The sequence below is a fragment of the Streptomyces aculeolatus genome (genome assembly GCF_020400605.1).
GTDB classification, from domain to species: domain Bacteria; phylum Actinomycetota; class Actinomycetes; order Streptomycetales; family Streptomycetaceae; genus Streptomyces; species Streptomyces aculeolatus.
In genome coordinates this window covers 57018-113745 of record NZ_JAINRD010000011.1, presented here as the reverse complement: position 1 = coordinate 113745, position 56728 = coordinate 57018, and the positions used below count along the sequence as shown (strand labels likewise).

Here is a 56728-nt window from a genome sequence, read left to right as displayed (position 1 = left end):
CATGCGCATGTCCCCCTCAAGACAACCCTCGCCTGCGCTGCGGTGCTGCCTGCGAGCTTAGGACCAGCGGCACGTGCGGCGGCTCGAAAGCCGTCCGGATGCGCGCGGGGCGTCAGAGAAGCAGTGCTGCCGCCGATATCGCGGACGCCACCACGCACAGGCCCGCGCCCAGCGCGAGCCCCGGCGCCATCGCCGCCGGTGCGGCCGCGGCCAGTTGGCCTATCCGCCGCTGGCCCGCGGCCAGGAACACCAGCCACGTGCACAGCGCCAGCGACAGCCCGGCGTACCCGCCCACCGAGGCGCCCTCGACCACCACGCGCCGTATCTCCAGCACCACCACGACCGCGAACGCCAGCGTGGTACGCCGCCACGCGAACCGCGTCCGCTCCGGCTGCGCCGCGGGGTCCCGGGCGTCGCTCACCGCCTGGTCCCGACCAGCACCGCCACGATCAGCGCCACCGCCGCCACCGCCGTGCCCACGGCGAGCAGCCCGGGGAAGCGGGACTCCGGCAGGTCCTCGCCGCGGCGCATCGCGCGCTCGCAGCGGATCCAGTGGTTGACGGCCCGTACCGCGCAGACCGCTCCGCCCACGAGCAGCACCGCGGCGATGGCGGTGCGGATGGGGCGGGCCATCTCGTCGAGGAACTGGTCCGCGGCGATGCCGCCGCCGACGAGCGCCAGCGCGGTCCGCACCCACGCGAGGAACGTCCGCTCGTTGGCGAGCGAGAAGCGGTAGTCGGGCGTGCGGCCCTCGGCGCGCAGCCGCCGGGGCGAGAACCACAGCCGGACGGCGGACGGACGCTCGGGGTCGCTCACGGCCTCGACCCTAACCGAACGCCCCCGCGCACCCCGCGGCCGACCCGCCCCGCCCGCGGGCGGGCGAAGTGCCCGGCGCCCGGCGGTTGACGGGCGGGCGCGCAGTCAACAGGATCTGAACCCACCGGTAACCTTCGAAGGGGCGGCAGCCATGGTCTACGACGCCGACGTCATCGTGATCGGAGCGGGGCTCGCCGGCCTCGCCGCGACCGCGGAGCTGGCCGACGCCGGACGCAAGGTCATCCTGCTGGACCAGGAGCCGGAGCAGTCGCTCGGCGGCCAGGCGCACTGGTCCTTCGGCGGCCTGTTCTTCGTCGGCTCGCCCGAGCAGCGCCGGATGCGCATCCGCGACAGCCGCGAGCTGGCCTGGCAGGACTGGCTCGGCACCGCCGGCTTCGACCGCGCCGAGGACCACTGGCCGCGCAAGTGGGCCGAGGCGTACGTGGACTTCGCCGCCGGCGAGAAGCGCGCCTGGCTGCGCTCCATGGACGTCTCGTTCTTCCCGGTCGTCGGCTGGGCCGAGCGCGGCGGCTACGACGCGGAGGGCCACGGCAACTCCGTACCCCGCTTCCACATCACCTGGGGCACCGGGCCGGGCATCGTCGCCCCCTTCGAGCGGCGGGTGCGCGCGGCCGCGGAGCAGGGCCGCGTCGACATGCGGTTCCGCCACCGCGTCACCGGCCTCGCCCGCAGCGCCGGCGCCGTCGACACCGTCACCGGGGAGATCCTCCGGCCCAGCGACGCCCCGCGCGGCACCGCCAGCAGCCGGGAGGTGGCCGACACCTTCGAGCTGCGCGCCCAGGCGGTGATCGTCACCTCCGGCGGCATCGGCGGCAACCACGACCTCGTACGCGCCCACTGGCCCGAGCGCCTCGGCACCCCGCCCGAGAAGCTGCTCTCCGGCGTCCCCGCGCACGTCGACGGGCTGCTGCTCGACGTCGCCGGGGCCGCCGGCGGCCGGCTGATCAACCGCGACCGGATGTGGCACTACACCGAGGGCATCGAGAACTGGAACCCCATCTGGGCCCGCCACGGCATCCGCATCCTGCCGGGCCCCTCCTCGCTGTGGCTGGACGCGACCGGCCGCAGGCTGCCCGTGCCGCTGTTCCCCGGCTTCGACACGCTCGGCACGCTGGAGCACATCATGAAGTCGGGCCACGGCTACACCTGGTTCGTCCTCAGCCAGAAGGTCATCGAGAAGGAGTTCACGCTCTCCGGCAGCGAGCAGAACCCGGACCTGACCGGCAAGAGCGTGCGCGACGTACTGGGCCGCGCCGGTTCCGGCGCGCCGGGCCCGGTGCAGGCGTTCATGGACAACGGCGTCGACTTCGTCGTCGAACGCGACCTCGGCACGCTGGTGCGCCGGATGAACGAACTGACCGGCGACAAGCTCATCGACGAGGAGGCGCTGCGCCGCACGCTCACCGCCCGCGACCGCGAGATCGACAACGCCTACACCAAGGACATGCAGATCACCGCGCTGCGCGGCGCCCGCAACTTCCTCGGCGACAAGCTCATCCGCGCCGCCTCCCCGCACCGCTTCCTGGACCCGAAGAACGGCCCGCTCATCGCCGTACGGCTGAACATCCTCACCCGCAAGTCCCTCGGCGGGCTGGAGACGGACCTGTCGTCGCGGGTGCTCGCCGAGGGCGGGGAGCCGCTGCCCGGCCTGTACGCGGCCGGGGAGGCCGCCGGCTTCGGCGGGGGCGGCGTCCACGGGTACCGCTCGCTGGAGGGCACCTTCCTCGGCGGGTGCCTCTTCTCCGGCCGCGCCGCGGGCCGCGCGGCGGCGAAGGCGGTGGGCTAGCGCCGAGGGCGGCGGGCTGGCGGCGGGCCGGCGCCGAGGGCTGACGGCCTGAGGCCTGCGGGCTCGTACGGGCCGGCCCGCCGCCTACGCGTCCGTGCCCGGCGCCGGGGCCGGATCCGGCGCCGCGCCGGGCGCCTTGGCCTTCGTCTCCGAGCGCCGCCCGCGCAGCAGCCCCGCGCCCCCGATGAGCCCGCTGGCCAGCAGCGTCACCAGGCCGAACGACATCGTCAGCGACGTCGCGTCGGCGACCTGCCCGATCGCCGCGGGGGCGATCAGCCCCGAGGCGTACATGATCGTCGCGACCCCCGCGATGGCCTGGCTCGGCGCGTTCGCGGACCGCGCCGCCGCCGCGAAGACCACCGGGACGACGACCGCGATGCCCAGGCCCAGCAGCCCGAACCCGGCCATCGCCTGCGCCGCGGCGGAGGAGGTGATGATGAGCACCCCGCCGAGCGTCGCCAGCACCCCGCCCGCGCGCACCGTGCGCACCGGGCCGAGGCGTTCCACGACCGCGTCGCCCACCAGCCGGGCCACGGCCATCGTCAGCGCGAAGCCCGTGGTGCACGCGGCGGCGAGCCCGGCGGAGGAGTCCATCTCGTCGCGCAGGTAGACCGCCGACCAGTCCAGGCTGGCGCCCTCGGCGAACACCGCGCAGAACCCCACCGCGCCGATGAGCAGCGCCGACTTCGGCGGCAGCGCGAAGTGCGGCGGCGGCTCCTCGTCGGCGTGCGCGACGGGCGCGAGCACCCAGCGGCAGGCGACGGCCGAGACCGCGGTGAGGACGGCGGCGGCGATCGCGAAGTGCACCCGGCCGTCCAGGTCGGTGTGCGCGGCGACGGTGCCGGCCGCGGAACCCGCGAGCGCGCCGCCGCTCCACATGCCGTGCAGCCCGGACATGATCGAGCGGCCGAGCCGCTGTTCGACGTCGACGCCGAGCGCGTTCATCGCGACGTCCGCCATGCCGGCGGTCGCGCCGTACACGAACAGGCCCGCGCACAGCGTCGCGAGGCCGGGCGCGAGGGCCGGCAGCACCAGCGCGAGGCACCACATGACCATGAGCCCGCGCAGTGCGCGGCGGGCGCCGAAGGTGTGGCTGATCCGGCCCGCGAGCGGCATCGCCGTGGCGGCGCCGAGGGCGGGCATGGCCAGCGCGAGGCCGAGTTGGCCGGCGCTGATCCCGGCGTGGTCCTGCACCCAGGGGACCCGGGTGGCGAAGCTGCCGGTGACCGCGCCGTGCGCGGCGAACACCGCCGCGACGGCGTACCGCGCCCGCCGTATCTCGCCCGTGCTCGCCACCCGGCCTCCTCCGCCCGCCCGTTGGGCCCGTCGGGCGCCCGCGCCGGTCCGCCCGGACCGGTCCGTCTCCGCTGTCCAACCGGCACGATTCCCGCTCACGATCGCATACGAACACCTGACGCCCCGCGCGTTGGTGCGATCTTTCGCGGCGTCCGGGGTCTTGTCTCACGCCGCCGCGCCCTCTACGTTTTGCGATCAGACATCCCACCTCCTACGTCCCATGACTCCGGAGTCGCCGCATGCGCACCTCGACCAGCCTCCTGTTCCTCTCCGCGACCGCCCTCCTCGGCACCCTGGCCGCGGGCCCCGGCACGGCGGCGGCCGACGCCGGAGCCACGGCGTCCGACAAGGCCCCCTGCACGTCCTCGGTCCCCTACAGATCCGGCGAGGGCGGCTACGACACGTACCGCATCCCCGCCAGCGTCAAGACCGGCGGCGGCTCCCTGCTCGCCTTCGCCGAGGGCCGCGTCGGCGGCGCCGGGGACTCCGGCAACATCGACGTCGTCGTCCGCCGCTCCGAGGACGGCGGCTGCACCTGGGGCCCGATGTCCGTCGTGGCCCCGGGCGGCGGCGACACCCGCGGCAACCCCGCGCCCGTCGTCGACCCGAAGACCGGCGACCTGGTGCTCGTCACGTCGTTCAACAGCGGCAAGGTCACCGAGGCGCAGATCATGCGCGGCGAGGTCACCGCCGAGCAGAGCCGGCGCGTCTTCGTGCAGCGCTCCACCGACGACGGCCGCACCTTCGACGAGCCGCGGGAGATCACCGCCGACGTCAAGCTGCCGCAGTGGCGCTGGTACGCGACCGGGCCCGGCCACGCCGTCGCCCTCAAGCACGGCCCGAACCGCGGCCGGCTCGTCATCCCGTCCAACCACTCCACCTCCCCGCCGGCCGGCTCCGCCGACACCGGGCAGGAGGCCAAGTACTACGGCGCCCACGCCATCTACAGCGACGACGGCGGCCGCACCTGGAAGATGGGCTTCGTCGACGACCAGTACGAGGGCGAGATCAACAGCAACGAGAACATCGCCGCAGAACTGCCCGACGGCCGTCTGTACTTCAGCACCCGCGACCAGAACGGCACCAGCCCCGGCAACCGCCTCGACGCCTACTCCAGCGACGGCGGCGCGAGCCTGGACCGGCCGTACCGGGTCCAGCCCGACCTGAACGAGGTGCCCGTCGTCCAGGCGAGCGTGCTGCAGCCCGTGGGGCGCAAGGCGCCGCTGCTGTTCTCCGGCCCCTCGAACCCCACGAAGCGCGAGAAGATGGCCGTCTGGCGCAGCGACGACGCGGGCCGCAACTTCACGAAGGTGACGACGCTCTCGCAGCAGCCCGCGGCGTACTCGGACCTGGTGCAGGTCAACGGGCAGACGGTCGGTGTCCTGTACGAGACGGGGACGTCCGGGTCGTACGAGACCATCGAGTTCCGCCGCCTCGACCTGCGGAACCTCGGCGGCTGACCGCGCACGGCGGCGCCGTGCGCCGCCTGACCGCGCGACCGGCGGTGCCTGACGGCCGGCCGGTCGCGTGCCGTCCGCCCGCCGCCGGTGCCCCGGGGCTTCCCCGGCGCACCGGCGGCGGCGGGCCAGACCCTAAAATCGCCTTGTGGTGGCGATAGGCGTGCTGGGCCCGCTCACCGCCGAGGTCGACGGCGCACCCGCCGAACTCGGCGGCCCGCGCCAGCGTGCCGTCCTCGCGCTGCTGCTGACGGCGCGCCGGGAGACGCTCTCCGCGGACCGGATGATCGACGACCTGTGGCACGGCGCACCGCCGCCGCGCGCGCGGGCCTCGCTCCAGGCGTACGTCTCCCACCTCCGGCGCGAACTCGAACCCGGCCGCTCCCGCCGCGCCCCCGCCCGGCTGCTGGTGAGCACCCCGCCGGGCTACGCCTGCCACCTGCCGGAGGAGGCCGTGGACGCCTGGCGCTTCGAGCGGGCGCTCGCCCGGGCGCGGGGCCTCCTCGCGGCGGACCCGGGCCGGGCCCGTACGGAGACGGCGGCGGCGCTGCGGCTGTGGCGCGGCGAGGCGTACGCGGAGTTCGCCGACGCGCCCTGGGCGGCGGCCGAGACCGCGCGCCTGACGGGCCTGCGGCTGACCGCCCGCGAAACCCGCGCGGCGGCGACCCTGCACCTCGGCCGCCCCGCGGAGGCGGTGGCGGAGGCGGAGGCGCTGACCCGCGACGAGCCGCTGCGGGAGGAGGGCTGGCGGCTGCTGGTCCTGGCCCTGTGGGCGGACGGCCGCCAGGCCGACGCGCTGGCGGCGCTGCGGCGGGTACGGCGCGCGCTGCGGGACGACCTGGGGATCGAGCCGGGCCCGGAGCTGACGACCCTGGAAGACGCCATCCTGAACCGCCGCTGGGAAACCCTGCGCACCCAGTCCCGCGGAGTGCCTGCGGCGGGCCGGCCCGGATCGGAGGGCCCGGCCCGGGCGGCAGCCGGCACCGCCGCCCCGCCGCACGACGCGCACACCTCCGGTGGGCCCCGTCCCTCCGCTCACCCGCTTCCCGAACCCTTCGTCCCCGATGCCCCGCCCGCCCCGCTCCCCGGCGGCGCGCCGCCCGAGGCGCCGGCGCCGTTCGTCGGGCGGGCCGCCGAGGTGGCCGCCCTCGGGGCCGCCGCCGGGGAGGCGTCCGGCGGAGGGGTGCGGTTCGTGCTGGTGGCGGGGGAGGCCGGGGCCGGGAAGTCGCGGTTGCTGGGGCACTGCGTGCGGCGGCTGGCCGGCCAGGGGTGGGTCACCGCCGTCGGCCGCTGCCCCGAGGCCGAGGGCGCGCCGCCCGCCTGGGCGTGGGAGGAGATCGCCGGCGAACTCGCCCGGTACGCGCCGCCCGACCCCCGGCTCGCCGACGACCTCGCCCCGCTGCTCGACCAGGGCCCGCGGGCCGCCGCGGGCCGGACCAGCGACCGGTTCCGGCTGCACCGCGCCTGCCGCACCTGGTTCGCCGCCGCCAGCCGCGAACGGCCCCTCGCCCTCTTCCTCGACGACCTGCACCGCGCCGACCGCGAGACCCTCGCGCTGCTCGCCGCGCTCGCCGAGGACCCGCCCGCCGGCCGGCTCCTGATCGTCGCCGCCTACCGCCCGGACGAGGGCGAACTCGCCGCCGCGCAGGCCGTCCTCGCCCGCCGCGCCCCCCTGCGGCTGCCCCTCGACGGGCTCGCGGCGCCCGACGCGGTACGGCTCGTGCGCGCCCTGGCCCCCGTCGACGCCGAGACCGCCGCCGCCCTCGCCGAACGCACCGGCGGCAACCCGTTCTTCCTCCTGGAGACCGCCCGCATGCTCACCGGCGGCGCCGTCACCGGCGACGCGCTGCGGACCGTCCCCGACGGCGTACGCGACGTGCTGCGGCGCCGCTTCGACCGGCTCCCGCCCGCCGCGCTCGGCGTGCTGCGCCTCGCCGCCGCGGCCGGCCGCGAAGCGGACGTCGAGGTGCTGGTCGGGGCCGCCGGCACCGCTGCCGGGCCCGCCGCTGAAGCGGCCGGGGACGGCTCCGCAGCGGCAGCCGCGGAGCCCGCCGTGCCGCCCGCGGAGGACGCCGTCCTCGACGGCCTCGACGCCGGCGTCGCCGCCGGGCTGCTCACCGAGCCCGGCCCCGGCCGCATCCGCTTCGCCCACGCCCTCGTACGCGACACCCTCTACGCCGACACCAGCGGCCTGCGCCGCGCCCGGCTGCACGCCGCCCTCGGCCGGGCCCTGCGCGAGCTGCGTCCCGACGACGTCTCCGCCATCGCCCACCACCACCTCCAGGCGCCCGCGACCGCCACCGCCCGCACCGCCGTCGACTACGCCGTGCGCGCCGCCGCCCTCGCCGGCCGCCGCTACGCCCACGACACCGCCGCCGAGCTGCTGGCCCAGGCCGTCGCCTGCGTCGAACGCCACCCTGCGGCGTTCGCCGGCGAGGACACGCCGGCCCGCGTCGTCGGCCTGCTCGGGCTGCAGTTGCAGGCGCGGGCCCGCGGCGGCGCCGTCGTCGAGGCGCAGGGCATCCGCGCCCGGGCCATGGACGTCGCCGAGCGGCACGGCCGCGACGACCTGCTCGTCGAGGCCCTGACCGCCTGGACGGAGCCCACCGCCTGGGAGCGGAGGACGTACGCGCACGAGGACACCCGCGCCGCCGCCGCGCTGCGCCGCCTGCTCGCGGACGGCCCGCGCGACGACGCCACCCGCTGCCGGCTGCTCGAGGCCCTCGCCTCCGCCCTCGACAGCGCCGCGGGACCGGCCCACGCGGCGCGTGCGGCGGCGGCCGAGGCCGTCGACCTGGCCCGCCGCCTCGACGACCCCGCCCTGCTCGCCCAGGTGCTCACCACCCAGAGCCGGGTCATGGACTGGGAGTTCGACCCGGCGCCGCGCGAGAAGGCCGTCGCCGAACTGGCGCAGCTCGCGGCGGACCACGACCTGCCCGCGTACGCGTGGTTCGCCGCGTACCTGGCCGCCGGGACCGCCGCCGTCCGGGGCGACATCGCGGCGATCCGCCGGCACGTCGCCTGCGGCCTGGAGATCGCCGAGGCCCACCGGCTGAGCGAGCCCGCCGCGGTCGGGCACGTACAGCTGGCCGCACTGCGCATGGCCGAGGGCGACTACGCGGCGGCCGAGCGCGGCTACGCCGAGGCCGCCGCCCGGCTGCGCGCCAACGGCTCACCGCACGCGGAGGCCATACGGACGGTGTCGCACTTCGCGCTGAGCTGGCTGAAGGGCCGGCCCGCGGAGGCGCTGCCGGAGCTCGAGGCGGCGGCTGAGGTGTACGGGTCGCTCGCGGGCGACTCCCTCGCGCTGGCCCTGATCGGCGCCGGCCGCCCGGACGAGGCCCGCACCGTGCGCGCCGAACGGCCGCCCATCAGGCAGGACTTCTTCTACTCGCTCTTCCTGAGCGCCCGCGGGCTGGCCGTGGTCGCGCTCCGGGAGCGGGAGGAGGCCGCGGGCGTGCTGGCCGAACTGCTGCCCCTGCGCGACGTGGTCGCCGGGGCCGCGAGCATGTGCCTGGCCATGCGGCCCGTCGCGCAGACGCTCGGCGACCTCGCCCTGCTGCTGGACCGTACGGACGAGGCCGCGGCCCACTACGCGCACGCCGCGGCCGTCGCGCGCCGCTGGCAGGCGCCGCACTGGCTGGCGGACGCCGAGGCCGCCCTGGCCGCCCTCGGCGCGGCACGGGACTGAGCCCTCGGGGAGCGGGCCGAAGCCCTTCCCGAGCTGCGCCGGAGCCCTCCGGCGGCTGTTCCAAGAGTTCTCCAAGTCGCCTGCAAGCGACCCTCGCGACGGTGTGCCGGAATCCAACGGATCTGCCCAAGGAACGGTCATGACGCGACTGCTCGGCCGCCTCGGCGGCGTATGCGCGGCGCACCCCTGGCGGACGATCTCCGCCTGGCTCGTCGCCATCGCCGCCTTCTTCGCCCTCGCCGGGGCGTTCGGCGGCACCCTGCACGACGACTACCGCGCGGACGGGACGGCCGCCCAGGCGGGCACCGACTTCCTCGCCGACGCCTTCCCGGAGATGTCGGGCACCAGCGCGCGCGTCGTCGTCCACAGCGACTCCGGCGACGGCCTGCCCGCCGGCGTCCTCGCCGAGGTGCGCGAGCGGCTCACGCGCGTGGAGGGCGTGTCCGTGGTGGCCGAGCCGGTGCTCTCCCGCGACGGCGACACCGCGCTGTTCTCCCTCAGCTACGGCATCGAGGTCACCGACATCAAGGGCACGGACGGCACCGACGCGCTGCGCGCCGCCGCCGAGCCCGCCGAGGACGCGGGCCTGGACGTCGAACTGGGCGGCCAGGTGCCGGAGAACGTCACCAAGCCGGCCATCACCGCCGAGATGATCGGCATCGGCGCCGCCCTCGTCATCCTGCTGTTCGCTTTGCGCTCGTTCACCGCCGCCGGGCTGCCCCTGGTCGTCGCCATCGGCGGCCTCGGCGTCGGGTTCGCCGGCATCACGCTGCTCTCCGCCGCCACCGACATCGGCACCATCGCGCCCACCGTCGCGTCCATGGTCGCCCTCGGCGTCGGCATCGACTACGCGCTGCTGCTCGTCGGCCGGCAGGCGGAGGGGCTGCGCGCCGGCCTCCCGCCGCGCGCCGCGGCGGCGGAGGCGACGGCCACCGCCGGCGTCTCCGTGCTCATCGCGGGCGCCACCGTCCTGCTGTCCCTGTTCGGGCTCCGGCTCAGCACGATCGGGGTGTTCGCGTCCTTCGGGTACGCGACCTTCTGCACCGTCATCGCCGTGATGGCCGCCGCGCTGACGCTGGTGCCCGCGCTGTGCGGGCTGGCCGGGCACCGGGTGCTGCCGCGGGCGGAGCGCCTCGGCCTCGTACGCGCGGAGGAGGCCGCGGCCGCTCCGGAGGCCGCCGGCAACGCGCGGTCCGTACCGCAGCAGGCGCCCCGGGCGACCCTCACCGAGCGCTGGGCGCGCAGCGTCACGAAGCGCCCCGCGGTCTCCGCCCTCGGCGCGCTCGTCGTGCTCCTCGCGCTGGCCGCACCCATCCTCGGCATGCGCACCTGGCCGCAGGACGCGGGCACCCAGCCGGACTCCAACACCACGCGGCGCGCGTACGACCTGGTGGCCGCCGAGTACGGCGAGGGCGCCAACGGCCCGCTGCAGATCGCCGTGGACCTCACGGCGGTACCCGCGGAGACCCTGCCCGCGCTCGGCGAGGACATCGCCGCGACCGACGGCGTCGCCGCCGTGGCGCCGCCCAGCTTCAACGAGGCCCGCGACGCCGCCGTCATCTCCGTCACCCCCACCACGGGGCCGCAGGACGAGCGCACCCAGGACCTGCTGGACGAACTGCGCGCCGACGTACTGCCGCAAGGGGCCGAGGCCACCGGCGTCGTCGCCCTGTTCGCCGACATCTCCGACCGGCTCGCCACCCGGCTGTGGGCGGTCGTCCCGTTCGTCGTCGGACTGTCGCTGGTGCTGCTGACCGTGCTCTTCCGGGCTCCGGTGGTGGCGCTGAAGGCGGCGGTGATGAACCTGCTGTCGGTCGGTGCGGCGTACGGCGTGATGACCGTGGCGTTCCAGACCGACACCGGCGCTCAACTGCTGGGCCTGCCGCACAGCGTGCCGGTGTCGAGCTGGGTGCCGATCCTGATGTTCACCATCCTGTTCGGCCTGTCGATGGACTACGAGGTCTTCCTGCTCTCCCGGATCCGGGAGGACTGGCTCGCCACCGGCGACGCGCACGGCAGCGTCGTCCGCGGGCTCGCGGCGACCGGGCGGGTCATCACCAGCGCGGCGGCCATCATGATCGCGGTGTTCACCGGCTTCGCGATCGACCCGGACGTGACGGTGAAGATGATCGGCGTCGGCATGGCGGTGGCGGTGCTGGCGGACGCGACGGTCGTCCGCATGGTGCTGGTGCCGGCGACGATGACGCTCCTCGGGCGGGCGAACTGGTGGCTGCCCCGCTGGGCGGACCGGCTGCTGCCGGAGCTGCACCTCGAACCGCCGGCCTCCGCCGCTGCGGCGGCGGCCGGGGACCCGGCGGGCCCGAAGGATCCGGCGGGCTCCGCCGCGGTCCCCGCGGACCCGGAGACCACCGGGGAGGCCGACGGCGGGAAGGGGCGGGTTCCCGTCGGCGGCGGGGGGTAGAGAGGCGGGAGGGGCGGCGGGCTACCCCCGTACCCGCCGTCCCTCCCGTCCGCCTACGGGGCGCGCCCCCCCGTCAGCGCAGCCCCGCCGCGGCGAGGTGCTTCTCGACCCGCTGCACCTCCTCGGCGTCCAGCGGGATCTGCGGCAGCATCGTCGCCGGGCAGTCGATGACCCCGCGCAGATGCAGGGCCGCCTTGAACGCGCCCAGCGCCGAGGAGCTCATGCCCATCCGCGCCGGGTCGCCGCTCCTGACCATGCCGAAGAGCGCGAGCAGCCGCTCCTGTTCGGCGCGGGCCGACGCCCAGTCGCCCTCCCGCGCGCTGCGGTACAGCCGCACGTAGCCGTGCGGGTCGACGTTGCCGAGGCCCGGGACGACGCCGTGGGCGCCCATGGCCAGCGCGCTGTCCACCATCGTCTCGGAGCCCGTCAGCGCGGAGAAGCCCGCGACCTTGTCCCGGACCCCGACGACGACGCGGCGCAGCCCCGTCTCGTCGCCGCTGGAGTCCTTCAGGCCGGCCAGCACGCCGTCGGCGGCGAGCTGGAGCACCAGGTCGTGGCCGAGCTTGGTGTGCACGGACACCGGCAGGTCGTAGGCGTAGACCGGCGCGCCGGTGCGGGTGGCGACCTCGCGGAAGTGCCGGTCGATCTCCGCCGGGTGGGTACGGGTGTAGAACGGCGCGGTGACGACGAGCGCGTCCGCGCCGGCGTCGAGCGCGCTGCGGGCGTGGTCGAGCACGCGCGGTGTGGTCATGTCGATCGCGCCGGCGAGCACGGGCAGTTGGCCGCCGACGTGCCGTACCACCGTGTCCACCACGGCCCTGCGCTGCTCGTCCCTGAGATAGGCAGCCTCGGAGGAGGAGCCGAGGACGAAGAGTCCGTCGACGCCTCCCGCCACGAGGAAGTCCACCAGCCTGGTCAGCGAGGCGGTGTCCACCTCGGCATCCGGCGTCAGGGGGGTGCAGACGGGCGGTACGACGCCGGTCAGGTGGGTGGGACGGGTCATGCGCTCTCCTTCGCTTGGATCACGAGATCACGGGTGCTCTCCCCGGCGGCCACCGGATGGTGGCAGCGGAACCGGTGGGCGTGCGCCGCCTGAGTGACCTCCGGCATGGCCGCGGCGCACTCCGCCGTGGCCTTCCAGCACCGGGTACGGAACGGGCAGCCGCTCGGCGGCCGGGTCGCCGACGGCACGGGGCCGACGAGCGGGATCGGGTCGATGGGGTCGAGGAGCCCCGGCGTCGCCGAGAACAGCGCCCGCGTGTACGGGTGCCGGGCGGTGTCCGTGCTGCGCTCCGCCGGGGCGTCGCTGCCGGAGCCCAGCGCCACGGCCGGCGCCTCCTCCACGATCCTGCCCAGGTACATGGTGATGACGCGGTCGCTCATCCGCCGCACCGTCTGGATGTCGTGCGAGACGAACACCAGCGCCAGGTTCAGCCGCTCCTTCAGGTCCAGCAGCAGGTTGAGGATCTGGGCGCGTACGGACACGTCCAGGGCGGACGTCGGTTCGTCGGCCACCACCAGGTCCGGCTCCAGCGCCAGGGCGCGGGCGATCGCCACCCGCTGCCGCTGCCCGCCGGACAACTGGCCCGGCAGCGCGTCCGCGAGCACCGGGGGCAGGCCGACGAGGGCCATCAGCTCCCGTACCCGCTCGGCGCGCTGCGCGGACGTGCCGCGGCGGTGCACGTCGAGCGGGTCGCGGAGGATCTGCCGGATCGGCAGCCGCCGGTTGAGCGCGGTCGACGGGTCCTGGAAGATCATGCCCGTACCGGTGCCGATGGCCGTCCGCCTTTCGCCGGCGTCCATCTTCCAGATGTCGCGGCCGCGGAACTCCACCGTGCCGGCCGTCGGGGGCTGCACCCCCACCAGCACCTTCGTCAGCGTGGACTTGCCGCAGCCGGACTCGCCGACCACGCCGACCGTCTCGCCGGCCGCGATCGTCAGATCCGCGCCGGTCAGCGCGTACACCCGGTCGCGGGCGAACAGGCCGCCGGAGCGCGCCCGGTGCACTACATGCGCGTCCCGTACGGTGATCAGCCCCGGCGCCGCGCCGCCGCCCTCGACCAGCGGGTCGCCCTCGACCAGCGGCTCGCCGGCCAGGTCGCCGACCGGCCCCGGGCCGCCGCTGTCCTTCGCGCTCATCGCAGCGCCTCCTTCTCCGCCTCGCCCGCGGCGACCGCCGACCCGGCCGGCAGGCCGGTCGCCGGTTCGACCGCCGGGTGGTGGCACGCCACCTCGTGCTTGCGTTCCTCGCCGACCAGTTCGGGCGCGGTGTCCAGACACGTGCCGCTCGCCATCGGACAGCGGTCGGCGAACCGGCAGCCGGCCGGGAAGTCGGCCGGCGAGGGCACGACGCCGCGGATCTGCGTCAGCCGCTCCTGGGCCGACTCCAGCGACAGCACCGAGCCCAGCAGCCCGCGGGTGTAGTGGTGGGCCGGCGCCTCGACGAGGTCGGCGGTGACGCCGGTCTCGACGATCTGCCCGCCGTACATGACGACCACCCGGTCGGTGACGTCGGAGATCAGCGCCAGGTCGTGGCTGACGAGGATCAGCGCGAAGCCCAGCTCCTCGCGCAGCCGCAGCAGCAGCTCGATGACCTGCGCCTGCACCGTGACGTCGAGCGCGGTGGTCGGCTCGTCGGCGACGATGAGCTTCGGGTTGCGGGAGAGCGCCATGGCGATGAGCACCCGCTGCCGCTGCCCGCCGGACAGCTCGTGCGGATAGCTGCGCAGCGTACGGTCCGGGTCCAGGCCCACCAGCTCCAGCAGCTCGGTCGCGCTGCGCGTACCGCCGCGCCTGATCAGCTGCTTGAGCTGCGCGCGGATCGTCATCGCCGGGTTGAGCGAGCTGAGCGCGTCCTGGTAGATCATCGCCATCTCGTGGCCGAGGAGCTTGCGGCGTACGCGCATCGGCGTGCCGATCAGCTCCCGGCCGTCGAAGACGACGCTGCCGCGGACGCGCGCGCCGTCCGGCTCCAGGCCCATCACCGTCAGTGCCGTCAGCGACTTGCCGCAGCCCGACTCGCCGACGAGGCCGAGGACTTCACCGGGCCTGACGTCGAAGCTGATGCCGTCGACGATGTCCACGCCCGCGTGCCGCTTGTCGAAGCCGATGGCCAGGTCCGTCACGGACAGCACCGGCTCGCCGCCGGGCAGCGGCCGGGCCCGTTCGCGCAGCCGGCGTGCGGCCTCGGCCAGTCCCGGCAGTTCGAGCACCTTGCCGGTGCCCGGCGCGGCGGCCTCGATGCGGTCCTCGGCGCCGGCCTCCTTGACCGACACGCCCTCCGACCGCCGGGAGGCGGGTGCCGCCCAGGCGTCCGAGATGCCCTCGGAGAGGATGTTGAGCGCCAGCACGGTCAGCAGCATCAGCAGGCCCGGGAAGACCGTGGCCCACCAGCCGCCGAGCAGCACCATGTTCTTGCCGTCCGCGATGACGCTGCCCCAGGACGGGTCCGGCGGGCGGACGCCCGCGCCGATGAAGGACAGCGACGCCTCGAAGACGATCGCCTCGGCGACCTGCACGGTGCAGAACACCAGGATCGGCGCGGCGCAGTTGATGGCGACGTGCTTGACGATGATGTGCGGCGTACGGGCCCCGATGACCCGTTCCGCGGTCACGTAGTCCTCGCCGTACTGGTCCAGCACGTTGGCCCGGACGACCCGGGCGATCGGCGGCACGTACAGGAACGCGATGGCGCACACCAGCACCGGGATGCTGCCGCCGAACACGGCGACGAGCACCGCGGCCAGCGCGATCCCCGGGAACGCCATGACGATGTCCAGGCAGCGCATGACGAACTCGTCCACCGCCTTGCGGGAGGTGGCGGCGACGGCGCCGAGGACCGCCCCGACGACCAGCGCGAGCAGCGTGGCGCCCAGGCCGATGACCAGCGACCAGCGGGCCCCGTACATCAGCCGGCTGAGGATGTCGCGGCCGAGGCTGTCCTGCCCCATCCAGTGGTCGGCGGACGGGTGCCCGGTGCCGTCGGCCTGCCCCTGCTGGTCCAGCGGGTCGTGCGGGGCGATCAGCGGCGCGAACACCGCGACGAGCACGACCAGGGTGATCAGCCCCAGCGAGATCCGGGACGTCCAGGGCAGCCGGGCGAGCCCGCGGAGCCTGAGGCCGGGCCGGGACAGCCGCTCCGCGAGCTTCTGGCGGCCCCCGAGGGTGGCGAGCATCAGGCGGCACTCCTCAGTCGGGGGTTGACCAGCAGGTAGAGGATGTCGATGACCAGGTTGACGACGACGAAGGCGACGGCGACGGTCAGCACCACCCCCTGCACGACGGCGGGGTCGCCGTTCTTCACCGCGTTGATCATCAATGTGCCCATGCCGGGCAGCGAGAAGATCGTCTCGATGACGACCGCGCCGCCGAGCAGGTAGCCCACCCGCAGCCCGAGCACGGTCAGCGGGTTGACCAGCGCGTTGCGCAGCACGTTGCGGCCGACCACGACGACCGGCGGCAGCCCGCTGCCGATCGCCGTGCGCACGTAGTCCTTGTCCAGCTCCTCCACGACCGCGGTGCGGACGATGCGGGTGAGCTGCGCGGCCACGTGCAGCGACAGCGCGATGGCCGGCAGCGTCATCGTCTTGAGCCAGGCCGTGAACGAGTCGCCCGGATTGACGTACCCACCGGAGGGGAACCACCCCCAGTCCACCGCCAGGTACTGGATCAGCAGCAGCGCCACCCAGAAGGCGGGCGCGGCGACGCCGACCAGCGAGACGATGCGGATCACCTGGTCCGGGATCCGGTCGCGGTAGATCGCGGCCGTGACCCCGAAGAGCACCGACAGCACGATGGCGAGGGCGAGCCCCATGAAGGTGAGCTGCATGGTCAGGGGCAGCGCGGTGGTCACCTGGTCGATGACCGGCCTGCCGTTGAGCGCGCTGAGCCCCATGTCGCCCTTGAGCAGGTCGCCCACGAAGGCGGCGTAGCGGACGAGCAGAGGGTCGTTGAGACCGTGCTCCTCGCGGTAGTCCTCCAACTGCTGCTCGGTGGGGTTGGCCCCCTGGAAGTTCGCCACCGCCGGGTCGATGTCCGAGAAGCGCATGACGAGGAAGACGAACAGCACGATGCCGAGCATCAGCGGGACGAGCAGGGCGATGCGGCGTAGCAGCATCCTGGCGATCTGGGCCACGTACGTGAGCTCCTAGCCTTGACTGACCGTGACGTGCCGCCCTACGCGGGCTTGGCCTTGAGGAGGTTGATGCCGGGGTAGGGCTGCGGCTGGATCCCGGTGATCTTGCCGTCGTCCCAGGCGGTGACCAGCTCGGTGTGGACCACCGGGTAGATGACCGCGTTCTCCGCGATGACGTCCAGGTACTCCTGGGTCATCTGCTTCTTCTTCTCCTGGTCGGGCTCGCGCGTGGCCGCGTCCATGAGCCGGAACAGCTGCTTGGCCTCGGACGCCTGGGACCAGCGGGAGTAGTCCATCCAGACGTTCTCGGCCGTGTAGTTGTAGCGGAGGATCAGGTCCGCGTCGATGCCGAGCTGGTTGGGGTTCGAGGCCGAGGCGACCACCTGGTAGTCGGCCTTCTGGTCCAGCTTGGTGAAGAGGGCGGAGGTCTCCTGCGGGTCGAGCGTGGTCTCCACGCCGATGGCGTCCCAGGACTCCTTGATGGTCGGGATGCAGTCGGCGATCCAGCTCACGGTGGACGCCATGAGCGTCACCTTCAGCCCGCTGACCCCGGCCTCGTCCAGCAGCGCCTTGGCCTTGTCCGGGTCGTAGCCGTAGACGCTCTTCGCCTTGCGGTACGTGGGGTTGCCCTCGTCGAGGAAGGAGCTGGCGGCCTTGCCGTAGCCCCGCAGGCCCGCCTCGATCATCTTGTCGGTGTCGATGGCGTAGTGCAGCGCCTGGCGCACCCGTACGTCGTCGAAGGGCTTCCGCTCGGTGTTGAAGAGCAGGAACATGTGGTTCATCCCCGCCCCGCCCTCGACGGTGAGGCCGTCCTGCTCCAGCTGCTTGACGTTGGCGTACGGGATGTTGTCGGAGATCTGGGCGCCGGCGTTCCCGCCGGAGATCTTCGCGACCCGGGGGGCGGCGTCCACGATGGACAGCCAGGTCATCTTCTTGAAGTTGGCCTTGCGCGGGCCGTTGTAGTCCGCGTACGCCTCGAAGGAGGTGTTCGACAACGGCTGGTTGGCCGTCATCCGGTACGGGCCGGAGCCGACGGTGACCTCGGGCAGACCGGTGTCGAGGTCCTTCCAGGCACCCGACTTGCCCAGGATGTGCTTGGGCAGGATCTTCGCCAGGGTGAGCCGGGACAGCCCGTCCGGGAAGGGGAAGGCAAGCACCAGGTCGACGGTGTTCTCCCCGGTCTTCTTCACCTCCTTCAGCCAGCCGGCGAAGAACCCGTGCGTGAGGGTCTGGGTCTCGGGGTCGAGTATCCGGTCGAAGGTGAACACCACGTCGTCGGCGGTGACCGGCTTGCCGTCGTGGAAGGTCGCCCCGTCGCGCAGGGTGAACGACCAGGTCGAGGCGCCGGTGTCGGCGGGCAGCTCGGTGGCCAGCGCGGGGTAGGGCTCGCGGGTGATGGGGTCGGTGTCGAGCAGCCCCTCGAAGACGTGGTGGTTGGCGGCCACGGAGAACGCGGACGCGGTCAGCGTGGGGTCCCAGCTCTGGTCGTTGCCGTAGCCGATGACGGCGGTGACGGAGTCCCCGCCGCCGCCCCCGCCGGTGTCCGAGGTCGAGTCCGGACCCCCGGAGCAGGCGGCCAGCGCCGGCGCCATGACGCCGAAGGCGCCCAGCGCCCCGCCGTACTGCAGCACTCGCCGGCGGTGGACGCCCGGCTCTGGTGATACGTCGCTCACGGTGCCTCCAGGAGGGGAAAAACAGGGGATGGCGCCGCGCCTGTCCCTGTCCCGGGGATAGGCGGGGTCGTGGGAGGTCCTACGTTCTACCTCTTGGCGGTGAACATAGAAGTTGGCCTGGAGGCAGGTCAAGAGGTCGGCGAGAAGCGTTATGCGGTGTCAACCCCGCCCGAGCCGGGTCCCCCCCCGGTCGGCCGTGCGCGGCAACGGCGTCGGCGGGCACGGGTTCGCCGGGCCCGGCAGGTGAACGACGCGACCGACGCGGCGGCCGCGGCGGCGAAAGAGGAACCGGAATCAGGCGGCGGGTCCGCGCGGGGCGCGGAGGGCCGGCTTCACGGTGCGAGTAAGGCCGCACCGTTCGCACGGGCCCGGGGCACCGCCCCCGGCACGGCGGTCAGGTTGCGGTGGCGGACCGAGGTGAGCCAGGACTCCACCCGGGGCCGGTCCGGCGACTGCGGCAGCGGGCTCGCGGGCAGCGCCTCGTCGAGGCGGGCCGACAGCTCCGCGGCCCAGGCCATCACCTCGTCCCAGGCCGGCTCCCCGCGCCGTACGGCGAGCAGCCGCTCGCGGTACGGGCCGACGTCGACGCGCAGCTCGCCGGTGCGCAGGAGCGCCTCCCCGGTCAGCAGCAGGCGCAGCAGGTGCACCACGTGCTTCCACCGCACCTCGCCGGTCCGCTCCCGGCGCGCGCGGGCCCGGGTGAGCTGGCGGTACGCGTAGCGGCCGAAGGTGCGGTGGACCTCCTGGGACAGGAACGCGGGCCGCAGTTCGCGCAGCTCCGCGCCGAGCGGCGTGCAGTGCTCGACCAGCGGGGAGTGGAGCACCTCCAGTACGTTCGGGTTCCCGTCGAGCGCGAGCGCGCAGCAGCGCTCCACCTCCCAGCTGAACTGCTCGGGCAGCGGCCCCTCCCAGTGCTGCGGCGGCTTCTCCAGCCGCCAGAACCACTCGGTCGGCGCGACGTACACCCCCCGTCTGTCGGTGTCGGACTCCGCCGTCGCCAGGCCGAAGGCGCGCGAGCCCGCCACCACCGCGAGGATGGTGTGCTTCTCGACCAGCAGTCCGCCGCGCTCCATCCCGTCATCCTCGCCGGGCCCGCCCGCCGCCCGCCAGGGGTTTTACGGGCCCGGCCGCCGCCTTCCGGTCACGAGACCTGCGACATCACCCCGGCCGCGATCAGCTCCAGGTGGTCCAGGTCCGACAGGTCGAGGATCTGGAGGTAGCAGCGCTGGGAGCCGGCCTCGGCGTAGCTGCCGAGCTTCTCGACCACCTCCGCCGGGGTGCCGGCCAGGCCGTTCTCCTTCAGCTCCGGCACCTGCCGGCCGATGGCCGCCGCGCGCCGCGCCACCTCCGCGTCGTCCTTGCCGACGCACACGACCAGCGCGTTGGAGTACACCAGGTCGGACGGCGCCCGGCCGGCGGCCTCGGCCGCCTCACGGACCCGGCCGAACTGCTGCCCGGTGTCGGCCGCGGAGCTGAACGGCACGTTGAACTCGGCCGCGTAGCGGGCGGCCAGCGCCGGGGTGCGCTTCGGGCCCATGCCGCCGATCAGCACCGGCAGCGGCGACTGCACGGGCTTCGGCAGCGCGGGGGAGTCCGTCAGCTCGTAGTGCGTGCCCGCGTAGCTGAAGGTGTCGCCCGTCGGCGTCCCCCACAGCCCCGTCACGATCGCGAGCTGCTCCTCCAGCCGGGCGAACTTCTCCTTCGGGAACGGGATCCCGTACGCGGTGTGCTCCTCCTCGAACCACCCCGCGCCGATGCCCATCTCGACCCGGCCGCCCGACATCTGGTCCACCTGCGCCACCTGGATGGCCAGCGGCCCCGGCAGCCGGAAGGTGGCCGCGGTCATCAGCGTGCCGAGCCGGATCCGGCGCGTCTCGCGGGCCAGGCCGGCCAGCGTCACCCAGGCGTCCGTCGGCCCCGGCAGGCCGCTGACGTCGCCCATCTTCAGATAGTGGTCGGAGCGGAAGAAGGCGTCGAAGCCGAGGTCCTCGGTGGCGCGGGCCACGGTCAGGAGGGTGTCGTACGAGGCGCCCTGCTGCGGTTCTGTGAAGATGCGGAGATCCATGGGGGCCATTGTGCTTCAGCCCCGCTCCGCGGCTTCCCGGGGCACGGCGGCGGTGCATAGAGTGCAGTCACCGCACTGCCCGGCTTGCCGCTAGGGGGTCAGGATGACGGTCGTCTACCGCGCGCCGGAAGGGGACGACGGACTGGAGTTCACGGTCCGGCTGACTCCCGAGGAGACCAGGGCCCTGACCCGCGAGGCGCGGCTGCTGGCGGAGATCGTCGACAGCTGCCTGTGGGCCCTCGGCATGCTCCGTACGGGCGTCAACTCCCGCGACGCCGGCGCCCCGCCGCCCATCCCCGGCGACTACTACGCCGCCCTGCGCGACCTGGAGCGCATCGCGCCCCGGATCGAGGGCACGCGGAACGCGGTGATCCGCGCGCTCGCCGAGTCCGGGGAGGGCACCGACCGGCTGGCGCACGTGCTGCACACGGACGAGGAGGCCGCCGTACGGCGGCGCGCCGAGGTGCTCGGGAACCCGCCGTCGGAGTGGGAGACCTGGGCGGCCAAGGGCGCGGCCGAGTAGCACCCCGCGCGGCGCCGGGGCGGTCTCAGGACCGTTCCACCAGCACCGCCGAGCCCTGCCCCACCCCGACGCACATCGTCGCCAGCCCCCGCCGCGCGCCGGTACGCGCCATCCGGTGCAGCAGCGTCGTCAGGATCCGCGCACCCGAGCAGCCCAGCGGGTGGCCCAGTGCGATGGCCCCGCCGTCCGGGTTGACCGCCTCGGGGTCCAGCCCCAGCTCGTCCACGCACGCCAGCGACTGCGCCGCGAACGCCTCGTTCAGCTCCGCCGTCTCGACGTCCGCCACCGACCAGCCCAGCCGGTCCAGCGCCTTGCGCGTCGCCGGCACCGGGCCGACGCCCATGACGTCGGGGTGGACGCCGGCGGAGGCGCCGGCCGCGTACCGGCCGAGGGAGTCCAGGCCCAGGGAGGCCAGCGCCTCCTCGCTGACCAGCAGCAGCGCCGCGGCCCCGTCGTTCATGGGTGAGGAGTTGCCCGCGGTCACGCTGCCGCCCGTCCGGAACACCGGCTTCAGCTTCGCCAGTTGTTCCGCCGAGGTGTCCTCGCGGATGCACTCGTCCGCCGTCACCGCGTCCCCGCCCCCCGGCGGTACGACCGGCAGCAGCTCCGCGTCGAAGTGCCCCGCCGCGCGCGCCGCCGCGGCCCGCCGGTGGCTGCGCAGCGCGAACTCGTCCTGCCGCGCCCGCCCCACCCCGTACCGCCCGGCGACCTCCTCCGCCGTCTCGCCCATCGCGAGCAGCCCGTGCAGCTCCCGCATCCGCGGGTTGACAAGCCGCCAGCCGAGCCGGGTGTCGGCGGTGGCCAGCGCCCGTGGCAGCGCCTCGTCGGGCCGCGGCAGGACGAACGGCGCGCGGCTCATCGACTCCGAGCCGCCGGCCAGCACCACGTCCGCCTCGCCGGCGGCGATGGCGCGGGCGGCGGTCGTGACGGCCTCCAGGCCCGAGGCGCAGAGGCGGTTGAGAGTGGCGCCGGGCACGGACTCGGGCAGGCCGGCGAGGAGTGCGGCCATGCGGGCGACGTTGCGGTTGTCCTCGCCGGCCTGGTTGGCGGCGCCCCAGTAGACGTCGTCGATACGGGCCGGATCGAGGGCCGGGACGCCGTCGAGCAGCCCGCGGATCACACCCGCGGCGAGGTCGTCGGGGCGTACGGCGGACAGCGAGCCGCGCAGCTTCCCGATCGGCGTGCGGCGGGCGGCGGCGAAGTGAACGGTGCGCACGGCGGGCCTCCCCATTGAAACTAGCGGCGCTAGTTTCGGACTATAGCCCGCCCGCCGAGCCCGCGGCCAGGACGCCCGGCGTAGCACCATCCGTCCTCTTCGACCGTGATCGCTTACGATCGAACACGTTGTCCCGGACGCCCGCGACGCCGAAGCGAGGAGAGCGCGATGAGCAGTGCGAAGGTTGCCGACCAGCTCGTGGAAGTCCTGCTCCAGTACGGGGTGAAGCGCATCTACGGCGTCGTCGGCGACAGCCTCAACCCGCTCGTCGACGCCATCCGCCGCAGCGACGGCGCCATCGAGTGGGTGCACGTGCAGAACGAGGAGGCCGGTGCCTTCGCCGCCGCCGCCGAGGCGCAGGTCACCGGGCAGCTCGCCGCCTGCGCCGGCTCCTGCGGGCCCGGCAACACCCACCTCATCCAGGGCCTGTTCGACGCCCAGCGCAGCGGCGCCCCCGTCCTCGCCATCGCCTCGCACATCCCGTCGACCCAGATCGGCACCGGCTACTTCCAGGAGACCCACCCGGAGAAGCTGTTCGACCAGGCGTCCGGCTACTGCCAGCTGATCTCCCAGCCCGAACAGATGCCCCGCATCGCCCGGATCGCCGCCCAGCACGCCGTCGGGGCCAACGAGGTCGCGGTGCTCGTCCTGCCCGGCGACATCGCCGACAAGCAGGCCGCCAACCCCACCGGGCGCACCGTCCCCTGCGCCCGCCCCGCCTCGATCGTCCCCGACGCGCAGACCGTGCGCGAACTGGCCGACGCCGTCAACGCGGCCGACCGCGTCGCGCTGTTCGCCGGCGCGGGCGTACGCGGCGCGCACTCCCAGGTGATGCGGCTCGCCGAGACCGTCAAGGCGCCCGTCGGGCACACCCTGCGCGGCAAGGAGTGGATCCAGTACGACAACCCGTACGACGTCGGCATGATCGGCCTCCTCGGCTACGGCGCCTGCTACGACGCGCTCCAGGAGGCCGACCTCGTCGTCATGCTGGGCACCGACTTCCCGTACGACGCCTTCCTGCCGCAGGCCAAAACCATCCAGATCGACATCGACGCCACCCGCCTCGGCCGCCGTACGCCCCTGGAGGTCGCCGTGCACGGCGACGTCGCCTCCACCCTGGACGCGCTGCAGCCGCTGCTGCACGAGAAGCGCGAGCGACGCTACCTGGACGCCACGCTGCGCAAGCACGAGCGGTCACTGACCAAGGTCGTCGAGGCGTACACCTCGAACGTCGACAAGCACGTCCCGATCCACCCCGAGTACGCCGCCCGGCTGCTCGACCAACTCGCCGCCGACGACGCGGTGTTCACCGTCGACACCGGCATGAACAACGTCTGGGCCGCCCGCTACCTCACGCCCAACGGCCGCCGCCGCGTCATCGGCTCGTTCACCCACGGCTCCATGGCCAACGCCCTTCCGCACGCCATCGGCGCCGCCGCCGCCGACCGCGACCGCCAGGTCATCTCGCTCTCCGGCGACGGCGGCCTCGGCATGCTCCTCGGCGAGCTGATCACCGTCAAGCAGCACGACCTGCCGGTCAAGACCGTCCTGTTCAACAACGCCTCGCTCGGCATGGTCAAGCTGGAGATGCTGGTCGACGGACTGCCCGCGTACGGCACCGACCACAGCAGGGTCGACTTCTCCGCCGTCGCCCGCGGCATCGGCATCCCCGCCTGGCGGGTGGAGAAGCCCGGCGAGATCGAGGGCGCGCTGCGCGAGGCACTGGCCGCGAAGGGCCCCGCGCTCGTCGAGCTGATCACCGACTCCAACGCGCTGTCGATCCCGTCGCGGATCACGCTGGAGCAGGTGCGCGGCTTCGCGCTGGCCGCCGGGCGCACGGTGCTGGAGGGCGGCGTCGGCACGATGCTCGACCTCGCCCGCTCCAACCTCCGCAACATCCCCCGCCCCTGACCGCGCGGGCCTTCGCGCCGTACGGACCGGGCGCCCGCCCGGTCCGTACGCCGCGGGCCCTCAGACCACCCAGGGCAGGTCGCCGAAGTAGCCGCCCTTCGCCGGCGGCGTGAGCATTCCGAGGCGCGTACGGTACGTCAGCGGTCCGCCCTCGCACCGCGCGACGGCCCGCGCGCGCAGCTCCCAGCGGCCCGCGGGCGCCCCCTCGGGCGGCGTGACCCGCCAGCGGGTGACCACCTCGGTGCCCGGCTCCAGCCGGCCGCGCGGCCGGCGCGTCGCGGCGCGCACCTTCCAGCCCTCGGGAACCTGCAACTGCACCCGCGGCTCGGTCCACGGGGTGCCGGACCCGTTGTGCAGGGTGGCGGTGACCGTCAGGGTGCGGCCCGGCTCGGCGTAGGGCGGGGCGCCGATGCGTACGCCGAAGGGCTCGCGGTCGTACGTGTCCTGCCACTCGCGCCGCATGACCCCCACCAGCCGGGCGGCGATGTCCGGCCGGTCCGCGGCGCGGTCGACGGACTCGACGGGGTCGTCCGCCAGGTTGTACAGCTCGACCTGCCAGCGGTCGTCCGGCGCCCCGCGGTCCTTGCCGGGCGCGAAGCGCACCGCCTTCCAGTCGCCGGCGCGCACCGCCTCGGAGATCCGGCCGATCCGGTCGTGGTCGGCGGCGCGGGCGAGCGGCGTGGAGGCGCGCTCGTTGCGGTACCAGTAGAGGAACTCGTGCCGGGGCGCCGGCCCCGTGCCGGTGAGCAGCGGCGCGAGGGACAGCCCGTCGACGTCCCGCGGTGCGGGGGCGCCGCCCAGCTCCGCGAGGGTGGGCAGCAGGTCTATGTGGGGCGTCGGCCGGTCCACGACGCCCGGGCGGATGCGGTACGGGGACCAGGCGATGAGCGGCACCCGGATGCCGCCCTCGTACAGGTTCCGCTTGTAGCCGCGCAGGGGGCGTTCGCGCTGGAAGAGCGCCGGCGTCACGCCGCCCTCCTCGTGCCGGCCGTTGTCGCTGGTGACGATCACCACGGTGTCCTCGGCGATGCGCTGCGCGTACAGCTCCTCGATCACCTGGCCGACCATCTCGTCGAAGTTCGCGACCTGCGCGGCGTGCCCCTTGTCCTCCGGCTTCCAGTCCGTGTCGCTGTACTCGCCGGTGTCCGGCACGGTGCTCGGGGCGTGCGGCACGTTGGGGGAGAGGTAGAGGAAGAACGGCTCCTCGGAGTGGTTGCGGATGAACTCCAGCGCGCGCGCGGAGAACAGGGCCGGCGCGTACGTGCCGCGCCCGCCGTCCCCGTTGCCCGCGAGCGGTACGCGGCGGCCGTTGTGCCACAGGTACTGCGGGAAGTAGTAGTGCGCGTGCCGGTGGGTCAGATAGCCGTAGAACTCCTCGAAGCCGCGGTAGTTGGGGTGGCTGTGCTGGTCCGGCTCCTCGGGGCCGAAGCCCCACTTGCCGATGCACGCCGTGCGGTACCCGCGCGCCCGCAGCAGCTCGGCGACGGTGGTGTCGTCGTCGCCGATGGAGGGCTGGATGCCGCGCATCGGGTTCTCCCGGACCCGGGCCCGGCCGCTGTGCAGGCCCGTCAGCAGGGAGGCGCGCGAGGGCGCGCAGACGGGCGCGGAGGCGTACGCCGCGGTGAACCTGAGGCCGTCGGAGGCGAGTCGGTCGAGGTGCGGGGTGCGGATGAGCTCCTGGCCGTACGAGCCGAGTTCGCCGTACCCCAGGTCGTCGGCGACGATCAGCACGATGTTGGGGCGGTCACCGCGGGGGCTGCCCGGCGCGGCGGCGAGCGGGGCGGGGGTCAGCGCCGCGGCGCCCAGGCCCGCTGCCGAGGCGGCGAGGAACTGCCGTCGGGTGGTCAACCGGCTCCCCCTCTCGGACGACTGGTGCCGATGAACAGCGCCGTCCGAAGGCGGTGGCGGGGCGGGCGCAGTGTCCCGGGCCGCGTCACCCGCCGGGGTGAGCCCGTCCGGCAGCCGGGTCCGCGCGTGGCGGAACCGGGCCGGGAAGCGGTGCGACGGCGCCCGTATCCGGGTACGGGCCGGGCGCCCTACTGCCGCGCCGTCTGGTCGGGACGGCGGAATGGCCGCGCAGGGGTGACCTACGGATCAGTTCCCCCCGGACTGCGTCTACCCCGTGCGCTTGCGTACGGCTTGACGTTTCGAGGGGGACCCTACCACCAACGATCGACGCTCCCGCGCGCGTTGGGACCCGGCGGAGGCGCTGCCTCCGCCGCGTGCCGCAGCCGCTACTTGCGTCCGTCCCGCCCCTCACGCCACTCGCGTACCAGCGTGTCGGCGTCCAGCGGCGCCAGCTTCAGCGGCGGGCCGACGGCGGGCGCCCGGTGGGCCGCGAGGATCTTCTCGTTGACCTCCGCGACGATCGCGCGCACCTCCTTCTCGCTCCGCGCCCCGGTCACGGCGGCGAGAGCGGCCTCGGCCTCCTTGCGGACGGCGAGGGAGGGCGGCAGCGCGGACAACTGCTCGCGCGCCATCTTCGCCCTGACCCACCACAGCTCGTCGTACGGCCGGTCGAGGTCCGCGAGCGGCTTGCCCCTGCCCGGGAGGTCGTCGAACTCGCCGCGCTCCTCCGCCTCGCGGATCTGCCGGTCGACCCAGGACTCGAAGCTCACACCCGGGGGCTTGCGTTCGGTCATGTGCGGTGCTCCCTCCGCTCCCGGCGGTCGCCTGCCGGCCGTTTCTCCCACCTCCACGGTAACGACCGGGCCGTGGGCCGCGGCGCGCGGGCGGCGTCACGCCGATGGCGGCGCCCGACTGGCGGAGACCATGGCCGCAATTCAGACAATGGCCTCGGAAGGTGTTCATCCGGCCCCGATAGGGAGACCCTCGTGCCCCGTCTGCGTTCCGCGCGCCGTGCACCGCTGCCGCCGCGCCGTGTCCCGCGCCGCGCGCGCCCCGCGCCGCGGCTGCCGCGTTCCGTGCACCTCGCCGGCACCGCGGCCGCCGCCCTCGCCCTGTCGGTCGCCGCCGCGTCCTGCGCCGCGCCCGGGCAGGGCGGCAGCGCCGCAGCCGCCGACCCGGCGGCGGAACTGGTGCTGCAGCCCGTCGCCGACCGCGGGCACGACCCGTTCACGCCGAGCACCGCGACCCCCGACGGCGCCCACCCGTCGCCCTCGCCCACCGCCGCGCCCCCCGGCAGCACCCCGCCGGCGGAGCCGAGCCGGCACCAGTCGGTGTCGGGCGGCAAGGACGGCCTCTACGGCGGCGTACGGAACGTCGCCAGCTGCGACATCGACAGGCTGGCCGGCTTCCTCGGCCGCGACGCGGACAAGCAGGCGGCGTTCGCACAGACCCTCCGGGTCGACGAAGGGGACCTGCCGGGCTACCTGCGCGAGCTGACCTCCGTGCTGCTGCGCGCCGACACCCGGCTGACCGGCCACGGCTTCGCGGGCGGCGAGGCGAGCCCGTTCCAGTCGGTGCTCCAGGCCGGCACCGCGGTGCTGGTCGACGACCGGGGCGTACCGCGGGTGCGGTGCGCGAGCGGCAGCCCGCTGACGACGCCCGAGAAGCTGAGCGGCAACGGCCGCTACGGCGGCACGGGCTGGCGCGGCTACCGGCCGTCGCGGACCGTCGTGGTCACCCCGGCGGACCGGGCGCTGTCGGAACTGGTCATCGTGGACGTCCACACGGACCTGTGGTTCGAGCGGCCCGTCGGCGGGCAGCCCGGCGAGGACCGCAAGCTGCCGCAGCCCCCGCGGGACCACTTCAACCCGCCGGCGCCGGGCCCGGGCGACCGCTCGGAGAGCCCCAGCGCCGAGCCCACCGGCAGCCCCGGGCCGACCACCACGGGCCCGTCCGACGGGCCCGGCACCGAGTCCGGCCAGCCGAGCACCGAACCGCCGCTGCCGGGCGGCGTCGAGGACCCGGACCACGAGCGCGTCTCCGCCGGCGAGTCCGGGGGAGCGGACACCTAGGCGGCCGGCTCCGCCGCCGGCTCCGCCGCCGGCTCCGCCGCCGTACGGGGCGCGGTGGGCCGGCGGCGCACCGGCGCCAGCGTGAACCCGCGCGGCATCAGCGTCAGCCGCTCGGCTATGTCCAGCCGGTAGCCGGGGTCGCCGCGCAGCTCGTACCGGCGCAGCAGCAGCCCCAGCACCAGCGTCGCCTCGTGGAGGGCGAACTGCCGCCCTATGCAGGCCCGCTCGCCGGTGCCGAAGGGCTTGAAGACGTGCGCGGGGCGGGCCCGTACCCGCTCCGGCAGGAAGCGGTCCGGGTCGAAGCGGTCGGCGTCCGGGCCCCAGACCGACGGGTCGCGGTGCAGGGCGGGGATCAGCACCAGGGCCCACGCGCCGGCGCGCATCGGGTGGACGCCGCCCAGCACCGTGTCCGTGCGCGCGGCGCGGGTGAACGCGGGCGCCGTCGGCCACATCCGCAGCGACTCGTCGAGCACCCGGCGCACGTAGCGCAGCTTGCTCACCTGCTTGTACGACGGCTCCCCGGTCCGCCCCCAGACCTCGTCCACCTCCGCGCGGGCGCGGGCCATCACCTCGGGGTGGCGGGAGAGGTAGTACAGCGCGAAGGACAGCGCGCCCGAGGTCGTCTCGTGCCCGGCGACCAGGAACGTGAGGATCTGGTGCCGGATGTTCTCCGGCGACAGCCGCTCCCCGGTGCGCGGATGACGGGTGTGGAGCATCAGGCCGAGCAGGTCCTGCGCGTCCGGGTCGGGGTGCTCGGTGCGCTCCCGTACGACCTCGTCGACGACGGAGGTGAGGTACGCGGTGTCGGCCGCGTTCCTGCGGCCGCCCCCGCGGTTCTTCACCGGGCTCAGCGGCCGCGGCACGTTGCTGCCCTGGGCGTGGCTCAGCGAGCGGACCATGGCGGCGACGAAGGGGTGCTGCTCGGCGCGCTCGAAGGAGCCGAAGTCGTAGCCGAAGCCGGTGTTCGCGATCGTCTCCAGGGTCAGCTTCGTCATGTCCGAGGACACGTCGGCCGCGGTGCCCGCGGCGGCGTGCCCGTCCCAGGCGGCGGTCAGCCGGCGGGCCATCGCGAGCATCACCGGGTGGTAGCGCTCCATCGCCTCGCGGGTGAACGCGGGCGCGAGGATGTCGTGGCCGAGCTGCCAGTTGGGCTCGTGGCTGTGCGCCGTGAACAGGCCGTCGCCGCCGACGTCGCGCAGGTTGTACACGGCGAGCACGACGCGCTTGGTGAAGCGCGACTCGTCCGCCAGCTCGGCGGCCAGCTCCGCGCCCGAGACCACCACGATCTCCAGCCCGAAGATCTTGCGCCGGAAGATCGGCCCCAGCTCCCGGGCCATCCGCAGCGAGTCCTGGACCGGGGTGGCGGGGTCGATGCCGAAGACGTCGCCCACCACCGGCACCCGGTGGGGCGGGTGGGGGATGCGGTTCAGCTCCGGCCAGGGTCCGGGACGGGTGCGTAAGAACGGCTTCGCCATCGTGCCCTCCCTTACTGAACTCAATTCAGTACGCAGCGTGCGGCACTGTTGAACCGGTGTCAAGTAAGGCGTCGAGTAAGGTGGCGCGATGGCTCGTTCCGGCGGTCGTGGTACGCGGACGGGGCGTCCGCGCACCCGCATGGGAACCGAGGAGCGGCGCCGGCAGCTGCTGCGGATCGGCGCCGAGCTCTTCGCCGAGCGGCCCTTCGACGACGTGTGGATCGAGGAGGTCGCCGAGCGCGCCGGCGTCTCGCGCGGGCTCCTCTACCACTACTTCCCGACCAAGCGGCAGTTCTACGCCGCCGTCGTCCGGCACGAGGGCGAGCGGCTGCTGCGCATGACCGAGCCGGACCCCGCCACGCCCGTCGGCCGGCAGGTGCAGCAGGGACTGGAGGCGTACCTGCGGTACGCGGAGGAGCACGCGCGCGGCCTGCGCGCCTTCCACCGCGCCTCGGCCGCCGGGGACCGGGAGATCCACGACATCCACGAGCAGCTCCTCGCCGAGCAGGAGCGGCGGATCGTCACCGTGCTCGACGCCCAGGCCGCCGCCGGACTGATCGACGGCCCCGCCCCCGCGGCGCTGCGTCTCGCCGTCCACGGCTGGCTCGCCTTCGTCACGGCGGCGGTCCTGGACTGGCTGGAGCGCGGGGAGCCGTCGCGGGCGGAGGTGCGGGAGGTGTGCACCCGGGCCCTGCTCGGCGCGCTGGCGGGGGCGCGGGGGGACTGAGCGCGGTCGCCGCGAGCCCCCGGCCGGCTCGATTCGTGGGGCGCGGGCGGCGGTCGTACGCTGGGAGACATGGCCGCGCGAGCACTGGACGCCACCGGGGCCGCGGAACTCGTACAGGCAGCGACCGCCGCGCCCTCCATGCACAACGCGCAGCCGTGGCGCTTCCGCTGCCACCTCGCCCGCCGGACCGTCGAGATGCGCGCCGACCTGGACCGCGCCATGCCCGCCGCCGACCCCCAGCGGCGCTCCCTGCACGTCGGCTGCGGCGCCGCGCTGTGCAACCTGCGGGTAGCCGCGGCAGCCGCCGGGTGGCGGGCCGCGACCCACCTGCTCCCCGCGCCGGACGAGCCGCTGCTGCTCGCCGCCGTCCGGCTCACCGGCCCGGAGCGGGACGCGAAGCCGGACGGGGCGGCGGGCGGGGAACCGGGCGGGGAGCCCGACGCGGCGCTGGGCCGGCTGGCGCCGCAGATCCCGCGCCGGCACTCCAGCCGCTGGCCGTTCGCGGAGAAGCCCGTACCGCCCGGTGAGCTGGCGGACCTCGTGGAGGCGGCGCGCGCCGAGGGCGCCAGGCTGGTCTTCCCCGACGCCTGGCACGCGGCGAGCCTGCTGGAGCTGGTGCAGGACGCCGAGGTGCGCGACGCCGAGACCCCGGACCGCGCCGAGGAACTGGCCCGCTGGACCCACCCGTGGCCCGACACCGCCGACGAGGGCGTCCCCGGCTACGCCTACGGCCCCCGGCGCCGCGGCGGCGGCGCCCCGGTGCGCGACTTCGGCGGCCGCGACGGGCCGCCGGGGCGGACCAGCGCGCCCTTCGAGACCGCACCGAACATCGCCCTGCTGGGCACCGCGCACGACGGCCCGGCCGACTGGCTGCGCGCCGGCCAGGCGCTGGAGCGCGTGCTGCTGACCGCCACCGGCGCCGGCCTGGTGGCATCGCTGACCAGCGAGGCGCTGGAGTGGGACGACCTGCGCGCGCTCGTGCGCGACCCGCTCACCGACGTCGGCCAGGTCCAGATGGTGCTGCGCATCGGCTACGGCCCGCGTGGCCCGGCGACGCCGCGCCGCCCGCTGGCGGAGGTCATGGAGGTCGTCTGACCGCGGGCCGCCCGCGGCCGCACGGGGCCGTGCGGTGGGAGTGCGGCGGGTGCGCGAAGGGGCCGGAAACGACGAACGGCAAGGAGTCCCATACTCCTTGCCACTCTCAACTTATAGCGCACCCCGGGGCTTGCGGCAAGGCCCCGGGGGTGTTGCAGAATCTCCCGCCGAGGCCAGGACCTGCGGAAACGGGAGATTCATGAACGACGTGATCATCGCCGGCGGCGGCCCGACCGGGCTGATGCTGGCGGCCGAACTGCGGCTGCACGGCGTGCGCGTGGTCGTGCTGGAGAAGGAGCACGAGCCGACGGCGGTGGTGCGGGCGCTCGGGCTGCACGCGCGCAGCATCGAGGTGATGGACCAGCGCGGCCTGCTGGAGAAGTTCCTCGCGCTCGGCAAGCGGTACCCGCTGGGCGGGTTCTTCGCCGGCATCACCAAGCCGGTGCCCGCACACCTGGGCACGGCCCACGGGTACGTCCTCGGCATCCCGCAACCGGAGATCGAGCGCCTGCTGTACGAGCACGCCCGCACGCTCGGTGCCGAGATCCGCCGCGGCAGCGCCCTGACCGGGCTGAGCCAGGACGAGCACGGGGTGACCGTGGAGACGGCCGCGGGCGAGCTGCGGGCCCGCTACCTCGTCGGCTGCGACGGCGGCCACAGCACCGTGCGCAAGCTCCTCGGCACAGGCTTCCCCGGCGAGCCCTCCCGTATCGAGACGCTGATCGCCGACGTCCGGCTGACCGCGCCGCGCGCCGAGGTCATGGCCGCGGTGGCCGAGGTCCGGAGGACCCAGCTCCGGTTCGGCATCGCGCCGTTCCCGAACGGTACGTACCGCGTCATCGTGCCCGCCGCAGGACTGGCCGCCGACCGCTCCGTACCCCCTGCCCTCGACGAACTCCGTGCGCGGCTGCGGGCCGTCGCGGGCTCCGACTTCGGTGCGTACGAGCCGAGTTGGCTCTCGCGCTTCGGCGACGCCACCCGGCAGGCCGCGCGTTACCGCACGGGCCGCGTTCTCCTGGCCGGCGACGCGGCGCACATCCACCCGCCGGTGGGCGGGCAGGGGCTCAACCTCGGCGTCCAGGACGCGTTCAACCTCGGCTGGAAGCTGGCCGCCGAGATCGCCGGCCGGGCGCCCGCCGGGCTGCTCGACACGTACCACGCCGAACGCCACCCCGTGGCCGCCGACGTGCTGGACAACACCCGCGCGCAGACGCTGCTGATGTCCACCGAGCCCGGCCCGCGGTCCGTGCGCCGGCTGCTCACCGAGCTGATGGACATCGAGGAGGCCAACCTCCGCGTCATCGAGAAGATCATGGCGACCGCCGTCCGCTACGACCTCGGCGACGGCCACGAGCTGCTCGGCCGCCGGCTGCGCGACCTGCGGCTCAAGCGGAACGGACGGCTCTACGAGCTGACGCGCGCCGGCCGCGGGCTGCTGCTCGACCAGAGCGGCCGGCTCTCGGCGGCGGGCTGGGCGGACCGCGTCGACCACGTGGCCGACACCGTCGAGACGGGCGACGCGCGGGACACGAGCGACGGCCTGGCGGTGCCCGCCGTGCTGCTGCGTCCGGACGGCCACGTCGCCTGGGCCGGCGAGGACCCCACCGGCCTGCACGAACAGCTGCACCGCTGGTTCGGCGCGCCGGCCGCCTGAGAGCGGGCGCCCGGTACCGGCGGGCTCAGTACTCGGCGAGCAGCTTCTCCAGCAGCTCCTGGCTCGACTCCTGCTTCTCCGCCGCCGCGCACAGGCCGTCCATCGTCAGCAGGTAGCGCTCGACGTCGTTGCGCTTGTCGAGGTAGAGGGCGCTGGTCAGCTGCTCGATGTACGCGACGTCCGGCAGGTCGGGCTCCGCGAAGCGCAGGATCGTCAGCGGGCTGACGACGGCCGCGAACCGGCCGGTGGCCAGGCGGGCCACCTGGACCGTGATGTTGGACAGCTCCAGGATCCGCAGCAGGTGCTCGATCTGCGCGCGCATCACCCTGCGCCCGCCGAGCGGGCGGCGCAGCGCCGCCTCGTCGAGGACCACCCAGTAGCGGGCCGGCTGGTCGGCGTGGCCCAGGATCTGCTGCCTGCGCAGCCGCAGGTCGACGTGGCGCTCTATGGCCGCCTCGTCCGCGTTCGGGTACGCGATCTGGGCGAACGCCCGCGCGTAGTCGGCGGTCTGCAGCAGGCCGGGGATGCGCTGGGCCTGGTAGGAGCGGATCAGCGAGGCGGCCTCTTCGAGGCCGAGGAACGTCTCCATCCACGTGGGCGTCACATCGCTGTACTGGTGCCACCAGCCGGTGGTGTTGGCGCCGCGGGCCAGCGCGAGGTAGTGCTCGCGCTCGGCCTCGTCCTCCACCCCGTACAGCGTCAGCAGGGCGGCGATGTCGTGCTCCTTGCAGCCGCCCCGGCCCAGCTCCAGCCGGCTCAGCTTCGGCTGCGAGGCGCCGATGGTGCGCGCGGCGGCCTGGAACGTGATGTTCTGCTGCTCGCGCAGCCGTCGCAGGTTGTTGCCCAGGATGATGCGGCGCACGGTGGGGCCGCCTCGGGACGGGGCAGGCAGAGAGTTCGTCTCCGACATGCTTGGCGCGTGCATCAGGCTCCCAAGGATGATCAGGTCGCGCCCTTCAGTCTCGCATCGAAGGAGTCAACGTGTACAGGGAAAGCGATTGTTGAAGTTGAATATGCCTCTGGTACGCGGCTGTTACACCCACCGGCCGCCACCCCGCACGGTCAGGGGCGCCGCGCGAGCACCGCGCGGGCGCGCGGACTGCCGTCGGGCCGCCGGCCCAGCTCCTCCAGCGCGGCCGTCGCCACGGTGAACCCGGTGCGCTCCAGGTCCGCCACCACGTCCGGCAGGCGGAACGTGCGGTAGTACATGACGAACCGCGGGCGCCACAGGGCATTGCGCACCCGCATCACGGTGTCGAACCCCCACAGCGCCCAGTATCCCCGGGACCCGACCCGCGGCGGCGCGGGGACCGGGAAGGCGAAGTACCCGCCGGGGCGCAGCGATCGGAAGACCTCCGCGAAGAGCGCGGGGCGCTCCCGGGGCAGGAAGTGGCCGAAGGCGCCGAAGCTCACCGCGAGGTCGAAGGCGGGCGCGAAGGGCAGCGCCAGGGTGTCCGCCCGCACCCAGCGCATCGCGGGCGGCTCCTCGGCGTCCGCGTACGCCCTGCGCGCCTCGGTGAGCATCCCGGCGCTGAAGTCGACACCGACGACCCGCTCCGCACCCAGCCGCCGCAGCACACCGGCGCCCGCGCCCGTACCGGTGCAGACGTCGAGGCCGCGCGGGAACGGCCCCAGCGGCCCGACGGCGGCGGCGAACGCGTCCAGCACGCGGTCGGGGGTGCGGAACGGGGTGCTGTCGAACTTCGGCGCCAGCAGGTCGTAGCCGCGTTCCGTGGAGGACATCGCCTGCACGGTCAGCTCGAGAAGGGTCGGGCCCTCGGGACTGAACATCGGTGATCAGCGTAGTCCCGCCGGGCCCGCGGGCGGCGTACGTCTCCCGGGTGACGGGCCGTTGACATGCGTGGACGGCCCGTCCCAGACTCGGACCGGGTGGTGACGAACTCTCGTGCGCAGAGCGAACATCCGGGGGAGTGGGGCGGCGTGGCGGAGATCCTGACCCTGCGGGACGCGGTGGCCGGGCTGGTGCACGACGGCGACACGGTCGCGATGGAGGGCTTCACCCACCTGATCCCGTTCGCCGCGGCGCACGAGGTCATCCGCCGGGGCGCCACCGACCTGACGCTGGTGCGGATGACCCCCGACCTGATCTACGACCAGCTCATCGGCGCCGGGCTCGTGCGCAAGCTCGTCTTCTCCTGGGGCGGCAACCCCGGCGTCGGCTCGCTGCACCGCTTCCGCGACGCGGTCGAGAACGGCTGGCCCCGGCCGCTGGAGGTCGAGGAGCACAGCCACGCCGGCATGGCGAACCGCTACGCCGCCGGTGCGGCCGGACTGCCGTTCGCCGTCCTGCGCGGCTACCGCGGCACCGGGCTCGCCGCCCGCACCCCCACCGTCGCCCCCGTCACCTGCCCGTTCACCGGCGAGGAGCTGGCCGCCGTGGCCGCCGTCAACCCCGACGTCGCCGTCGTCCACGCCCAGCAGGCCGACCGCGCGGGCAACGTGCAGTTCTGGGGGCTCACCGGCGTACAGAAGGAGGCCGTGCTCGCCGCCAGGCGCTCGCTGGTCACCGTCGAGGAGGTCGTCGACGAGCTGCGCCCGCGGCCCGGCGCGGTCGTGCTGCCGGGCTGGGCCGTCACCGCGGTCGCCGAGGTCCCCGGCGGCGCCCACCCCTCGTACGCGGCGGGCTATTCCGTACGCGACAACGCCTACTACCGCGACTGGGACGCCCTCTCCCGCGACCGCGCCGGGTTCGCCGCCTGGCTGGCGGAGCACGTACGCGGCGGAGCGCCCCGGTGACCCGGCCGGGGACCGGCCCCGCGTGGACCGCAGACGAGCTGATGGAGGTCAACGCAGCCCGCGCGCTGGCCGGCGCCCGCACCTGCTTCGTCGGCATCGGCCTGCCCAGTACCGCCGCCAACCTGGCCCGCCGCACCGCCAACCCCGGCCTCGTCCTCGTCTACGAATCCGGCGCCATCGGCGCCCGGCCGAGCCGGCTGCCGCAGTCCATCGGCGACGGCGAACTCGCCGACACCGCCGACGCCGTCGTCTCCGTACCCGAGCTGTTCAACTACTGGCTGCAGCCCGGCCGGATCGACGTCGGCTTCCTCGGCGCCGCCCAGCTCGACCGCCACGCCAACATCAACACCACCCTCGTCCGCACCGCCCCCGGCCGCCCCGACCTGCGCCTGCCCGGCGCGGGCGGCGCCCCGGAGATCGCGGCGCACTGCGGCGAGGTCCTCGTCGTACTCCGCCACACCCGGCGCGGCCTCGTCCCCGCCCTGGACTTCGTCACCTCGATCGGCCACGGCACGGGCCCCGGCTCGCGGACCCGGCTCGGCCTGCCCGGCCGCGGCCCCACCGCGGTCATCACCGACCTGGGCATCCTGCGCCCGGCCCCGGACACGGCGGAACTGACGCTGACCGACGTCCACCCGGGCGCGACCCCGGCGCAGGCCCGTGCGGCAACGGGCTGGGACCTGCGCACGGCGCCGGTGGTACGCACCACGCCGGAGCCGACGGCGGCGGAACTGGCGGCCCTGCGCGCCCTGAAGGCCGGGGGAGCGGCCTGACCGGTGCGGCACCGCCGCCCCCCCGACCGGCCGGGTGCGGGGCGGCCTGCCCTCCGTACCGGAACGGAGAGGGGGCGTGACTAGAACGGATAGGGGGCGTGCCGCGTCGCCAGCGTCACCCACCGCGTGTTGCTGAACGCCTCCAGCCCCCACCGCCCGCCGAACCGCCCGAAGCCGCTCGCGCCCACCCCGCCGAACGGCGCCGTCGGCTCGTCCGCGATCGTCTGGTCCCCGATGTGCACGATGCCCGTGCGTATCCGCCGGGCCAACCGCAGCCCGTGCGTGCCGTTCTCCGTCAGGATCCCGCACGTCAGGCCCCGGTCGGTGGCGTTGGTGAGCGCCACCGCCTCGTCGTCGTCCGCGAACTCCGCCAGCGAGACCACCGGGCCGAACGCCTCCTCGCCGTACAGCGCCGCGTCGTGCGGCACCCCGGTGAGGACCGTCGCCGGGTGCAGCGCCCCCGCCGGGGCCCCGCCGCCCGCCGGCACCGTCGCGCCGCGCGCCACCGCGTCGGTGACCAGCCCCGCGACCCGGCGCGCCGCCGCGGGGCTGATCAGCGGGCCGAGGACGGTGCCGGGATCGCGCGGGTCCCCGGTGGGAAGCGCCGCCGCCTTCGCGGCCAGCTTCTCCGTGAACTCCGCGGCCAGCGAGGCGTGGACGAGGATCCGGTCGCCGGACATGCAGATCTGCCCTGAGTTGTGGAACGCGCCGAACGCCGCCGCGGCCACCGCGTGGTCCACGTCCGCGTCGTCCAGCACCAGGATCGCGTTCTTCCCGCCCAGCTCCAGCAGCGCCGGCTTCAGATGCCGGGCGGCGTGTGCGCCGACGATCCGGCCGGTGCGGGTGGAGCCGGTGAAGTTCACGGCCCGTACCCGCTCGTCGGCGATGAGCGCCGAGGCGACGTCGGCGGCGTCCGCGGGGTCGTTGGTGAGCACGTCGACCGCCCCGTCCGGCAGCCCCGCCTCGCGCAGCACGTCGGCGACGAACAGCCCGCCGCAGAGCGGCGCCTGCTCGCTCGCCTTCAGCACCACGGTGTTGCCCGCGCCGAGCGCCGCGGCGACCGCGCGGGTGCCGAGGATCAGCGGCGCGTTCCAGGGCGCGAACGCGGCGACGACGCCCAGCGGCTCCCGTAACGCGAGGCTGAGCGCGCCCTCCTCGTTGGTGGCCAGCACCTCGCCGCGCGGCCGGGACATCGCGGCGGCCGTCTCGCGCAGGAACTCCGCGGCGAGCCCGACGTTGAACCGCGCCCACGGGCCCGTCGCCCCCACCTCGCGTGCCATCAGCGCCACCGCGTCGTCGGCGCGCGACTCCAGCAGGTCGGCCGCCCGCCGGAACACCCGCCGGCGGGCGGCAGGACCGGTCGCGGACCACGCGGCGAACGCCGCGTCGGCGGCGTCCACCGCGCGCGTCACGTCCGCCGCGCCGGCGGCGGCGACGGTCGCGAACGCCTCGCCGGTGTACGGGTCGAAGTCCTCGGTCGTACGCTCCGAAGCGGCCGGCACGTCCCTGCCGCCGATCTGGAGGTTGCGGTGCACGATCATGACTCCCCCTCCACTGCCCACTCCTCGTGTGCGCGAGGCGAACGACAATTCTCACAGGGAACATAGATGCGACGCGAGCGGCGAGGCAAGATATGAACGTGCAGGGCCGGGAACCACACTTCGTCCAGTCCTTCGACCGCGGGCTCGCGGTCATCCGCGCCTTCGACGCGGACCATCCCGAGCTGACCCTCAGCGACGTCGCCCGCCAGTGCGACCTCACGCGCGCCGCGGCCCGCCGCTTCCTGCTCACCCTGGTCGACCTCGGCTACGTCCAGAGCGACGGCCGCCTCTTCCGCCTCACCCCGCGCGTGCTGGAGCTGGGCTACGCCTACCTGTCGAGCTTCTCGCTCCCGGAGATCGCGGAACCGCACCTCGAACGGCTGGTCGCCGAGGTGCGGGAGTCGTCCTCGCTGTGCGTGCTGGACGGCGAGGACATCGTGTACGTGGCCCGCGTCCCCACGAGCCGCATCATGACCGCCGCGATCACGGTCGGCACCCGCTTCCCCGCGTACGTCACCTCCGTCGGCCGCGTCATCGTCGCCCACCTGCCGCAGCCGGAGATCGACACGCGCCTCGCGGCCGCCCGCCTCGACCCGCTGACGCCGCGCACGATCACCTCGGCGCAGGCGCTGCGGGCCGAGCTGGCCCGGGTGCGCCGGCAGGGGTACGCGATCGTGGACCAGGAGCTGGAGGAGGGCCTGCGCTCGGTCGCGGCCCCGGTCCGGGACCGCGACGGCGCGGTGGTCGCGGCGGTCAACATCCCCGTGCACGCGAGCCGGAACTCGGTCGAGTCGGTACGCCGCGACCTGCTGCCGCACCTGCTGGCGGCCGTCGCGAGAATAGAGGCGGACCTGAGGGTCACCCGACCCCGCACATGAGGCGGGAAGGGCATGGACGCCGGCCCGCTACCCAGCCGCCGGCCCCGGCGCCCCGCCCTCCGCCGCGGCCGGTCCTGCGGTGCCCGCGCCGGGCAGCCGCCGGATACGCGGCACCGGCGAGGGCAGCAGCCACAGCACGGCCAGCGCCGCGCCGGCCGTCGCCGCCCACAGCGTCGGCCGCAGGCCCAGCGCGCTGCCCAGCGCGCCGCCCGCGAGCGCGCCGAGCGGGCGGACGCCGAAGTTGACGGTCTGGAAGGCGCCGAGGACGCGGGAGCGCAACTCGTCGGGGATGGCCGCGGCGAAGAAGGAGTTGGCCGAGATGTCGAGGATCATCACGCCGAACGCGGAGGTGAACTCCGCGGCCAGCAGCATCCCGGCGACCACCGGCGTCGGCCCGCCCGCGAGCGGGATCAGCGTCAGCGGCACGCTGAACCCGGCGAACCCGGCGGTCATCGCGGGGCCCACCCCGAACCGCGCCACGACCCGGCTCGCGACCGCGGCGCCGACCAGGCCGCCGACGCCCCCGGCGCCGAGCACGAGGCCCAGGAGCCCGGGGCCGAGGCCCAGTTCGCCGGTCGCATAGAGCACGAAGAGGGCCTGGAAGATGAAGTTGAAGAAGTTGAGGGTCGCGGCCGCGGCGGCGCAGGCGCGCACCGCGGGGGTCCGCAGGACCCACCGGATGCCCGCGGACGCGCGGCCTCTTTCCCGCGCGGCGGGCGGCGGTTCCGCCGGGGAGATCCGGCCGAGGAAGAGCGCGGAGACGAGGTAGCTGAGCGCGTCCAGCAGCAGCGCGAACGGCGCCGTGGCCACCTGGACGAGACCGCCGCCGAGACCCGGCCCGGCCGTGAACGCCAGTGCCCGGCTGCCGTTGAGCAGCGAGCTGCCCTGGACGTAGCGCTCGACGGGCAGCAGGGCGACGTACACGGTGCCGGCGCAGACGTTGAACAGCGCGCCGAGGGTGCCGACCGCGAAGGCCGCCGCGTACAGGTGCGTGAGGGTCAGCGCGTCGAGGGCGTACGCCGCGGGCACGGAGGCGACGGCCGCCATCCGGCCGAGGTCGGCGGCGATCATCACCCGGCGGCGGCTGCGCCGGCGGTCGGCCCAGGCGCCGGCGGGGATCGAGAACAGCAGCGCGGGCAGCAGGGCCGCGGCGGTGAGCAGGCCCATGTCGGCGGCGCCGGCGCCGAGCAGCAGCACGGCGGCGAGGGGGAGGGCGATGCGGTGGACCTCGTCGCCGAGGAGGGAGACGCTCTGGGCGGCCCAGTAGCGGCGGAAGGGGCGGTCGCGCAGCAGGTGCGGTACGGCGGGGAGGCGGCGCGGGCGTCTCACGGCGCGGGCTGCGCGGGCTGCGCGGGCTGCGGGGGGTCGGGGGGCGGGGCCGCCGGGTCCGCCGCGGCCGGCGGCTCCTCGGGGTCCTGGGGGGCGACGAAGGCCAGGCGCAGCATGCTGACCAGCCGGGCGCCCTCCGGGCGGCGCGCCGGGTCGGCGAAGCGGTCGTCGTAGCGGGACAGCAGCCGGGTCATCTCCTCCGTCAGCCCGGTCAGCTCCTCCGGGGTGAGGTACAGGCTCCAGTCGCCGGAGTACTCGGCGGCCTGCCACTCCCGCGGCAGCCGGTGGCGGTCCGCGAGCGCCGCGCCCAGCTTCCGCACGTACGCCTCCACCTGCGCCATCGTCAGGTCCCCGACGGCCTCGGTCGCGGACGGGTCGTCGTACGCGGCCTCCCAGTGGGTCGTACGCGCCGTGGCCCGCCACGGCTTCTCCCGCCCCCGCCCGCCGCCGCTCTGCTCGACGAGGCCGTACTTGGCGAGCATCCGCAGGTGGTACGAGCACCCGGCGACGGACTCCCCGGTCAGCTCGGCGGCCCGGGTGGCGGTGAGCGGCCCGTGCCGGCGGAGCAGGCCGACCAGCTCCATCCGGGTGGGGTGGGCGTAGGCGCGCAGGGCGCGGGCGTCGGTGAGGTCGATGCGGTCGGGCATGTATCAAAAGATATCTTTAGAAAGGTTTCTTTAGAAGCCCACGGAGCCGACCGGGAGGAGAATGGGGCGATGGACCTGGAGAGCGTCGCCGACGAGCTGTACGCGCTGCCGCCCGGCGAGTTCGTCGCCGCCCGCGGCCGGCACGTCGCCGCGGCGCGCACGGCCAAGGAGCCGGCCCTCGCCAAGCAGATCGCCGCGCTGCGCAAGCCGACCCTCGCCGCCTGGGCCGGCAACCTGCTGGTGCGCTCCGCACCCGAGCAGGTCGACGCGCTGCGCCGGCTCGGGGAGGGCCTGCGTGCCGCGCAGGAACGGCTCGCGGGGGAGCAGTTGCGCGAGCTGACCCGCCAGCGCAACGCGCTGGTCGCCGAACTCGCCCGCGAGGCCCGGCGGCTCGCCGCGGAGGCCGGCCAGCCGGTCGGCGACGCCGTCCAGCACGAGGTCGAGACCACCCTCCACGCCGTACTCGCCGACCCGGAGGCCGCCGGCGAGTGGGCGGCGGGCCACCTCGCGAAACCGCTGACCACCCGCCCCGGCTTCCCGGCCACCGCCTCCGCCGCCGCCCCCGCATCCGCTCCCGCGTCCCGTCCCGCCCGCAAGCGCCACCTCAAGGTCGTCGAGGACCCGGCCAAGGCCCGCGCGGCGGAGCTGGACCGGGTCCGTGAGGAGGCCCGGGCCGCCGAGCGCCGGGCCCGCGACCAGGAGAAGGCCCTGCACCGCGACGAGGGCGGGCGGGACAAGGCGGAGACCCGGCTCGACGAGGCCGCAGCCCGCGTCGCCGAGCTGACCGAGAAGCTCCGGGCCGCCGAGGAGGCCGAATCCCAGGCCCGCGAAGCCCTCACCCGGGCCCGGCGCACGGCCGCCGCCACCGCCCGCACCGCCCGCGAGTCCCGCAGGGCGGCCGACCGCGCCGCGTCCGAACTCACCACCCTGGAAACCGAACCGGACTCCTGAGGCGTCCCTCCGGCGAGGCCTGGCCGCCCGCCCCCGGGTGTCACGCCCGGGGGGCGGGCGGTGTCTGGATGAGCACCAGATCGTCTGACCAAGGAGAGATCGTGACGGTGCGTGTTCCCAAGGCGGAGCTTCCCCGCGAGCTGGAGGAGGCCATGGCGGCGCGGTTCGGCGGAGTGCCCGAGCCGGTGGAGGTCCTGTTCAACCACCCCGCGTTGGCCGCCGCCAACCAGGAGTTCTCGGCGAAGGTGGCGTCGTGGCACGCCGTCGACGCGAGTCTGAAGTCGTTCGCGCACATGGCCGTCGCCGCGCTCGTCGGGTGCAGCTGGTGCCTGGACGTCGGCTACTACCAGGCGCAGCACGAGGACCTGGACATGGCGAAGGCCGGCCAGGTGCCGCGGTGGCGGGACTCGGAGGTGTTCTCGCCGCTGGAGCGGGAGGTGATGGCGTACGCGGAGGCGATGTCGGTCACGCCGACGGCCGTCACCGACGAGCAGTCGGCGAGCCTGCTGGCGCAGCTCGGCCCGGCGGGTCTCGTGGAGCTGACCGTGTTCGTGGCGTACGCCAACATGTCGACACGGGCGAACACGGCGCACGGGATCACCTCGCAGGGCTTCTCGGAGTCGTGCGAAGTCCCGCCGGCCGTTCGCCCGGAAGCCGCCGGCAGGGCATGACGACCGCGCCCGACGACCCGTTCGTCACCCACCGCGGCCTGCTCTTCACCGTCGCCTACGAGATCCTCGGCTCGGCGGCGGACGCGGAGGACGTCCTCCAGGAGTCCTGGCTGCGGTGGGCCGGCGCCGACCGGTCGGGGGTGCGGGACGCGCGGGCGTACCTCGTGCGGACCGTCACCCGGCAGTCGCTCAACCGCCTGCGGACGCTGGCGCGCCGGCGCGAGGACTACGTCGGCGAGTGGCTGCCGGAGCCGCTGCTCACGACGCACGACGTCGCCGAGGACGTCGTGCTCGCCGAGAGCGTGTCGATGGCGATGCTCACCGTGCTGGAGACGCTCGGGCCCACGGAGCGCGCGGTGTTCGTGCTCCGCGAGGTCTTCGACGTGCCGTACGGCGAGATCGCCGGGGCCGTCGGCAAGCCGGCGGCGACCGTGCGGCAGATCGCCCGGCGGGCCCGCGGCCACGTGGCGGCCCGCCGCCCGCGGGTGCGGGTGAGCCGGTCCGAGCAGCAGGCCGTGGTGGCGCGGTTCCTCGCCGCGCTGCACACGGGGGAGTTGCGGGAGCTGCTGGAGGTCATGGCCCCGGACGTGGTCCTCGTCGCCGACGGCGGCGGGATCGTGGCCACCGCGCTCTCCCCGGTCCGCGGCGCCCTCCCGGTGGCGGAGCTGCTGGCGCGGGTGAACCGGTCGGCGCTGGAGTCCGCCCTCGTCTGGCTGAACGGCGCCCCCGCGGGCCGGCTCGCGTTCGACGGCGAGCCGGGGGCGGTGAGCCTGGAACTGGCCGGCGGGAAGATCAGCCGCATCTACGTCGTACGCAACCCGCACAAGCTCACCCGCCTCGACCACCCCGCGGAACTCACCAGATGACGAGAACCCCCCACCCACCCCCGGCCCGCCCGCGGTGCCGCGGCCCGTGCCGCCCGTACGCCGCCGTTGGCGGCCGTGCTCGGGCGGTGAGCGGGGCGGCGGTCATGGGTCGAGCAGGCGGCCCTCGTAGCCGATGGCGCCCTCGTTCGCGCGGTGGTAGTAGCCGATGAACCGCCGGGCCGTGGCGTCCACGAACTGCAGCGACGCCGCGTTCTGGGCCGCGTCCCGCCAGCTCAGCGCCGTCAGCGGGGTGTCCTGCGGGGCGATGGCGACGGCCAGTTCGCCGGAGTGGTGCCAGCCCTGGCTCCACTCCTGGAACGTGTCGTACCGCAGGATGCGCGCCGCCCCCGCCCCCGCGCCCGGCGCGCGCCGCGCGACCTCCCTGCCGGAATACTCGACCACCGCCTCCTCCGGCGCGGCTCCGGGCGTGCTGCGGTAGCCGCGGAAGTCCGCGCCGGAGAAGGCGACGGAGCAGGACGTGCCGTCCGCGTGCCGCCAGGCGAGGTTGGTGACCTCCGCCGGCTCCGCGCGCCTCAGGTACACCTCGATCTCGTCCTCCTCCCGCCACCGGTCCTCGCCCACGCGCCGGGTGGAGATCCGGTACGCGACGACGTCGTCCCGTATCCGGGCGGTCGCCAACGCGTCCTGCGAGCGGCCCCGTTCGAACGTCGAGTCCACCGTCAGCCCGAAGACCCACAGGTACGACGAGGAGTCGGGCGCCGTGCAGACGCGCAGCGTGTGTGTCTCCTCCGTGCGCCCCTGGTGCCAGTCGAGACAGCCGCCGGGCACCGCGAACACGTTGTCCTGCGGCAGGTCCCCGCCGCCCGGCACGGTCCAGTCGCGGATCACCGCCTCCCCGTTCACGTACAGGCTGACGGGCGCGTACCCGATGTCGCCGCCGTGCTTGGCGACCAGGGCGCGCAGCGTCACCGTGGCCTCGGGCTGCACGGGGTCCTGGTCGTCGCGGAAGGCGAGGGTCAGGGAGCCGCCCGCGTCGACGGACAGCCGGTTGCTGCGCCGTACGCAACGGTCCGTCGCCAGCGTGGCGTTGGGCGAGAGCAGCGTCGGATCCGCGGTGAAGTCGACGTACGTGGGCAGCATGGCGGCCCTCCTCGGGCGGCAGCGTACAGGGGCGGACCGGGCGGTGTGCCAAGGGCGGCGCAGGTCGGACGCCCGGGTCGGATGCGCAGGTCGGATGCGCGGGTCGGATGCGCGGGTCGGATGCGGGGTCAGATCCCGAGGTGGACGAAGGGCGCCCACTGGAACGCCGCCCGCCCCGTGCCCTCCGTCGCCTCCGCCTCCACCGCGTCGTCCAGCGCCTCCGCCGCCGGCCACGCGTCCCCGGGCTCCATCCGCAGCCGGTCGTAGAACCGCCGCGCCACCCCGGCGGCCATGCTGTCGCCGACCTCCCACAGGGTGCCGATCACCTGCGGGAAGCCGGCGACCTGCAACGCGGAGGCCAGGTGCACGGACTCGTCGAGCAGCCGCGGGTCGTCGGTCCTCGCGGTCCGGCACGCGGAGAGATACGCCAGCCGCGCCTGGCGGAGTTCGGCCCGCTGGAGCCGCGCCACCGTCAGCCCGGGCACGCCCGGCTCCTCGGCGGCCGCACCGTCGAGGAGCAGGCGGCTGCGCGACGGGTCGTCCTCGTCGGTGACGCCGTGGCAGGCGAAGTGCGCGACGGAGCAGCTACGCAGCCGGTCGAGCACCGCCTCCGCCGTCGCCCCGCCGCCGGGACCGCCGACGCGGCTGTGCCCCGGCAGCAGCCCGCCGAGGTCCGCCGCCTCCCGGGCCGTCTCCGGCAGCTCCGGCGCGCCGGGCGCCCGCGGCGCGGTGACGATCACGCTCCGCACCACCCCGTCCGCCCGCCGTGCCGCGTCCCGCAGCCGCGCGTGGCGCAGCGCGCGGATGCTCGGCGTGTACGAACTGACCACGGCCCGCTCCGCCCCCTGTTGCGGCGTACGCGCGGCGGCGTGCACCGGCAGCCAGGTGAACGGGCCGCAGGGGATCCACCACAGCCGCGCCCGCCGCCCGGCGCGCGCCGGCTCCGGCGGCACCGCGGCCAGCACGGGCGCGACGACCTCGGCCTCCAGCCAGGCCAGCGTGTCGGCGACGTACGCCACCAGCGCCGGCCGCGACGTGTCCGCGTCCCGCGCGGCGCGCAGCCGCTGCTGGAAACCGGCGGCCCGCTGCGCCACCTCCTCCTCGCGGAGCCCGCCGCGGCTGCCGAGTGCGACGCGGAGCACGCCTTCGGGGCGTACGACCAGGGCGTCACTGCCGTACGCGCTGGTCGTCAGGACCACGAGCACCCCCTCGCGCGCCTCGTCCGTCAACTCCCGCTCACCCGGCGGCAGCCCGAAGCCGGCGAAGCCGGGGGAGCGGCGGATCTCCGCCAGCAGCGCGTCGAAGCGCGCGGCGGCGGCGCCGCGCCGCTCCTGGAGCTCCTCGGCGCTCTCGCCCGGCGGCCGGTCGGGGGCGTCCTCGTCCAGGAAGTCGCGCAGCCGGCGGAACTCGGCGGCCTGATGCGGCTGGAGCCGCTCCAGGTCGGTGAGGTCGGAGTGCGCGGTCAGGTCGTGGTGCATGAGGACGTTGCGGCCCAGCTCCAGCAGGCCGAGCGCGGCGGACGCCGTGCCGCCGGCGCGGCGCAGCTCGGCCGCGGCGGCGTCGCGGGCCAGCGCGGGGAAGCCGCTCAGCTCGCGCATCCGCTCGGCGCGGGCGAGGTGCCGGGGGGCCACCAGCGGCAGCAGCTCGACGGCGGCGCGCAGGTCTCCCGCGGCGTCGTCCGGGTCGTCGCGCAGGGCGGCGGCGGAGCGGGCGGCGCGTATCCGCATCGGGGTGGGGGCGGCGCGCAGGGCGCGCACGGCGTCGTAGTACGCCAGCGCCCGGCGCAGCTCCTCGGGGCCGTCCTGGCTGCACAGCGCGTCGCCGGCGTGCACGAGGTACGTGGCCTGCTCGACGTCGTACGGCGAACCCAGGTCGGCGGCGCCGGAGATGGCCGCCGCCGCGCCGCGCAGCGCGTCGCGCGCACCGGTGAGCGCGTGCTGGAGCAGCCGGGCGCGGCCGAGCGCGAACAGCCGCGCGGCGTAGTCGGGGCCGTGCGGGCGGCTGTGGTGCACGATGCGCTCCCACAGCGCCAGCGCCCGTCCGCAGGCGCCCGGATCGCGGGTCCGCTCGGCCTCGTCGAGGCGCGTGCGCGCCTCCGGCTCCGCCTCGTCGGCCAGCTCGGGGCCGAGCAGGCGGGGCATCGGCTCGCGGCCGGCGAGGAAGACGCGGGAGAGGAGTTCGGTGGCCTGTTCGCGGGCGCCGCGCAGGCGCCGGTCGGAGTGGTGGTACGCGTACCAGCGCAGCAGCCCGAGGGTGTGGCACAGCTCCAGCGGCGGGTCGGGGGCGGCGAGGAGCCGCCGGGCGAGGGCGTCGTCCTCGGCGGTGTGGCCGACGGCGAGGCGGCGGTCGCGGTGGACCTCGATGGCGTCGAGCCGGTCCAGCAGCTCGGCGCGGGGGACGTCGGCGAAGTCCTCGGGAGGGGGTGTGGGGGGCACGGGGGTTCCTCCTGCCGGTGGGCCGCTGCGGGCGGGGTGGGGCGGGGTCGGGCGGGCGCGTGTCCGTCATCTCCGGGCCGGTCCGGCCGGTCCGGCCGGTCCGCCCGGTCCGGAAGGCCCGGAAGGCCCGGACGGTCGTGCTGTTCGTGCTGGTCGGCCCAGTCGGCCCCGTCGCCCCGATCGGCCTGTCCCGCCCTCCCGCCCGCCGCGGCGGTCGCCGACCCGGCGGCGGACCAGCCGGTGCCCCGCCACGCAGAGCGCCACGGCGCCCGCCCCGGCGGACAGCAGCGCCGGCCCCGGCGCCACCTCCGTACCGGCGACGCGGCAGCACAGCGCGTACAGCGTCCAGCCCGTACCGGCGCCCGCGGCCAGGCAACTGGCCCGCGTGATCCACGTGCTGTGCGGCACGGTCGAGGACCGCGACCAGTGGAAGGTGAGCACGGGCAGCGCCCAGGCCACGCTGCCGAGCAGCAGGATCAGCGGCAGCGCCAGCCCGGACCCCAGGTCGACGCGGTAGCCGAACGCCTGGACGGCCGCGAGCAGCATGAGCAGCCCGCCCAGCATCGACGTCTGCCACAGCGTCAGCACGGCCTGCCGCTCGCTCTCCGTGGCCTGCGTCCTGGCCTGCGCCCACTCGGCCAGCGCCCGGGACTGCTCCTGCGTCACGGACATCCGCGTCAGCTCGTGCCGCACCTGAGTCAGCGTCAGCTCCGCGCCGCGCAGGTCGCGGGCGAGCGGGTCGGCCGAGCCGGCGGTGCCGGGGAAGCTGTCCCCGACGGCGGTGCGCATGTTCAACTCGGCTGCCTCGACGGTCTGTTCGAGGGTGCGGAGGTTGCCGATGACCAACGCGTGCTCCATCAGCTGGTCGGTGAGCCGGTCGGTGTGGTGCCGCAGCGGCCGCAGCGCGCCGAGCGCCACGGCCCGCGACGGCCCGGCGTCCGCGGCGGAGCCCGGGGCGACGAGGTCGCGCAGCGCGCTCTGGGTGTCCTCGCTCAGCCGCCGTGCCCGGCGCAGCGGGCCCTGGTCGGCGCGCAGCACGCGGGTCTCGTAGTGCAGCTTGGCGGCGTGCAGCAGGTAGCGGACGAACGGGGCGCGCGGGGGACTCCAGGTCCACTCGTCGAGCCGGTCCTCCAGTCCTACGGGGGCGAGCACCGCGATGCCGCGCTCGCCCCGCGACCGGGGCCCGGACTCCTCGGCCAGGTCCCAGACGGCGAAGCCCTCGCGCGTCGTGGTGGGCGTCCCGGGCGGCACGGCGGGCCGCGCGGCGTCCGGCAGCCCGGCGGCGACCGCCCGCCCGAGCCCGGCCGGGTCAGCCTCGTACGGCGGGCCCTCGGCGTCGTACAGCGCAAGGTAGACGTTCGCGCGGCCGAGGACGCCGGCGCCGGACGACGGCACGGTGCGCCCGGCGACGTCGGCGAGCCCGGCCCAGGTGGTGCCGGGGGCGTTGGGCGCCGCCATCCACGCGGCGACGACGACGTCGTGCCATCCGTACACCAGCGCGGCGCTGACGTCCGCGGAGCCCGGCGCCACCGTCGCGGCGCACAGGACGGCGGAGGCGTCGGTGTCGTCGGCGGTGCCGAGGACCGGCTCGTACGGCAGGCCGGGGACGGCGGCGGGCAGCAGGGGGCGCAACCCGTTCCACAGCGCGGTCAGATGGCGCCGGGCGGGGCCCTCGGCGGCGACCTGCGACCGGGCGTAGAACACCAGGGTCAGCAGCGACGGCCGCACCAGCTCCGGCCCTCCGTCCGGCGCCGTCATCTCAGCGGTCGCCCCCGGCCCCGCCGTCGGCCGCCCCGGGGCTCCGGCCGGGCACGATCTCGGGGACCATCTCGTTCAGGATCTCGCCGACGTCCGCGGGGCACTCCTGCGCCTCGCCGCCGAACAGCCCGCTGTCCAGCGGCCGGCTGGTACGCGACGGCTCGTACGTCTTCAACTGCTGTACGGCGCCGCGGACATCGCCGTAGCGCCCCTCCCGCAGCGCCTCGCGCAGCCGCCGCAGGACGCCGCGCACCTCGTCCCACTCCCGCGCCGGGGCCCGCATCCCACGTATCCCGCCGGCGAGCGCCGGCCACTCCGCACGGAACCCCGGCCACCACGCCGGGGGCTGCTCGTCCGGTAACGGACCTTCCATGACACCTCCGCAAGCACTGGACCGCACATGTACTGCCCCCGCCCACCACCGCCGAACCGTCGCCAACCGGCCGAGTCTTACCCCCGGGGTAATCGACGCCGCACCCGGGCGCCCCGCATCGTGGAGCCATCGATCAGCACCACCTTCGAGGAGGCCACCCCCATGTCGACGTACGAGACCGCCGTCACCCGCTACTTCGCAGCCTGGAACGCCCAGGACCCCGCGGAGCGCGAGAAGGCCGTCGCCGCCGCCTGGACCGAGGACGCGACGTACACCGACCCGCTCGCCGAGGTCAGCGGCCACCCCGGCCTCACCGCCGTGATCAGCGGCGCCCAGGAGCAGTTCCCGGGCTTCGAGTTCCGCCTCCTCGGCGCCGTCGAGGGCCACCACGACTCCGCCCGCTTCACCTGGGAGCTGATCGCCCCGGACGGCTCGGCGCCGGTGCAGGGCTTCGACGTCGTCACGCTGGCGGACGACGGCCGGATCCGCACCGTCGTCGGCTTCCTGGACCGAGTGCCGGACTGACACGGGCTTCCGCGGCACACTGGTGCGGGTCGAACCCGCAAACGATCCGCACCAGGAGCGCCGATCATGGCAGAACAGCACTTACCCGACGGGACCAGGTCACTGGACCAGCAGCGGCCGCACTCGGCGCGCGTGTGGGACTACTGGCTGGGCGGCAAGAGCAACTACGAGGTCGACCGCGTGACCGGCGACCAGTTGCAGGAGGCCGTGCCCGACGTGGTGGAAGCGGCGCGGGCCGACCGCGGCTTCCTGATGCGGTCGGTGCGCCACCTCACCGCCGAGGCCGGGATCCGCCAGTTCCTCGACCTCGGTGCCGGACTGCCCACCAACCACAACACCCACGAAGTCGCCCAGGACATCGCGCCCGAGTCCCGCGTCGTCTACGTCGACAACGACCCCCTGGTGCTGCGGTACGCGGACGCGCTGCTCACCAGCGGCCCGCAGGGCGCCACCAACTACGTCGACGCCGATGTCCGCGACATCGAGGCCATCCTCGAACAGGCGGCGAAGACCCTGGACTTCACCCGGCCCGTCGCGGTGATGATGCTGGGCATCGTGCAGTTCATCATCGACGACGCCGAGGCGCGCGACGTCGTGCGCCGCCTCGTCGAGGCCGTGCCCCCGGGCAGCCACCTGGCGCTGGCCCACCCCGTCAGGGGAGTGAGCAGCGAGGTGGACCGGATCCTGCAGATGTGGAACGACGCGGGCGTGGACCCGCAGACGCTCCGCGACCCCGCCGACGTCGCCGGCTACTTCGACGGCCTGGAGATCCTCGAACCCGGCGTCGTCCCCTGCGCCCAGTGGCGGCCCGAGGAGCCGGCCGTCGGCGCGAACCGCGCGGTGGCGCCCTGGCGCGTCTGCGCCGTCGGCCGCAAACCCTGACGCCGCCCCGCCGGCAGCGCGGCGAGGGCCCGGCCCCGCGCGGCCCGGCCCCGGCCCGTGCGACCGGTGCCGGCCCGCCTCAGCCGTCGGCGGCGACCCGGATGACGGTCTTCCCGGCGCCGCGCCGGCCGGGGGCGAACGCGGCCGGCGCCTCGGCGAGCGGCCGTACGTCCCCGACCAGCGGCTTGAGCCGGCCCTCGCGCAGCCGCCGGGCGAGGTCGGCGAGCCGGGCCCGGTCGGGTTCCACGACGAAGAACACCGCGCGTCCGTCGCGGGGGTGGACCCGTACCGGCTCGGCGATGGTCACCAGGGTGCCGCCGGGGCGGACCAGGTCGGTGGAGCGGTCGAGGACCTCGCCGCCGATGACGTCGAAGACCACGTCGAACCGCCCCGCGTCCGCGAGCCGCTCCGACTCCAGGTCGACGAACGCCTCCGCACCCAGGTCCAGGGCGGTGGCCCGCGAGCCCGCACGGCCGGTGCCGACCACCCGGGCACCCGCCTCGCGGGCCAGCTGCACGGCGATGGACCCGACGCCGCCGGCCGCGCCGTGGACCAGCACGCTCTGCCCCGTGGTGAGCCGGCCGTGGTCGAACAGCGCCTGCCAGGCGGTGAGTCCGGAGATCGGCAGGGCCGCCGCGGTGACGTGGTCGACGTCGGCGGGCAGCGGGGCGAGGTTGCGGGCCTCGACGGCGGTGTACTGCGCGAGCGAGCCGTCGCGGGTCCAGTCGGCGAGCCCGTAGACGCGCTGCCCGACGGTGAGTCCGGTGGTGCCGTAGCCGAGTTCGGTGACCACGCCGGACAGCTCGTGCCCGGGCACGCTCGGCGTCCGGTCCCGGCCGGCGCGGTCGGTCCACGTGCCCGGCCAGGTCAGCTCGCCGGGGGTGAAGCCGGCCGCGTGGACCTCCACGATGACGTCGTTCTCCGCGGCGTGCGGGTGCGGCAGGTCCGTCAGGGACATCCCCGCGGTGCCGGCGTCGGGGTCGCGAACGATGATGGCTTGCACGGGATCCCGGCTCCTTGCCTCGCGGTCGGTGGACTGCCCGCTCGAACCTAGTACTTCCCACCGGGCCGGACGCGCCGCCGCGGCCCGGCGCGCCGCGGCTGTCCGCGGTGCGCCCGGGGGGCCGGGTCACTTCGGTGCCCCGGGCTGTCCGCGGTGCGCCGGGTCATCGTCGGGCATGCCGAGTCCCTCCTCCAGCTCCCGGATGCGTCCGCCACCGCGCCGAAGTAGGCGTCGCGGGGCAGGCAGGTCTCTGCTCCAGCCGCAGGTCGGCCGTCGACGTGCAGGCCGGGTGTCGCCATGAACGAGGCGGACGGGGGAAGGGGAGCCCTATGCGACCTACCCAGTCACCGAACAGCTCCCCCGACGGGGCGCCCACACCGGACGACCTCGCCGTCGAAATGGAGCAGGCCGTCGAGGACGACGCGGTCCCCTCCGGTCTGCTGGCGCATGCCGCGCGTCGGCTGATCGAGCTGAGCGAGGAGAACATGCAGCTCAAGCAGGCCATCGAGAGCCGGCCGATGGTCGATCAGGCCCGCGGGGTGCTGATCGCCGTACTCGGCGCGGACGAGGACGAGGCCTGGCAGGTGCTGCTGGGCACCTCCCAGCACGCCAATGTTCCGCTGCGGTACGTGGCCGAAGCACTCATAGCGTCCGCCACGGGCCGGCCGATCCCGGACGACCTGCGGATTCCGCTGCGCGACGCCATGGGCCGGGTCCGCTCGGACAGGCGCGGCAAGCCCGACCGGTAGGCGCCGGGCCCGCGTCCGGCCGCCCCCCGGACCGCCGTCCGGGCCACCCGCTCTCCCGCGCGCCGCTCGGTGTTCTGCGCCCTGGGACACCACTCCGCCTTTCCCTCCGCCCGCGGGAACGCGCCCGTGCCGCCGGGCCGCCCGCTCCCGCACTCGTGCGTCCCCCGGGTGCCCGCCCCGCCCGCCGCTACACCGGCGATCCGTGAACGCCTTCCGCGACCTCCCCGCCACGCACGGTGGCCCGGCCGGCGGCCCGGGATCGGTCGTTAGTCCCCGCCGGAGCGTGGTACCCGGTCCCCATGACCGACCAGGGCGCGGCGCGTACGTGACCGGACCGGCGCGTCGCCGTGCCCGCGAGCAGGAGAGCAGGAGAGCACAGACCGCTCGGACAAGGAGCACGACATGACCGCCGCCGAAGTGGATCAGGACCTCACCACCGCGCTCGGCCGCCAGCTGCGCGTGGACGCCGTACGGGCCGCTGCCGCCGCCGGATCCGGCCATCCGACCTCGTCGATGTCCGCGGCAGACCTGATGGCCGTACTGCTCGCCAGGCATCTGCGCTACGACGTCGACCGGCCCGACCACCCCGGGGCGGACCGCCTGGTGCTGTCCAAGGGGCACGCCTCACCGCTGCTGTACGCGGCGTTCAAGGCGGTCGGCGCCATCGGCGACGAGGAGCTGCTGACGTTCCGGAAGGCGGGCAGCCGGCTGGAGGGGCATCCGACCCCCGTGCTGCCGTGGGTCGACGTGGCCACGGGGTCGCTGGGGCAGGGGCCGGCCATCGGCGTCGGCATGGCGCTGGCGGGCAAGCGGCTCGCGCACCTGCCGTACCGGGTGTGGGTGCTGTGCGGTGACAGCGAGATGGCCGAGGGGGCGGTCTGGGAGGCGTTCGAGCACGCCGGGTACGAGCACCTGGGCAACCTCACCGTGATCGTCGACGTGAACCGGCTCGGCCAGCGCGGGCCCACCCGGCACGGCTGGGACCTGGACGCGTACGCCCGCCGGGCGCGGGCGTTCGGCTGGCACACCGTCGAGGTCGACGGGCACGACACGGCCGCGGTCGACGCCGCGTACGCCGAGGCGGCGGCGGTGACGGACCGGCCGACGGCCGTGCTCGCCCGCACCGTGAAGGGCAGCGGCGTCGAGTCCGTCGCGAACCGCGAGGGCATGCACGGCAAGCCCCTGCCGGACCCCGAGGCGGCGATCGCAGAACTGGGCGGCACGTCCGACGTACGCGTGCGGCCCGCGGCCCCGCCGCACGCCTCCGCGCCCCCGCGCGGGTCCGCCGCGCAGCCGGTGCTGCCGCGGTACGACGTGGGGGACCCGGTGTCGACGCGCGACGCGTACGGGTACGCGCTGGCCGCGCTCGGCACCGTCCGGCCGGACGTCGTCGCCCTGGACGGCGAGGTCGGCGACTCCACGCGGACCGAGTTCTTCGCCAAGGAGCATCCCGACCGGTACTTCGAGCTCTACATCGCCGAGCAGCAGCTCGTCGCCGCGGCCGTCGGCATGCAGGCCTGCGGCTGGACCCCGTTCGCCGGGACGTTCGCCGCGTTCCTGACCCGCGCCCACGACTTCGTGCGCATGGCGGCCGTCAGCCGGGCGAACGTCTGCCTGGTCGGCTCGCACGCCGGCGTCGCCATCGGCGAGGACGGCCCGTCGCAGATGGGGCTGGAGGACCTGGCGATGTTCCGCGCCATCCACGGCAGCACGGTGCTGCACCCCTGCGACGCCAACCAGGCCGCGCGGCTCGTCGCCGCCATGGCGGACGACGAGCTGACCGGCGTGCGCTACCTGCGCACCATGCGCGGCGCCCGGCCCGTCCTCTACGAGCCCGACGAGGACTTCCCCATCGGCGGCAGCAGGCTGCTGCGTGCCGCGCCCGGCGACCGCGTGACGATCGCCGCCGCCGGGGTCGCCGTCCACGAGGCGCTGGCCGCCGCCGACCTGCTGGCCGCGGAGGGCATCGGGGCGCGCGTGCTGGACCTGTACTCCGTCAAGCCCGTGGACGTCGCCGCCGTGCGCGCCGCGGCGGAGCTGACCGGCCGGGTGCTCACCGTCGAGGACCACCGCCCGCAGGGCGGTCTCGGCGACGCGGTGGCCGAGGCGTTCGCCGACGGCCGCCCCGTCCCGCGCCTCGCCCGGCTGGGCGTACGCACCATGCCCGGCTCGGCGACGGAGGCACAGCAGCTCGCGGCGGCCGGCATCGACGCCGAGTCGGTCGCGGCGGCGGCCCGCGACATGGTCGCGGCGGCCGGTGCCCGGGCGGTCTGAAAGGCGTACCGGGCACCGGGGATTCGTACCGAACCGGCGGAGGAGGGAACCGTGACGAAGAAGGAGAAGCGTACGGTGCACACGCTCCTGGACGAGTACGGGCGCACGTACGCAGAGGACGCGGGCATCCGCCTGCGCGACACCCCGCAGCCCCTCTACCGGCTGCTCGTACTCTCCTGCCTGCTCAGCGCCCCGATCCGGGCGGGCACGGCGGTCTCCGCGGCCCGCGCGCTGTCCGCCGCCGGGCTGCGCGACCCGCGCCGGATGGCCGACGCCACCTGGCAGCAGCGGGTCGACGCCCTCGGCGAGGGCGGCTACCGGCGCTACGACGAGAGCACCGCCACCCGGCTCGGCGACGGCGCCCGGCTGCTGCTGGACACCTACGGCGGCGACGTGCGCGAGCTGCGCCGCGAGGCGGACGGCGACGTGTACAGGCTCACCCGGCTGCTGCGGCGGATCCCCGGCCTCGGGCCCGTGGGCGCGGCCATCTTCCTGCGCGAGGTCCAGGGGGTCTGGCCGGAGACCGCCCCGTACATCGACGCGAAGGTCGTGCAGGGCGCCGGCCGGGTGGACCTGCCGAAGGACCCGGACCGGCTGGCCAGGATGGTGAGCGAGCCGCAACTCACGCCGTTCACGGCGGCGTTGGTGCGCTGCGCGCTGGACAAGGGCGTGGCGGCCCGGGTCAGGGAACACGCGCACGTCTGAACCCGCCCGGAACTCTCCGGGCGGGGGCTTCCGGACGGGCCCCGCCGCAGCCGCTCGGCGACGAGCGGCTGCGGCGAGGGGTCAGGCCGTGGCCAGCAGGTCCCTCACCCCCTGGGCCGTCAGGGCCACCTCCTCCGGCGTGCCCGCGTCGACGACCAGCGACGGGCCGTCCGAGGGCCAGCCGCGGGCGAGGTCGCCGAGGCCCACCGCGTGGTAGTGCTCGATCTCCGGGAAGACCTGCTCCAGGCGGTCGGCGGACGTGAAGACGGGCACCAGCCGGGTGCCGTCGCCCTGCTCGACGACCGGCAGGATCAGCGCCTGCGCCTGCCCGGGCCCGGGCTGCTCCTCGGCCGGCTCCGGGTCCGGCAGCAGCACCCGGCTCCCGGCGAGCGTGTGCAGTGCCTCCTGGTCCGGACCGTTCTCGGCGACGGTGTGCAGCGCCTGCTGCGCGGCAGTGCGCTGGCCGTTCGGGTAGTACGTCATGGGCGTGTTCCCTTCGCTGTGCGGTGACGCATGCCGGTCCCGCCCCGGGTTCCCCGCGCCGGTGGACTGAAACCGGAGCGCACAGCTGAGAGATTTGTCCGTTTGATGGGGAATCTTTGGTGGCTGACGATGGTGGCGTCGTATCGGACCAACGCCAGGGAGCAGCCATGCCGAGAGGATCCAGCCGCAAGCGGGAGCGCCAGTACGAGCACATCGAGGAAGGCGCCCGGAAGCGCGGCGTCCGGCCCGCGCGGGCCAAGGAGATCGCCGCCCGCACCGTGAACAAGGAGCGCGCCAGGACCGGCGAGGCCCGCACCGCGAGCCGTACCTCCACCCGCGACATCTCCTCCGGCCGCCGCGGCGGCCTCCGCTCCCACCGCGGCGCCGAGGGCCCCACGTACGACCAGCTGTACGCCGAGGCCCGGCGCCGCAACATCCACGGCCGCTCCTCCATGAACAAGGCCCAGCTCAAGCGCAAGCTCGGACGCTGACGGCGGCCTGCCCCCGTCACCCGCACGGCCGAGTGCGCCCGTACTCCTTCGGGTGCGTCAGGGGAGGAACGCGTCGGCGAGCAGGCGCGCGATGGCCCAGTCCTGCATCGCGACGCCGACCGTCTTGAAGACGGTCCGCTCGCCGCGCGGGGCCTCCGGGGCGGTCAGGGCGGTGCCGAGTTCGACGAGGTCGTCCTCGGTGAGAGCGCCGGCCTCCAGCGCGTGCCGGATCTCGCCGGACTCTTCGAGGACGGCCTCGCGCTCGTCGACGACCACCGTGCCGGTGGCGAGGAGCTCGTCGGGCAGCTCGCGCATGGTGGGGCGGAAGGCGCCGATGGCGTTGACGTGGACCCGGGCGGGCAGAGCCGCCGCGCGGAAGAGCGGGCTGGTCGCGGGGGTGGCGCAGCAGACGATCTCCGCGTCGCCGACCGCGGCCTCGGCGTCGGCGGCGGTGGAGATCCGGGTCCCGGGCAGCTCCGGGGCCAGGGTCTCGGCGAGGGCCGCGGCCCGGTCGGGGGCGGTGTCCACGACGGTCACCTCGCGCAGGGGGCGTACGGCGTGGACGGCCCGTACCTGGTCGGGGGCCTGGCCGCCGGCCCCGACGAGAGTCAGCCGCCCCGCGCCGGCCGGGGCGAGGAGGTCGGTGGCGACGCC

Annotated in this window: 49 protein-coding genes (2 of these 49 only partly in view); 22 read left to right on the top strand and 27 right to left on the bottom strand. The window is 75.2% G+C overall.

All coding sequences use genetic code 11. The features are described 5' to 3' along the window. The 3 genes from LG396_RS19840 to LG396_RS19830 all read right to left on the bottom strand — a co-directional run. Positions 1-3, bottom strand: the 5' end (the start) of a protein-coding gene (locus tag LG396_RS19840) for an MBL fold metallo-hydrolase (RefSeq protein ID WP_372483537.1). 1365 nt of this gene lie to the left of the window's left edge; the window shows 3 of its 1368 coding nt (coding positions 1-3); its start codon is at positions 1-3; its stop codon lies beyond the left edge, outside the window. Positions 4-112: 109 nt separating this feature from the next. Then, positions 113-421 (bottom strand): DUF202 domain-containing protein, encoded by a 309-nt coding sequence (locus LG396_RS19835; RefSeq protein WP_018837423.1) that lies wholly within the window; start codon positions 419-421, stop codon positions 113-115. Beyond that, a complete protein-coding gene (locus LG396_RS19830; protein WP_018837424.1) occupies positions 418-816 on the bottom strand; it encodes a DUF202 domain-containing protein in 399 nt (132 codons plus the stop codon). Before LG396_RS19830 ends, LG396_RS19835 begins: the two co-directional genes overlap by 4 nt. 151 nt (positions 817-967) lie before the next feature. Here LG396_RS19830 and LG396_RS19825 point away from each other — a divergent pair, with 151 nt between their 5' ends. Beyond that, positions 968-2623, top strand: coding sequence for an FAD-binding dehydrogenase (locus LG396_RS19825; protein WP_037746582.1), 1656 nt, complete (start codon positions 968-970; stop codon positions 2621-2623). Positions 2624-2707: 84 nt separating this feature from the next. On the opposite strand, the gene LG396_RS19820 is transcribed toward LG396_RS19825, so the two are convergent. After that, a complete protein-coding gene (locus tag LG396_RS19820) occupies positions 2708-3919 on the bottom strand; it encodes an MFS transporter (RefSeq protein WP_018837426.1) in 1212 nt (403 codons plus the stop codon). Positions 3920-4158: 239 nt separating this feature from the next. Between LG396_RS19820 and LG396_RS19815 the strand changes: the two genes are divergently transcribed. The 3 genes from LG396_RS19815 to LG396_RS19805 all read left to right on the top strand — a co-directional run bounded on the left by LG396_RS19815 (position 4159) and on the right by LG396_RS19805 (position 11489). Then, positions 4159-5379 (top strand): sialidase family protein, encoded by a 1221-nt coding sequence (locus LG396_RS19815; RefSeq protein WP_018837427.1) that lies wholly within the window; start codon positions 4159-4161, stop codon positions 5377-5379. 145 nt (positions 5380-5524) lie between these two features. Beyond that, positions 5525-9067: an ATP-binding protein gene (locus LG396_RS19810; RefSeq protein ID WP_225795781.1), complete on the top strand. Its 3543-nt coding sequence runs from the start codon at positions 5525-5527 to the stop codon at positions 9065-9067. 139 nt (positions 9068-9206) lie between these two features. After that, on the top strand, positions 9207-11489 hold the full coding sequence (locus tag LG396_RS19805; RefSeq protein WP_225795780.1) for an MMPL family transporter: 2283 nt from the start codon (positions 9207-9209) through the stop codon (positions 11487-11489). Between the two features lie 73 nt (positions 11490-11562). Here the strand turns inward: LG396_RS19805 and LG396_RS19800 are convergent, their stop codons facing one another. From LG396_RS19800 to LG396_RS19770, 7 genes are all read right to left on the bottom strand, one after another. Then, positions 11563-12492, bottom strand: coding sequence for a dihydrodipicolinate synthase family protein (locus tag LG396_RS19800; protein WP_018837430.1), 930 nt, complete (start codon positions 12490-12492; stop codon positions 11563-11565). Beyond that, entirely contained in the window at positions 12489-13628 is a 1140-nt protein-coding gene (locus LG396_RS19795; protein ID WP_225795779.1) for an oligopeptide/dipeptide ABC transporter ATP-binding protein, read from the bottom strand. The genes LG396_RS19800 and LG396_RS19795 overlap by 4 nt, the downstream gene beginning before the upstream one ends. Beyond that, a complete protein-coding gene (locus tag LG396_RS19790; RefSeq protein WP_225795778.1) occupies positions 13625-15664 on the bottom strand; it encodes a dipeptide/oligopeptide/nickel ABC transporter permease/ATP-binding protein in 2040 nt (679 codons plus the stop codon). Before LG396_RS19790 ends, LG396_RS19795 begins: the two co-directional genes overlap by 4 nt. Continuing rightward, a complete protein-coding gene (locus tag LG396_RS19785) occupies positions 15664-16605 on the bottom strand; it encodes an ABC transporter permease (protein ID WP_263979378.1) in 942 nt (313 codons plus the stop codon). Before LG396_RS19785 ends, LG396_RS19790 begins: the two co-directional genes overlap by 1 nt. 59 nt (positions 16606-16664) lie before the next feature. Beyond that, positions 16665-18215 carry an ABC transporter substrate-binding protein gene (locus LG396_RS19780; RefSeq protein ID WP_263979377.1) on the bottom strand — a complete coding sequence of 517 codons (1551 nt, stop codon included), beginning with the start codon at positions 18213-18215 and terminating at the stop codon, positions 16665-16667. 413 nt (positions 18216-18628) lie between these two features. Then, on the bottom strand, positions 18629-19369 hold the full coding sequence (locus LG396_RS19775) for a nucleotidyltransferase domain-containing protein (RefSeq protein ID WP_225795777.1): 741 nt from the start codon (positions 19367-19369) through the stop codon (positions 18629-18631). A 68-nt stretch (positions 19370-19437) separates the two neighbouring features. After that, positions 19438-20361 (bottom strand): LLM class F420-dependent oxidoreductase, encoded by a 924-nt coding sequence (locus tag LG396_RS19770; RefSeq protein ID WP_037746613.1) that lies wholly within the window; start codon positions 20359-20361, stop codon positions 19438-19440. A gap of 103 nt (positions 20362-20464) precedes the next feature. Here LG396_RS19770 and LG396_RS19765 point away from each other — a divergent pair, with 103 nt between their 5' ends. Beyond that, positions 20465-20884 (top strand): hypothetical protein, encoded by a 420-nt coding sequence (locus LG396_RS19765; RefSeq protein ID WP_018837438.1) that lies wholly within the window; start codon positions 20465-20467, stop codon positions 20882-20884. Between the two features lie 25 nt (positions 20885-20909). On the opposite strand, the gene LG396_RS19760 is transcribed toward LG396_RS19765, so the two are convergent. Beyond that, positions 20910-22100, bottom strand: coding sequence for a thiolase family protein (locus LG396_RS19760; protein ID WP_225795776.1), 1191 nt, complete (start codon positions 22098-22100; stop codon positions 20910-20912). A 168-nt stretch (positions 22101-22268) separates the two neighbouring features. Here LG396_RS19760 and LG396_RS19755 point away from each other — a divergent pair, with 168 nt between their 5' ends. Further along, positions 22269-24011: a pyruvate dehydrogenase gene (locus LG396_RS19755; RefSeq protein ID WP_100298505.1), complete on the top strand. Its 1743-nt coding sequence runs from the start codon at positions 22269-22271 to the stop codon at positions 24009-24011. 60 nt (positions 24012-24071) lie between these two features. On the opposite strand, the gene LG396_RS19750 is transcribed toward LG396_RS19755, so the two are convergent. Both LG396_RS19750 and LG396_RS19745 read right to left on the bottom strand, forming a co-directional pair. Then, positions 24072-25859, bottom strand: a complete 1788-nt coding sequence (locus LG396_RS19750) for a sulfatase-like hydrolase/transferase (protein ID WP_225795775.1) — start codon at positions 25857-25859, stop codon at positions 24072-24074. 386 nt (positions 25860-26245) lie between these two features. Beyond that, positions 26246-26653: a DnaJ family domain-containing protein gene (locus tag LG396_RS19745; RefSeq protein ID WP_100298503.1), complete on the bottom strand. Its 408-nt coding sequence runs from the start codon at positions 26651-26653 to the stop codon at positions 26246-26248. A gap of 192 nt (positions 26654-26845) precedes the next feature. Here LG396_RS19745 and LG396_RS19740 point away from each other — a divergent pair, with 192 nt between their 5' ends. Further along, complete coding sequence (locus LG396_RS19740; RefSeq protein WP_225795774.1) at positions 26846-27931, top strand: DUF6777 domain-containing protein; 1086 nt, start codon at positions 26846-26848, stop codon at positions 27929-27931. Here the strand turns inward: LG396_RS19740 and LG396_RS19735 are convergent. Continuing rightward, positions 27928-29406, bottom strand: coding sequence for a cytochrome P450 (locus tag LG396_RS19735; protein ID WP_225795773.1), 1479 nt, complete (start codon positions 29404-29406; stop codon positions 27928-27930). The two genes, LG396_RS19740 and LG396_RS19735, sit on opposite strands and share 4 nt — an antisense overlap. Positions 29407-29545: 139 nt before the next feature. On the opposite strand from LG396_RS19735, the gene LG396_RS19730 reads away from it, so the two are divergent. From LG396_RS19730 to rox, 3 genes are all read left to right on the top strand, one after another. Next, complete coding sequence (locus tag LG396_RS19730; protein ID WP_018837445.1) at positions 29546-30133, top strand: TetR/AcrR family transcriptional regulator; 588 nt, start codon at positions 29546-29548, stop codon at positions 30131-30133. Positions 30134-30202: 69 nt separating this feature from the next. Then, positions 30203-31228: an Acg family FMN-binding oxidoreductase gene (locus LG396_RS19725; protein ID WP_225795772.1), complete on the top strand. Its 1026-nt coding sequence runs from the start codon at positions 30203-30205 to the stop codon at positions 31226-31228. Between the two features lie 199 nt (positions 31229-31427). Continuing rightward, on the top strand, positions 31428-32882 hold the full coding sequence (gene rox, locus LG396_RS19720; RefSeq protein ID WP_225795771.1) for a rifampin monooxygenase: 1455 nt from the start codon (positions 31428-31430) through the stop codon (positions 32880-32882). Between the two features lie 25 nt (positions 32883-32907). On the opposite strand, the gene LG396_RS19715 is transcribed toward rox, so the two are convergent. Together LG396_RS19715 and LG396_RS19710 are read right to left on the bottom strand one after the other, a co-directional pair. Further along, positions 32908-33744, bottom strand: coding sequence for a Sco1979 family transcriptional regulator (locus LG396_RS19715; protein ID WP_018837448.1), 837 nt, complete (start codon positions 33742-33744; stop codon positions 32908-32910). 200 nt (positions 33745-33944) lie between these two features. Next, positions 33945-34673, bottom strand: a complete 729-nt coding sequence (locus LG396_RS19710; RefSeq protein WP_225795770.1) for a class I SAM-dependent methyltransferase — start codon at positions 34671-34673, stop codon at positions 33945-33947. A gap of 150 nt (positions 34674-34823) precedes the next feature. Here LG396_RS19710 and LG396_RS19705 point away from each other — a divergent pair, with 150 nt between their 5' ends. Together LG396_RS19705 and LG396_RS19700 are read left to right on the top strand one after the other, a co-directional pair. After that, positions 34824-35639: a CoA transferase subunit A gene (locus LG396_RS19705; RefSeq protein WP_018837450.1), complete on the top strand. Its 816-nt coding sequence runs from the start codon at positions 34824-34826 to the stop codon at positions 35637-35639. Further along, positions 35636-36412 (top strand): CoA-transferase subunit beta, encoded by a 777-nt coding sequence (locus LG396_RS19700; protein WP_225795769.1) that lies wholly within the window; start codon positions 35636-35638, stop codon positions 36410-36412. The genes LG396_RS19705 and LG396_RS19700 overlap by 4 nt, the downstream gene beginning before the upstream one ends. A gap of 80 nt (positions 36413-36492) precedes the next feature. Here the strand turns inward: LG396_RS19700 and LG396_RS19695 are convergent, their stop codons facing one another. After that, positions 36493-37953 carry an aldehyde dehydrogenase family protein gene (locus LG396_RS19695; protein ID WP_225795768.1) on the bottom strand — a complete coding sequence of 487 codons (1461 nt, stop codon included), beginning with the start codon at positions 37951-37953 and terminating at the stop codon, positions 36493-36495. Between the two features lie 92 nt (positions 37954-38045). Between LG396_RS19695 and LG396_RS19690 the strand changes: the two genes are divergently transcribed. After that, a complete protein-coding gene (locus tag LG396_RS19690) occupies positions 38046-38831 on the top strand; it encodes an IclR family transcriptional regulator domain-containing protein (RefSeq protein WP_225795767.1) in 786 nt (261 codons plus the stop codon). 27 nt (positions 38832-38858) lie between these two features. Here LG396_RS19690 and LG396_RS19685 read toward each other — a convergent pair whose 3' ends face one another. Both LG396_RS19685 and LG396_RS19680 read right to left on the bottom strand, forming a co-directional pair. After that, positions 38859-40160, bottom strand: a complete 1302-nt coding sequence (locus LG396_RS19685) for an MFS transporter (RefSeq protein WP_225795766.1) — start codon at positions 40158-40160, stop codon at positions 38859-38861. Continuing rightward, the gene (locus LG396_RS19680; protein ID WP_225795765.1) at positions 40157-40807 is read right to left on the bottom strand and encodes a winged helix-turn-helix domain-containing protein; all 651 of its coding nucleotides are present in this window, start codon (positions 40805-40807) and stop codon (positions 40157-40159) included. Before LG396_RS19680 ends, LG396_RS19685 begins: the two co-directional genes overlap by 4 nt. Before the next feature lie 69 nt (positions 40808-40876). Here LG396_RS19680 and LG396_RS19675 point away from each other — a divergent pair, with 69 nt between their 5' ends. From LG396_RS19675 to LG396_RS19665, 3 genes are all read left to right on the top strand, one after another. After that, positions 40877-41758: a hypothetical protein gene (locus tag LG396_RS19675; RefSeq protein ID WP_225795764.1), complete on the top strand. Its 882-nt coding sequence runs from the start codon at positions 40877-40879 to the stop codon at positions 41756-41758. 101 nt (positions 41759-41859) lie between these two features. Further along, positions 41860-42429: a carboxymuconolactone decarboxylase family protein gene (locus LG396_RS19670; protein ID WP_037746645.1), complete on the top strand. Its 570-nt coding sequence runs from the start codon at positions 41860-41862 to the stop codon at positions 42427-42429. After that, complete coding sequence (locus tag LG396_RS19665; protein WP_225795763.1) at positions 42426-43295, top strand: RNA polymerase sigma-70 factor; 870 nt, start codon at positions 42426-42428, stop codon at positions 43293-43295. The genes LG396_RS19670 and LG396_RS19665 overlap by 4 nt, the downstream gene beginning before the upstream one ends. Positions 43296-43397: 102 nt before the next feature. Here LG396_RS19665 and LG396_RS19660 read toward each other — a convergent pair whose 3' ends face one another. From LG396_RS19660 to LG396_RS19645, 4 genes are all read right to left on the bottom strand, one after another. Then, positions 43398-44396 (bottom strand): hypothetical protein, encoded by a 999-nt coding sequence (locus LG396_RS19660; protein WP_225795762.1) that lies wholly within the window; start codon positions 44394-44396, stop codon positions 43398-43400. Positions 44397-44524: 128 nt separating this feature from the next. Then, on the bottom strand, positions 44525-46831 hold the full coding sequence (locus LG396_RS39745) for a CHAT domain-containing protein (RefSeq protein ID WP_225795761.1): 2307 nt from the start codon (positions 46829-46831) through the stop codon (positions 44525-44527). 66 nt (positions 46832-46897) lie between these two features. Further along, entirely contained in the window at positions 46898-48589 is a 1692-nt protein-coding gene (locus LG396_RS19650; RefSeq protein WP_225795760.1) for a CATRA conflict system CASPASE/TPR repeat-associated protein, read from the bottom strand. 1 nt (position 48590) lies between these two features. Then, positions 48591-48962 (bottom strand): CATRA system-associated protein, encoded by a 372-nt coding sequence (locus tag LG396_RS19645; RefSeq protein WP_225795759.1) that lies wholly within the window; start codon positions 48960-48962, stop codon positions 48591-48593. A gap of 162 nt (positions 48963-49124) precedes the next feature. On the opposite strand from LG396_RS19645, the gene LG396_RS19640 reads away from it, so the two are divergent. Both LG396_RS19640 and LG396_RS19635 read left to right on the top strand, forming a co-directional pair. After that, positions 49125-49487: a nuclear transport factor 2 family protein gene (locus LG396_RS19640; RefSeq protein WP_018844375.1), complete on the top strand. Its 363-nt coding sequence runs from the start codon at positions 49125-49127 to the stop codon at positions 49485-49487. 66 nt (positions 49488-49553) lie between these two features. Beyond that, positions 49554-50369, top strand: a complete 816-nt coding sequence (locus LG396_RS19635) for an SAM-dependent methyltransferase (RefSeq protein WP_225795758.1) — start codon at positions 49554-49556, stop codon at positions 50367-50369. A 79-nt stretch (positions 50370-50448) separates the two neighbouring features. Here the strand turns inward: LG396_RS19635 and LG396_RS19630 are convergent, their stop codons facing one another. After that, entirely contained in the window at positions 50449-51372 is a 924-nt protein-coding gene (locus LG396_RS19630; protein ID WP_018853207.1) for an NADP-dependent oxidoreductase, read from the bottom strand. 329 nt (positions 51373-51701) lie between these two features. Between LG396_RS19630 and LG396_RS19625 the strand changes: the two genes are divergently transcribed. From LG396_RS19625 to LG396_RS19615, 3 genes are all read left to right on the top strand, one after another. Then, entirely contained in the window at positions 51702-52121 is a 420-nt protein-coding gene (locus LG396_RS19625; protein WP_225795757.1) for an ANTAR domain-containing protein, read from the top strand. 402 nt (positions 52122-52523) lie between these two features. Next, positions 52524-54395 carry a transketolase gene (locus LG396_RS19620; protein WP_225795756.1) on the top strand — a complete coding sequence of 624 codons (1872 nt, stop codon included), beginning with the start codon at positions 52524-52526 and terminating at the stop codon, positions 54393-54395. Between the two features lie 51 nt (positions 54396-54446). Continuing rightward, positions 54447-55100, top strand: coding sequence for an HhH-GDP family DNA glycosylase (locus LG396_RS19615; RefSeq protein ID WP_225795755.1), 654 nt, complete (start codon positions 54447-54449; stop codon positions 55098-55100). Between the two features lie 81 nt (positions 55101-55181). On the opposite strand, the gene LG396_RS19610 is transcribed toward LG396_RS19615, so the two are convergent. Next, a complete protein-coding gene (locus tag LG396_RS19610) occupies positions 55182-55583 on the bottom strand; it encodes an SseB family protein (protein WP_018837470.1) in 402 nt (133 codons plus the stop codon). 167 nt (positions 55584-55750) lie between these two features. Here LG396_RS19610 and LG396_RS19605 point away from each other — a divergent pair, with 167 nt between their 5' ends. After that, a complete protein-coding gene (locus LG396_RS19605; RefSeq protein ID WP_018837471.1) occupies positions 55751-56074 on the top strand; it encodes a hypothetical protein in 324 nt (107 codons plus the stop codon). Positions 56075-56131: 57 nt separating this feature from the next. Here the strand turns inward: LG396_RS19605 and LG396_RS19600 are convergent, their stop codons facing one another. Then, positions 56132-56728: the 3' portion of an ornithine cyclodeaminase family protein gene (locus tag LG396_RS19600; protein WP_037746667.1), read on the bottom strand. The gene runs 324 nt beyond the window's last position; 597 of the gene's 921 nt are visible here — the last part of the coding sequence; its start codon lies beyond the right edge, outside the window; it ends in the stop codon at positions 56132-56134.

Bases quoted from the DNA above. Each gene is read 5' to 3' on its own strand.
- LG396_RS19675 (WP_225795764.1), top strand. From the start codon at position 40,877: ATGGACCTGGAGAGCGTCGCCGACGAGCTGTACGCGCTGCCGCCCGGC.
- LG396_RS19665 (WP_225795763.1), top strand. From the start codon at position 42,426: ATGACGACCGCGCCCGACGACCCGTTCGTCACCCACCGCGGCCTGCTC.
- LG396_RS19650 (WP_225795760.1), bottom strand. From the start codon at position 48,589: ATGACGGCGCCGGACGGAGGGCCGGAGCTGGTGCGGCCGTCGCTGCTG.
- LG396_RS19640 (WP_018844375.1), top strand. From the start codon at position 49,125: ATGTCGACGTACGAGACCGCCGTCACCCGCTACTTCGCAGCCTGGAAC.
- LG396_RS19770 (WP_037746613.1), bottom strand. From the start codon at position 20,361: ATGGATCTCCGCATCTTCACAGAACCGCAGCAGGGCGCCTCGTACGAC.
- LG396_RS19775 (WP_225795777.1), bottom strand. From the start codon at position 19,369: ATGGAGCGCGGCGGACTGCTGGTCGAGAAGCACACCATCCTCGCGGTG.
- LG396_RS19610 (WP_018837470.1), bottom strand. From the start codon at position 55,583: ATGACGTACTACCCGAACGGCCAGCGCACTGCCGCGCAGCAGGCGCTG.
- LG396_RS19785 (WP_263979378.1), bottom strand. From the start codon at position 16,605: ATGCTGCTACGCCGCATCGCCCTGCTCGTCCCGCTGATGCTCGGCATC.
- LG396_RS19805 (WP_225795780.1), top strand. From the start codon at position 9,207: ATGACGCGACTGCTCGGCCGCCTCGGCGGCGTATGCGCGGCGCACCCC.
- LG396_RS19780 (WP_263979377.1), bottom strand. From the start codon at position 18,215: ATGGCGCCGGCGCTGGCCGCCTGCTCCGGGGGTCCGGACTCGACCTCG.
- rox (WP_225795771.1), top strand. From the start codon at position 31,428: ATGAACGACGTGATCATCGCCGGCGGCGGCCCGACCGGGCTGATGCTG.
- LG396_RS19790 (WP_225795778.1), bottom strand. From the start codon at position 15,664: ATGCTCGCCACCCTCGGGGGCCGCCAGAAGCTCGCGGAGCGGCTGTCC.
- LG396_RS19765 (WP_018837438.1), top strand. From the start codon at position 20,465: ATGACGGTCGTCTACCGCGCGCCGGAAGGGGACGACGGACTGGAGTTC.
- LG396_RS19795 (WP_225795779.1), bottom strand. From the start codon at position 13,628: ATGAGCGCGAAGGACAGCGGCGGCCCGGGGCCGGTCGGCGACCTGGCC.
- LG396_RS19710 (WP_225795770.1), bottom strand. From the start codon at position 34,673: ATGTTCAGTCCCGAGGGCCCGACCCTTCTCGAGCTGACCGTGCAGGCG.
- LG396_RS19645 (WP_225795759.1), bottom strand. From the start codon at position 48,962: ATGGAAGGTCCGTTACCGGACGAGCAGCCCCCGGCGTGGTGGCCGGGG.
- LG396_RS19815 (WP_018837427.1), top strand. From the start codon at position 4,159: ATGCGCACCTCGACCAGCCTCCTGTTCCTCTCCGCGACCGCCCTCCTC.
- LG396_RS19755 (WP_100298505.1), top strand. From the start codon at position 22,269: ATGAGCAGTGCGAAGGTTGCCGACCAGCTCGTGGAAGTCCTGCTCCAG.
- LG396_RS19660 (WP_225795762.1), bottom strand. From the start codon at position 44,396: ATGCTGCCCACGTACGTCGACTTCACCGCGGATCCGACGCTGCTCTCG.
- LG396_RS19735 (WP_225795773.1), bottom strand. From the start codon at position 29,406: ATGGCGAAGCCGTTCTTACGCACCCGTCCCGGACCCTGGCCGGAGCTG.
- LG396_RS19605 (WP_018837471.1), top strand. From the start codon at position 55,751: ATGCCGAGAGGATCCAGCCGCAAGCGGGAGCGCCAGTACGAGCACATC.
- LG396_RS19690 (WP_225795767.1), top strand. From the start codon at position 38,046: ATGAACGTGCAGGGCCGGGAACCACACTTCGTCCAGTCCTTCGACCGC.
- LG396_RS19825 (WP_037746582.1), top strand. From the start codon at position 968: ATGGTCTACGACGCCGACGTCATCGTGATCGGAGCGGGGCTCGCCGGC.
- LG396_RS19695 (WP_225795768.1), bottom strand. From the start codon at position 37,953: ATGATCGTGCACCGCAACCTCCAGATCGGCGGCAGGGACGTGCCGGCC.
- LG396_RS19730 (WP_018837445.1), top strand. From the start codon at position 29,546: ATGGGAACCGAGGAGCGGCGCCGGCAGCTGCTGCGGATCGGCGCCGAG.
- LG396_RS19620 (WP_225795756.1), top strand. From the start codon at position 52,524: ATGACCGCCGCCGAAGTGGATCAGGACCTCACCACCGCGCTCGGCCGC.
- LG396_RS19725 (WP_225795772.1), top strand. From the start codon at position 30,203: ATGGCCGCGCGAGCACTGGACGCCACCGGGGCCGCGGAACTCGTACAG.
- LG396_RS19800 (WP_018837430.1), bottom strand. From the start codon at position 12,492: ATGACCCGTCCCACCCACCTGACCGGCGTCGTACCGCCCGTCTGCACC.
- LG396_RS19635 (WP_225795758.1), top strand. From the start codon at position 49,554: ATGGCAGAACAGCACTTACCCGACGGGACCAGGTCACTGGACCAGCAG.
- LG396_RS19680 (WP_225795765.1), bottom strand. From the start codon at position 40,807: ATGCCCGACCGCATCGACCTCACCGACGCCCGCGCCCTGCGCGCCTAC.
- LG396_RS19625 (WP_225795757.1), top strand. From the start codon at position 51,702: ATGCGACCTACCCAGTCACCGAACAGCTCCCCCGACGGGGCGCCCACA.
- LG396_RS19745 (WP_100298503.1), bottom strand. From the start codon at position 26,653: ATGACCGAACGCAAGCCCCCGGGTGTGAGCTTCGAGTCCTGGGTCGAC.